The sequence below is a fragment of the Pseudomonas sp. URMO17WK12:I7 genome (assembly GCF_003269045.1).
Classification (GTDB): Bacteria; Pseudomonadota; Gammaproteobacteria; order Pseudomonadales; family Pseudomonadaceae; genus Aquipseudomonas; species Aquipseudomonas putida_J.
In genome coordinates this window covers 58,257-115,927 of the sequence record NZ_QLTL01000003.1, presented here as the reverse complement: position 1 = coordinate 115,927, position 57,671 = coordinate 58,257, and the positions used below count along the sequence as shown (strand labels likewise).

Below are 57,671 nucleotides of genomic sequence, written 5' to 3'. Positions count from 1 at the left end.
TACACTATTGGAAAGTTCAACCCCTGGAAGAGTGGGATGGCGATATAAACAGCGCCGACAAGATAGATTTTTATCTGCGGGATAAATACGGCTATCGCGTAGCGGTTGCGAACGACCGGGCGAATACCAAAAATTTGTACGCCGGATCCGCTGATGGAGAAATACTACGGTTCAGGCTGCGCAACATCGAGGTCGAGTAATCCGAGCCCTGCAGAGTCAGCCTGTGAGCACCTTACCCACGTGCTCACATCGGCTGGCTAGCCGTCTGTTCGGGCGCTGTCCCCTCCCCACTCGCCACCTGCTCGTCTTCAGTATCCTCAGCCGCAACCGGCGTCTGCATAACATCTTGCACAGTCTGCTCGTCCACCCGCGGGTCGAGCGCCGCCGACAACGGCGAACCTGCCGCCGGCATGGCCACGTGGCCCAGCGGTGCGTCTTGTACCTGATGCAGGCCGGTAACCGCTTTAGGCCGGATCCGCCATACCAGCACCAGCGCGAAGAAGACGAAAAAGGCGTACAGCATCTGCGAGCCCAGCACCTTCATCAACACACCCGCCGCCAACGGCCCGATGCACGCCCCCACGCCATAGGTGACCAGCAGCATCGCGGTCAGTGAAACGCGCCGTTCGCTTTCCACATGGTCATTGGAGAAGGCGACCGCCAGCGGATACAGGCAGAACTGCAGCAGCGAAATCACAAAGCCGATGCCGAACAGCAGTTCCAGCGGCACGCTAGGCAGAATCGCCAGCGGCGCCGCCGCCAGTGCCAAGCCCACCGCCACGCTGCGGATCAGCACCGCCCGGTCGTAGCGGTCGGACAACCAGCCCAACGGCCACTGCACCAGCAGGCCGGCAAAGATGCAGCTACCCATGAACAGACCGATCTGCTCGGTGGACAGCCCCTGGCTGGAGGCATACAGCGGCGCCAGGCCGTAGAACGAGCCGACGATCAGCCCCGACCCCAGCACCGTGCTAAGTGACTGCGGCACCCGCTTTATAAAGAACTTCGGCTCCATCGGCGCCGGGCGCAGGGGGGCCGGGTGAATGCGACGGGTCATGGCCACCGGCACCAGGCACAGTGCAAAGCACATGGCGACCAGCATCAGTAGTTCAGGGCCGAGCTCGGGATGCACCACCAGGATCAGTTGGCCAAGCACCAGCCCCAGGTAGGAGGCGATCATGTAGCCGCTGAACACTGCACCACGGTGCTTGGCATCGGCCTGCTCGTTGAGCCAGCTTTCGATGACCATGTACTGGCACATCATCCCCAGGCCGACGATCATCCGTAGCCCCACCCACACCGGCAACCAGCTGGTCAGGCCATGGCCCAGCACCGCTGCGCCGACGATACCGGCACAGGTGGCGTAGGCACGGATATGCCCTACCCGGCCAATCAGCCGGTGGCCGACCTTGCCGCCCACGGCCAGGCCAAAGTAGTTGGCCGCCATCAACGCACCTACCCACAAGCTGTCGACATGGTCGGCCGCCAGGCGCAGCGCCAGGTAGGTGCTGAGCAGGCCGGAACCGATCAACATCATCAAGGCGGCGAAATACAACGACTGAAAGGGCTTCCAGATGTTTCGCATACGTCCCGTCGAACTCCCTGGTCAGGTGGCGTTGGCTTGCTGGCAAGCATAAAAGCAAATTGGCCAGGGCGCAGTCCCCTGCCAGACAAATAGCCAGACAGGGGCGCGTCCAGTGCCGGTCGTGTCGCGATCAGACCTGCGCGGCCAGCACGCGCCGCTCCCACGGCGAGATCTCGTTCAAGAAATCCGTCAGTTCCAGGGTCTTGCTGGCAATGTAGCCGTCGATGAATTCGCTGCCGAACAGTTCCCGGGCCAACGCACTGCGCTTGAGGCGTTCGAGGGCCGCATGCAGGGTGCACGGCAGGCTCAGATGCTCCGGCACCTCGAATTCGCCCTGGATCGCCGGGGTTGGCTGCAGGCGCTGCTCGATGCCATGCAGGCCGGCGGCCAGGCTGGCAGCGATGGCCAGGTAAGGGTTGGCATCGGCGCCGGGCAGGCGGTTTTCGACCCGCCGCGCCACGGGGGCACTGGCTGGAATGCGCAAGCCGGCAGCACGGTTGTCTTCGGACCAGCAGGCATTGTTCGGCGATGCGTACGGGTGGCACAGCCGTTGGTAGGCGTTGACGTTGGGCGCGAACAGCGCAGTGAAGTCGGCCATGCACGCCTGCTGGCCGCCGATGAAGTGGTAGAAGGCATCGGTCGGCTGGCCCTGCTCGTCGCTGAACACATTACGCCCGCTGGCGATTTCCACCAGGCTTTGGTGAATGTGCATGGAGCTGCCCGGGGTATGCGCCAGCGGCTTGGCCATGCACACCACGCTCAGGCCGTGCTTTAGCGCCACTTCCTTGAGCAGGTGCTTGAACAGGAAGGTCTGGTCGGCCAGCAGCAGCGGGTCGCCGTGCAACAGGTTGATCTCGAACTGGCTCACGCCCATTTCATGCATGAAGGTATCGCGCGGCAGGCCCAGGGCCGCCATGCACTGGTAGACCTCCTGAAAGAACGGGCGCAGGCCGTTGTTGGAGCTGACGCTGAACGCCGAATGGCCAAGCTCGCGGCGGCCATCCTTGCCAACCGGCGGCAGGAACGGTTGCCGCGGGTCGGTGTTGGGGGCGAAGACGAAGAACTCCAGCTCGGTTGCCACCACCGGCGCCAGGCCCAGGGCAGCGTAACGGGCGATTACAGCCTTGAGCTGCCCTCGCGTGGACAGCCCCGATGGCCGGCCATCGAGCTCGTTGGCGTCACAGATAGCCAGCGCCAGGCCCTCCTCGCTCCATGGCAGGCGGTGGATCTGCGCAGGTTCCGCGACCAGCGCCAGGTCACCGTCGTCGCTGCCATAGAAGCGCGCCGGCGGGTAGCCGCCCATGATGCATTGCAGCAACACCCCCCGGGCCATCTGCAGGCGGCGGCCTTCGAGGAAACCCTCGGCGGTCATCACCTTGCCGCGCGGGACGCCATTGAGGTCGGGGGTGACGCATTCGATCTGGTCAATGCCCTGGAGGAGCTCGGCAGGCGAGCGGTGGGCGGCGGTGGTCATGACGCTTGTCCTTGTTGTTATAGGCTGACAACAACATAGGCTTGGGGTGTTTAAAATATCAAGCACCCTCTGTATTGCCTGTGCCGGCCTCTTCGCGGGTAAACCCGCTCCCACAGGGATCACACAATGCCTGAGGCTTGTGCAGTACCTGTGGGAGCGGGTTTACCCGCGAAAAGGCCGGCACACGCAAACACTATTCGCGCAAGGTCATGCCATTGGAAGGCAACGGCAACGCCGTCTTATACCTCACCTGCTTGAGGGCAAAGCTCGAACGGATGTTGGCCACCCCCGGCAACCGTGTCAGGTAATCGAGAAACCGCTCCAGCGCCTGAATGCTCGGCAACAGCACCCGCAGCAGGTAGTCCGGGTCGCCAGTCATCAGGTAGCACTCCATCACCTCCGGCCGTTCGGCGATCTCTTCCTCGAAGCGATGCAGCGCCTGCTCGACCTGCTTCTCCAGGCTGACATGGATGAACACATTCACATCCAGCCCCAGCACCTCTGGCGACAGCAGGGTCACCTGCTGGCGAATCACCCCCAACTCTTCCATTGCCTTGACCCGGTTGAAACACGGCGTCGGCGACAGGTTTACCGAACGGGCAAGTTCGGCGTTGGTGATGCGTGCGTTGTCCTGAAGGCTGTTGAGAATGCCGATATCGGTACGATCGAGCTTGCGCATGAGACAAATTCACCGGTTTTTTGTGTTTATCCGGAATGTTTATCTCCCCCGTCAGACAAAGGCAATCAACTTGAGAGAAAAATTCTCCTGCCCTCCCACTAAGATGTAAAAGACGCTGACCTACCAGTCACAAGCCGGTACTCAGCGGCGGCCGCTTCAGAGCTCACAAAAACAACATCCGAGCGAGCGTAAAAAGCATGAACGAGTACGCCCCCCTGCGTTTGCATGTGCCCGAGCCCACCGGCCGGCCAGGCTGCCAGACCGATTTCTCCTACCTGCGCCTGAACGACGCGGGTAAAGTCCGTAAACCCCCGATCGATGTCGATGCTGCCGACACCGCCGACCTGTCCTATAGCCTGGTCCGCGTGCTCGACGAGCAAGGCAATGCCCAAGGCCCATGGGCCGAGGACATCGACCCGCAGATCCTCCGCCAAGGCATGCGCGCGATGCTCAAGACGCGCATCTTCGATAGCCGCATGGTGGTTGCCCAGCGCCAGAAGAAGATGTCCTTCTACATGCAGAGCCTGGGCGAGGAAGCCATCGGCAGTGCCCAGGCGCTGGCGCTCAACCGCAGCGACATGTGTTTCCCCACCTACCGCCAGCAGAGCATCCTCATGGCCCGCGACGTGTCGCTGGTGGAGATGATCTGCCAGCTGCTGTCCAACGAACGCGACCCGCTCAAGGGCCGCCAGCTGCCGATCATGTATTCGGTGCGCGAAGCCGGCTTCTTCACCATCAGCGGCAACCTGGCGACCCAGTTCGTGCAGGCAGTCGGCTGGGCCATGGCCTCGGCGATCAAGGGCGATACCAAGATCGCCTCGGCCTGGATCGGTGACGGCGCCACCGCCGAGTCGGACTTCCATACCGCCCTCACCTTCGCCCACGTCTACCGCGCCCCGGTGATCCTCAACGTGGTCAACAACCAGTGGGCCATCTCCACCTTCCAGGCCATTGCCGGTGGCGAACAGACTACCTTCGCCGGCCGTGGCGTGGGTTGTGGCATCGCCTCGCTGCGGGTCGACGGCAACGACTTCGTCGCCGTGTACGCCGCCTCGCGCTGGGCCGCCGAACGAGCCCGCCGCGGCCTGGGCCCATCGCTGATCGAGTGGGTGACCTACCGTGCCGGCCCGCACTCCACGTCGGACGACCCGTCCAAGTACCGCCCGGCCGATGACTGGAGCCACTTCCCGCTGGGCGACCCGATCGCCCGCCTGAAGCAGCACCTGATCAAGATCGGCCACTGGTCCGAGGAAGAACACCAGGCCACTACCGCCGAGTTCGAAGCCGCGGTCATCGCCGCGCAGAAGGAAGCGGAACAGTACGGCACCCTGGCCAACGGCCACATCCCGAGCGCGGCTTCGATGTTCGAGGACGTGTACAAGGAAATGCCTGACCACCTGCGCCGTCAGCGCCAGGAACTGGGGGTCTGAGATGAACGATCACAACAACAGCATCAACCCGGAAACCGCCATGGCCACCAGCACACTGACCATGATCCAGGCCCTGCGCTCGGCCATGGATGTCATGCTCGAGCGCGACGACAATGTGGTGATCTACGGCCAGGACGTCGGCTACTTCGGCGGCGTGTTCCGTTGCACCGAAGGCCTGCAGACCAAGTACGGCAAGTCGCGGGTGTTCGACGCCCCAATCTCGGAAAGCGGCATCGTCGGCACCGCCGTGGGCATGGGCGCCTACGGCCTGCGCCCGGTGGTGGAAATCCAGTTCGCCGACTACTTCTACCCGGCCTCCGACCAGATCGTCTCGGAAATGGCCCGCCTGCGCTACCGCTCGGCCGGCGAATTCATCGCCCCGCTGACCCTGCGCATGCCCTGCGGCGGCGGCATCTACGGCGGCCAGACCCACAGCCAGAGCCCGGAAGCGATGTTCACCCAGGTCTGCGGCCTGCGCACGGTCATGCCGTCCAACCCGTACGACGCCAAGGGCCTGCTGATCGCCTCGATCGAATGCGACGACCCGGTGATCTTCCTCGAGCCCAAGCGCCTGTACAACGGCCCGTTCGACGGCCACCACGATCGCCCTGTCACGCCTTGGTCGAAACACCCGCAAAGCGCCGTGCCGGATGGCTACTACACCGTGCCGCTGGACAAGGCGGCGATTACCCGCCCTGGCAACGATGTCACCGTGCTGACCTACGGCACCACGGTCTACGTGGCCCAGGTGGCCGCCGAGGAGACCGGCGTCGACGCCGAAGTCATCGACCTGCGCAGCCTCTGGCCATTGGACCTGGAGACCATTGTCGAGTCGGTGAAGAAGACCGGCCGCTGCGTGGTCGTGCATGAAGCCACCCGCACCTGCGGTTTCGGCGCCGAACTGGTGTCGCTGGTGCAGGAGCACTGCTTCCATCACCTCGAAGCACCGATCGAGCGCGTCACCGGTTGGGACACCCCCTACCCCCACGCACAGGAATGGGCTTATTTCCCAGGCCCTTCGCGGGTAGGCGCGGCATTGAAACGGGTCATGGAGGTCTGAATGGGCACGCACGTCATCAAGATGCCGGACATTGGCGAAGGCATCGCGCAGGTCGAGTTGGTGGAATGGTTCGTCAAGGTCGGCGACGTGATCGCCGAGGACCAGGTGGTGGCCGATGTCATGACCGACAAGGCTACCGTGGAAATCCCTTCGCCGGTCAGCGGCAAGGTGCTGGCTCTGGGTGGCCAGCCTGGTGAAGTGATGGCGGTGGGCAGCGAGCTGATCCGCATCGAAGTGGAAGGCAGCGGCAACCATGTGGATGTGCCACAGGCCGAACCTGTGCAAGCGCACAGCGCGCCCGTTGCACCCGCTGCGCCCCAGCCAGAAGCGAAAGCGCCACAGCCTGTGACGTACCAGGCACCCGAGCATCACGTCGAAGCACCGATCGTGCCGCGCCAACCGGGCGACAAGCCGCTGGCCTCGCCGGCGGTGCGCAAGCGCGCCCTGGATGCCGGCATCGAGCTGCGTTACGTGCATGGCAGCGGCCCGGCCGGGCGCATCCTGCACGAAGACCTCGACGCTTTCATGAGCAAGCCGCACAGCCCGGCCGGCCAGGCGCAGAGTGGCTATGCCAAGCGCACCGACAGCGAGCAAGTACAGGTGATCGGCCTGCGCCGCAAGATCGCCCAGCGCATGCAGGACGCCAAGCGCCGGGTCGCGCACTTCAGCTACGTGGAAGAGATCGACGTCACCGCCGTGGAGGCCCTGCGCCAGCAGCTCAACGCCAAGCACGGCAACACGCGCGGCAAGCTGACCCTGCTGCCATTCCTGGTCCGCGCCCTGGTCGTGGCCCTGCGCGACTTCCCGCAGATCAACGCCACCTACGACGACGAAGCCCAAGTCATCACCCGCCACGGTGCGGTGCATGTGGGCATCGCCACCCAGGGCGACAACGGCCTGATGGTACCGGTGCTGCGCCATGCCGAAGCCGCCAGCCTGTGGGCCAACGCCGGCGAGATCTCACGCCTGGCCAACGCCGCACGCAGCAACAAGGCCAGCCGTGAAGAGCTGAGCGGCTCGACCATCACCCTGACCAGCCTCGGCGCCTTGGGCGGCATCGTCAGCACCCCGGTGGTCAACACCCCGGAAGTGGCGATCGTCGGCGTCAACCGCATCGTCGAGCGGCCGGTGGTGATCGACGGCCAGATCGTCGTGCGCAAGATGATGAACCTGTCCAGCTCCTTCGACCACCGGGTGGTCGATGGCATGGATGCCGCGCAGTTCATCCAGGCCGTGCGCGGCCTGCTCGAACAACCTGCTTGTCTGTTCCTGGAGTGAGCATGTCCACGATCATCGATACCACCCTGCTGATCATCGGCGGCGGCCCCGGCGGCTACGTGGCCGCCATCCGCGCCGGGCAACTGGGCATCCCCACTGTGCTCATCGAAGGCCAGGCCCTGGGCGGCACCTGCCTGAACATCGGCTGCATCCCGTCCAAGGCGCTGATCCATGTGGCCGAGCAGTTCCACCAGACCGCTCGCTTTGCCGGGCAGTCGCCACTGGGCATCAGCGTCGATACCCCGCGCCTGGACATCGGCCAGAGCGTGGCCTGGAAAGATGGCATCGTCGACCGCCTGACCACCGGCGTGGCTGCCCTGCTGAAAAAGCATGGGGTCAAGGTGATTCACGGCTGGGCGAAGGTCCTCGACGGCAAGCAAGTCGAGGTCGACGGCCAGCGTATCCAGTGCGAACACCTGCTGCTGGCCACCGGCTCGAACAGCGTCGAGCTGCCAATGCTGCCGCTTGGCGGGCCGATCATTTCCTCCACCGAAGCCCTCGCGCCCGAAGCCCTGCCCAAGCACCTGGTGGTGGTGGGCGGTGGTTACATCGGCCTGGAACTGGGCATCGCCTATCGCAAGCTGGGCGCGCAGGTCAGCGTGGTGGAAGCGCGCGAGCGCATTCTGCCGACCTATGACAGCGAACTGACCGCCCCCGTGGCCGAGTCGCTGAAGAAGCTGGGCATCGCCCTGCACCTGGGCCACAGCGTCGAAGGCTACGAAAACGGCTGCCTGCTGGCCAGCGATGGCCAGGGTGGGCAACTGCGCCTGGAGGCTGACCGGGTGCTGGTGGCCGTGGGCCGCCGGCCACGGACCAAAGGCTTCAACCTGGAATGCCTGGACCTGAAGATGAACGGCGCCGCCATTGCAATCGACGACCGCTGCCAGACCAGCATGCGCAATGTCTGGGCCATTGGTGACGTGGCAGGCGAACCGATGCTCGCCCACCGCGCCATGGCGCAAGGCGAGATGGTTGCCGAAATCATTGCCGGCAAGACCCGGCGTTTCGAACCCGCAGCGATAGCCGCGGTGTGCTTCACCGACCCGGAAGTCGTGGTAGCGGGCAAGACGCCGGAGCAAGCCAGCCAGCAAGGGCTGGACTGCATCGTCGCGCAGTTCCCGTTCGCCGCCAACGGCCGGGCCATGAGCCTGGAGTCGAAAAGCGGTTTCGTGCGGGTGGTGGCGCGGCGTGACAACCACCTGATCGTCGGCTGGCAAGCGGTGGGCGTGGCGGTATCGGAACTGTCCACGGCGTTTGCCCAGTCGCTGGAGATGGGCGCACGGCTGGAAGATGTGGCTGGCACCATCCACGCTCACCCGACGCTGGGCGAGGCGGTACAGGAAGCGGCACTGCGCGCGCTGGGCCACGCACTGCATATTTGACACTGAAGCGGCCGAGGCCGATTTGACCCGCTGCGCCCCAGGCGCCGCGGGTCTTTTTTCGTCGGTCGCGAGTGTGCGTCAGACGCGGAAGTAGCCCACCGACGAATCGAATGGCAGGCGCTTGAGCTCGATCTTGTTCAGGTCCAGTACGTCACGCAGCGCCTGGGTCTCGCCCGGGAAGTTGCGGTAGGCCACTTCGTCCAGCACCACGATCGCACCCTTGGGCATGTACGGCAGGAAGGTTTCCAGCGCCACCTTGGTCGACTTGTACAGGTCGGTGTCGAGAATCAGCATCGCCACCACCAGGTCCGGGCGGGTCTTGACGAAGGCGGGCACGGTTTCCAGGATGTCACCCTTGACGATCTCGCAACGCGGGATGCGGTTGACCGGACGGATCAGGTCGTTGGCATCGATCATGTCCTGGATCAGCGTCTCGTCGGTGTCGGAGAACATGCTTTCGTTGATGTCGGCCGGGTCCTGCTCGGCATCGATGCTGGCGAAGCCGCCGAAGGTATCGAAACCAATGATCGAACGGTTGATCGCATAGGGCTCAAGGATCATCGACAGCTGCATGTACAGCATCAGCGAGTTGCCTTTGTACACACCGCACTCGACGATGGCACCCGGAATGTCCTGGACCATCTTGAACAGCTCGATGCGCGACAGCGCAGCGGTCACGGCGATACGGTTGGCGAACAGGAACGGCGCATCAGCCACGTATTGGGCATCGACACGGCTCAGCACGCTGGCGCGCTTTTCGTTGTACTCGACCTCGGCAGCAGTCAGGCGACGCTTGGTCATGGGTTAACTCCCTGGAATTGCGAAAAGTCGCTGGCATTGAAAAAGTCTTTGAAGCCGGCCTCTGCGTCCGAACAGCCGTTGTCGACGTTCGGTGCGCCGCGCTTGTGCAGCAAGTCTTGCAGGTGGATCAGGCGGAAGTCCACGCTGAAGCGCACCTTGTCGGTGAAGTTGGCCACGGTGCCGTGCAAGTGAGCACCGGAGAAGATCAGCATCTCGCCACTGTTGGCCGCCACACGCAGCTCGGCGCTGGTGTCGATGTCTTCCAGCGGCACCGGGTGCACCCGGGTCTCTTCGGTGATGTTCTGCGAGGCCTTGTGCCGCTGCACGTTGATCCAGTCGTTCAGGCTCCACTGCGCCGAACTGTTCTGCACCGGCCGCTCGAAGTACGCCGGGTTGATCATCATGGTCTGCTCGGGCTCGATGCTGTACACCGGCATCCAGGTGTTCACCTGGCTTTCGACGCTGCCGTACCAGGTATCGCGGTGCGGCTTGTAGGCGTAGCTCACACCTGCATGCAGGTAGTCGTAGTTGGGCACCACGCGTACCCGTGGCACATCGAAGATGTAGTCCTTCGGGTCGGCGCCGATTTCGCGGATGAAATCGCGGATCAGTGCCTTGGCTTCAGGGCCATTGGTGAACTGGCGCTTGAGTGCGGTGACGCGCTCGACGAAGGTTTCCACCGGCATCATCTTGTGCAGCGACTGGTGGTCGGTTTCGCCTTCGAACGCGGCGGTGATGCTCTGCCGGGCCAGGGCGCACAGTTGGTGTGCATTGCCAAGGCCGGTCTCGAGGAAGATGTCGCCCTTGAACAGCGCGCCCCGATAGTCCGGCTTGTTTTTCACCTGGTTGACATAAAGATTCATACTTGCCCCTTCAGCACTCATTCAGCCCCATGCGACCTTGTGATCGGCATGCCGGCAGGAAACTTTAAAGCCTGCGCGTACCAGCGATCAGAATCCCTTGCCTGCAACGGCATACACGTCGCGCACCTGCTCGGCACTCGGGAAGTTCTCGGTGATCAGGCCGCGCTGCATGCTCTTCTGCTGGGTAAACGGATACTCGCGTTCGATGAACGTCGGCTCGCTGGCATTTTCATAGCGCCCGCTGATGGAAATGCGCAGTCGGTCATCGCCTTCGCGAGAAGACCGATGAATGGTGAAGTTCGACATCAAGCAAACGCCACCCTTGCCGACACAGACAGGAACGAAGTCACTTTCCTTGTAATGCTTGTCGTCGACCCGCAGCACATGCTGTTGCTGGTCGCCGCTGAGCAGGCCAAGCAAATGGCTGCCGGGCAGCACTTCCATGGTGAACAACCGTGGGTCGATGTCCATGAACGGGATCCAGGTGGTGATGGTGTCCAGGCTGCCCTGTACCGAGGTCCAGTCCTGGTGCACGTCGAAGCCCTGATAGCCCCCCGGGATCACCAGCTGCTTCGACATCAGGTGCAGGACGGGAGTGGTCTGGAACAACGGCGTGGCGATACCCAGGTCGGCAGCCGCATCGCGCAAGCGCTCGGCGGTCATCAACCGGTAGACCCCGTACAGCTTGGAGCACATGCGCAGCGTCGCCAGGTAGAGGGCAACGTTCGCGCCCAGCAACGCGGCCATGTTGCGGTGCAGGGCTTCGACGGCAGGGCCCGCGGCGACCGGCAGGGCCAGGCGGTCAAGCTGCTGGGCAAAGGCGAGGTTGAAGTGGGCAAGGGTTTCATCGAGGTGCAGCGGGTCGAAAATATCCTCGGCAACCAGGTAACCCTGTTCCCTGTAAAAGCGGATTTGATTTCGATCAAGCATTTTTCCCATCGGCCTGGTGCCCTTTTTAGTTACGCCAGCGGAGGTGCTATCGTGGGCGGCAGTATACACAGCGTACCTTTGGATCGGCTTGACCTGGCTCAGCCTCGAATTTCCTGGATGCCATGATGCAAAAAGTTGTCATTTTCGGAGTTCTGGACACTGCCCAGCTGGCGCACTACTACCTGAAGAAGGACCCTTCGGTGCAGGTGGTCGGGTTTACCGTGAACGAGCGCTACTTGCCCGAATCGAGGCTGTTCGAAGGGCTGCCGGTGGTGCCGTTCGAAACCCTGCAGGACTATTTCCCAAGCACCGGTTACAAGCTGTTCGCGCCCATGACCGGGCGCAAGATGAACCGCCTGCGCGAGTCGGTGTACCTGCAAGGCAAGGAAAAGGGTTATGACTTCATCTCCTATGTCAGCCCGCATGCCACGGTGAACGATAACGTCATTGGCGAGAACTGCTTCATCCTCGAAGACAACACGCTGCAGCCGTTCACCACCATCGGCAACAACGTGGTGCTGTGGAGCGGCAACCATATCGGCCACCATGGCGAAATCCGTGACCATGTGTTCTTCACCTCCCACGTGGTGCTGTCCGGGCACTGCGTGGTCGAGCCCTACGCCTGGTTCGGCGTCAACGCCACCATCACCAACAACTGCACCATCGGCGAAGGTACCTGCGTCGCCATGGGTGCGCTGATTTCAAAAGACACTCAACCCTGGCAGCTCTATGTCGGTGCCCCCGCGCGCGCCGTGAAAAGCAGCCAGGATCTGGATTTTTAGGTAGAGCATGGCCTGGAAAAAACTCGGCAGAACCTTCGACCCTGACCACGACTGGGTCGGCTCCCACGCCCAGGTGCCCACCGCGCTGGTGCTGGACGATGTGATCAGGGTGTTCATCTCCACCCGCAACAGTGCCGGCAAGAGCCTGTGCTACGCAGTAGACCTGGACAAGCACGACCCACGCACCGTCGTCGCCCGCCACCGCGAGCCGTGCCTTGGCTTCGGCGCCCCCGGCACCTTCGATGACGAAGGGGTGATGCCCAGCTATGCGGTGAAGAAAGAGGGCCGCACCTACCTCTACTACAGCGGCTGGAACCAGCGGCTGACCGTGCCGTACCACAACGCCATGGGCGTTGCGGTCTCGGACGACGATGGCCTGCACTTCGAGAAACTGTTCGAAGGGCCGATCATGGATCGCACGGCCACCGAGCCCTACCTGGCGGTGACGCCCACCGTGCTGTACGACGAAGGCCTGTGGAAGATGTGGTACGTCTCCGGTACCCGCTGGCTGGAGGTGGATGGCAAGTACGAGCCGTTGTACGTGATCAAGTACGCCGAATCCCAGGATGGCTTCGAGTACACGCGCTTCCCGCAGCAATGCCTGGCGTCGCGCTTCGACACCGAAGCCTTCTCCCGCCCCTGCGTGATCAAGGACAACGGGGTGTACAAGATGTGGTACTGCTCGCGCGCCTCGCAGGACTATCGCAACGGTGCTGGCGCCTACCGCATCCGCTACGCAGAGTCGCTCGACGGCCGGGCCTGGACCCGCCATGACGATGAAGGCATAGCGCCGTCGGACGAAGGCTGGGACTCGCTGATGACCTGCTACCCGTTCATCTTCCAGAGCAACGGGCACACCTACATGCTGTACAACGGCAACCGATTCGGGACCAGCGGCTTCGGCCTGGCCCAGTGGAGTGATGATGAGTAACGAACAACTGCAAGACGACGTCTACAAACTCGAATCCACCGCTTCGGACCTGCAGTACGCCTTCCGTGACAAGTTGCGCGACCTGTACCTGAACAGCCCGCTGTCGGACGATGACGTGCTGTTCAACCTCGGCCTGTACACCCGCAGCTCGGTGCTGGTGAAGTTCATTGTGCTGAGCGACCTGTACAAGCGTTTCAAGCACATCCCCGGCATGATCTGCGAATTCGGGACCTGGTATGGCCACAACCTGGTCCTGCTGGAAAACCTGCGGGCCATGTACGAGCCGTTCAACAAGCAGCGCAAGATCGTCGGTTTCGACACGTTCGAAGGCTATTCGGCACCAGGCGAGAAAGACCGCAAGGAAAGTGGCGTGTGGGTCGAGAACTCGTACTCCACCAAGGCCAGTTACAAGGACTACCTGAACGAACTGCTGCAGGTGCACGAAGGCAACAACGTACTCGGGCACAAGCGCGGCGTGCATGAACTGGTGGCGGGTGACGTCTGCCAGACCGCACCTGAGTTCTTCAAGGCCAACGGCGCTGCCATCGTCGCCTTCGCCTACTTCGACATGGGCCTGTACGAGCCGACCCTGGCAGCGCTCAAGGCGATCAAGCCGCATCTGGTCAGTGGCAGCGTGCTGCTGATGGACGAACTGACCTGGGCGGAATCGCCAGGCGAGGCACTGGCCTTCAAGGAAGTCTTCAGCCCTGCCGAATACAGCCTGGAAAAGTGTGAGCTGTACCCTTCCAAATGCATCGTCACGATCAGGTGAGGCGCCCATGATTTCCACCGAGGCGTTCGACCGGCGCATGGCGCAGCAGGGCTGGCTGATCTTCGAGAACGCCATCCCTGCCGCTATCGTCGAACAGATGCGCGAAGACATCCACAAGGCCTACGCCATCTGTCGCGACTATCAGGTCAAGAACGGCATCGACCAGGACACCAGCAACACGGTGCATCACCTGATTGGCCAGTTCGACAGCTTTTTCGACTGCCTGAAGGCTTACCCGATCTATGCCTTCATCGAGCGCTATTTTGCCGGCCAGTTCATCCTCAACGCCTATGGCGGTGCCATCAACACGCGCGCCAGCCAGTCCTATGCGCAGCGCGTCCACCGGGATATCCGCTCTTATTCCGGGGACATGCCGCTGCTGCTGAACACGCTGGTGATGCTGGACGACTTCACCGCCGACAATGGGGCTACCTGGATGCTCTCCGGCTCGCACAAGACCGAAGCCAAGCCGACCGACGCGTATTTCAAGGCCCACGCCGAACAGGCGATCGCCCCGGCCGGCAGCATCCTGATGTTCAACTCCAATGTCTGGCATGCTGGCGGCAGCAACCTGACCGATCAGGTACGCCGCTCGGTCACACCGATGTTCTCCAAGCCATTCATGAAGCAGCAATTCGATTACCCGCGCGCCCTGGGCTATAACCTGGGGCCAGACCTCGAGCCGATGATGCGCCAGGTCATCGGCTACAACGCCCGGGTACCCGCGACCCTGGACGAGTGGTATCAGCCACCGGCCAGGCGCATGTACCACTCCAACCAGGGTTAACCATGTCACGCGACCTGAACACCGAGTACCAGGACACGGAAAACCGCCTGTACGCCTACGACTTCGACTACATTCACCGCGACTACATGATCAAGGCGCTGAGCGGGCAGTTTCGCCCGGGCAATGCCCTGGAAATGGGTTGCTACCACGGCGAGTTCACCCGCAAGCTGTTGCAGGTCTTCGATGACGTGACCGTGCTCGAAGGCGCCTCCGACCTGATCGAGATCGCCCGCCGCAATGTGGCCGATACACGGGCAACCTTCATCCTCGGGCAGTTCGAGGACGCCAGCCTGGAGCGGCGCTTCGACAATATCTTCCTGATCCACACCCTCGAACACCTCAGCGAGCCGCAACCGGTGCTGAAAAAAGTGCGCGAGTGGCTGGCGCCAGGTGGCCGGCTGTTCATCGTCGTGCCCAATGCCAATGCGGCGTCGCGGCAGATCGCGGTGGGCATGGGGCTGATCGACTTCAACGCGGCGGTTACCGACGGCGAACGCCAGCACGGCCACCGCTGCACCTACAGCCTCGACACGCTGGAGCACGAAGCCCTGCAGGCCGGCCTGCAGGTGACCCAGCGTGGCGGCATCCTGTTCAAGCCGATGGCCAACTTCCAGTTCGACGCTGCCTTGCGTGCCGGCATCATCGACCAGGCGTTTTTCGACGGCTGCTACAAGATGGGCATGAAGTACCCGGACCTCACCGCGAGCGTCTACGTGGTCTGCGAGGCCTGAGCCTCAGAGGTAATCGTAGGCCGCCAGGTGCGGCCCGATGCCCTCGGCGCCGACTTCCATCAAGGCATCGACGATCGACAGGTAGGGGGTGAACCCCTCGCCGCGTTGAGGATAAGGCAGCGGGCGCATGCCGATGAAGCGCAGGTCGATACCGACATCGGCGAACCTGGCAGGCGTATACAGCGACCGCCCGCCTTGGGCATTGATATAGCGGGCCGCGCCTTCCTGGCGGCAGATATCCACAATCCGTTCCTGTGCCGCAAGCCGGGCATTACCGTAGCCCTGGCTGCTGCTGACGATCTGTACCGTCTGGCCCATGAAACCGGCCAGCACCTGAATCTGATGGGTCAGGAAGCCGGCCAGGTTGTTGTCCGGGTGCGCCAGGATGCGCTCGATCACAGGGAACACCTGATCGAAACAGGGCGCCTTGCGGTAGGCCATTTCCACGCAGCGCAGCATGCGCCGCTGCCACTGGGCTGCGGGGGCAATGTCGATCTCGTTGATCTTGCGGTTCTGCGAGGCCTGCAACAACGGCAGGGTAATCAGCCCGGGGGCATTGTTGATCAGGATGCGGTTGCGGTTGACCCAGCCACGGACGATGTAATTCACATCGTCGTAGACCACAAAGCGGTCTGCGGCCTGCAACAGTTGCCAGTAGCCGATGTAGGGAAACAGGTAAGGCTGCATGATCGCCACGGCGCTCATGCGGCAGCCCCGGCGATCAGGCCAATGATGAAGTCGACAGTGGCGTGGTCGAGGTCGGGATAGATCGGCAGGCAGATCACCTGCTCCACCACCTGATGCGCCACCGGCAGGTTGCCGGCGCTGGCCGACGGGTAGCCGCGGTACATCGGCAGTCCGCTGATCAGTGGCTGGAAATACCGCCGCCCATGGATGTTGTGGGCCGCCAAGTGGGCGAACAGCGCGTCGCGGCTCAGCCCGAACTCAGGCCCCACCAGGATCGGGAAGTAGGCATGGTTGGCGACTGCCTCGCCCACCCCGCAAATGCAGTGGATGCCGGCAATGCCCGCGAGGCCGGCACGGTAACGCTGGTCGATGCGCCGGCGTTTCTCCAGTGCTTCGTCCACGCCTTGCAGTTGTAACAGACCGAACGCCGCGTGAATCTCACTGAGCTTGCCGTTGGTACCGGTCACTTCCACGGTGGTACCGTCGGCAGACAGGCCGAAGTTCTTCAACTGGTCGATGCGCCGCTTGGTCGCCTCGTCGCGACAGACGATGGCGCCACCCTCGAACGTGCTGAATACCTTGGTCGCGTGGAAGCTCAAGGTGGCCATGTCGCCATGGCGCAGCAGGCTGCCGCCGGTGTCCTGCGCGCCAAAGGCATGGGCGGCGTCGTAGATCACCTTCAGGCCGTGGCGTTCGGCAATCGCGCGTATCGCCGCGACATCACAAGGGTGGCCGTAGCAGTGCACCGGCAGGATCGCCGTGGTCTTCTCGGTGATGGCCGCTTCTATGCGCGTAGGGTCCAGGTTCAGGGTGCGCGGGTCGATATCGACGAAGACCGGCGTCAGGTTGTTCCACAGCAATGAATGCGCGGTGGCGACGAAGGAGTACGGCGTGGTGATCACCTCGCCGCTGAGCCCGGCCGCCTGCAGCGCGGTGATCAAGGCCTGGGTACCATTGCAGAACAGCGACAGGTGCTCGACACCCAGGTACGCACACAGCGCCGCTTCCAGCCGTTGGTGCATGGTGCCGCCGTTGGTCAGCATGCGGCTGCCCCAGATCTCCTGCAGGTAGGGCAGAAAAGCCTCCAGTTCAGGCAGTGCCGGCTGGGTCACGTAAACCGGTTGCCGGCCAGGCTCTGGCAATGCTTGCGCGGACGCAGCCGTTGACTGCTCCCAGGGGGTACGGGCGTAGGCAGGCTTGGGCATGTCAGATCGCCTTGTCGAACTCATGCCGCGCCCAGAAGTCGCGCATGATCGCCCAGCAGCGCCGGGATTCACCTTGAGCCGCGGCGCCATACAGCACCTGGCACTGCTCGCCGTGGATGCGGAAGCTGCTCAGCGGCCGAATCAGGTAGACGGTGTTGCCGCGCAGGGCCAGGTTGAGGAAGATCGCCACGTCCGAGGCCCAGGCAATGGGTTGCTGGTCGACCGACATGAAGTCCGGGGTAATGCCCAGCATGTCAGCGCGGCGGAACATCACCGTGCTCGGTTCGCCGACAAAATTGAGCTGCGACTGCATCAATGCAGTACCCAGCGACAGGCCTTCGATCAGCGAGTCGTCCGCAACCGGGGCTTGGGTGGCAGCGATATCGGCCAGTGGCTCACCGTGCTGGTCGATGCGCTGGCGTTTGGAGGTCACCAGGGTGACATCCGGGTAGCGGCGGAAGCTGTCGAGCATCCGCTCCACGCATTCGAGGTCCAGCACGTCATCGTCATTGAGGAACTTGATGAACTCGCCACGCGCTTCTTTCAGGCAGAGCACGTGGTTGAGGCGGCCGATGTCCTTGCCGGCATCCGGGTTACGCACATAGCGCACACGCGGGTCGTGCTGGCTCAGGTCGGCGCATATGCGTTCGATTTCATCGGTCGGGCAGTCGTCGCACACCAGGATTTCCAGGTTGCGGTAGGTCTGGTTCAGCGCACTGCCCAGGGCGTCGTACAGGTGCTCGGTCTTGTAGGTCGGCATGACGATGCTGACCAGTGGCTGGGCATTTTCCGCCAGCTGTCGCTCGGTCTTGCGAAACTCCAGCACCAGTTGCCCGGGCAGCGGTGCGTCCAGGCCGCTCAGGTGCGGATCGCAGCTGGTGCCCGCTTCGCTGAGGGCCACCGGCTCCAGGCCGACCATCGTGCAGATCCGCGTCAGCTCCTCGGCGTCGAAGGTCCAGGCGTGCTGGCGCAGGGCAATATTCAGCCGTTCGCCACGGCCGATGCCTGGGGCCTCGGGGTAGCTGCGATTGCACAGGTAATCGTCGATCAGCGCGTTGAGGTCGGTGCAGACCAGGCGGATCACTCCACCCGGTTGCAGCGCCCGCCGGCATTCGTGCAGCAGGCGGATAGCCTGGTTGCGCCCCAGACGCTGCAGAAAGCAGGCGCTGTAGATCCCCGCCAGCGCACCCGTTTCCCACGGCAACGCCTGACCCGGCGCCCACTGCAAGTCAGCGCCTGCGGCATCCAGATCAATATTGATGAAGCCCTGGCGTGGGTGATCGGCGCAACCTAGGTTCAAGTAGATGGGGGGCATGGTGCTCGCTTCGAAGGGATCTTCAGGGACGTACTGCTGCAACCGCTGTATCGGCCGCAATCTTCCGAGCATGACTGTGAATTTCGAAAGACGTCAGCATGCCGCTGGCATGATCGCCAAATCCCTTTCGCGGTACAAGGCCGCCCCTACAGACGGCCCTGAGGCATCGATTCATTCGGCAATGGCGTTTTTCCCCGAGCCTTTGGCCCGGTACAAAGCCTGGTCGGCCCGCGCCAGCAGTTCCTCCTGGCCCTCCCCGTCCTGCCACTGCACCACGCCGTAGCTCATGGTCAAGCGGCAATCGCCCACCGGCTCCATCCGCTCCATCACTCGGCGCAACTGCCCGGCCAGGTCGAGCGCCTCGCCCAGGGTGGTCTGCGGCAGCACCATGACGAATTCGTCACCGCCCCAGCGCGCCAGCAGGTCGAGCTCGCGCAGGCTGCTACGCAAGTTGTCTGCTACCTGGACCAGCGCCGCGTCGCCCCGGGCATGGCCATGGCGGTCATTGATCGGCTTGAAATCATCCAGGTCCATGGCAATGAGCGCCAGCGGCTGGCGGAAGCGCTTGGCCCGTTCGCACTCCTGCTGCAAGGTTTTTTCCAGCCGGTAGCGATTGGCAACCCGCGTCAGCGCATCGCGCTCGGCCAGGATGCGGTTTTCGTCGAGCTGGCGCTGCAGCTGCTGGTTGACCCACGACAGCTCGCGGGTGCGCTCGGCCACCTGGGCTTCCAGCGAATGGTTCTTCTGCTCCAGCTGCGCCACCAGGCGCTTGCCCGCGTCGATATTGCGGTGCGCGCCGAGCATGCGTGCCACCGAGCCATCCTCGTTGCGGGCGATGATATGGCCACTGTCCTCGATCCACAGGTAGCTGCCATCCTGGCATCGGCAGCGGTATTCGATGAGATAGTGCTCGTTGCGCTGGTTGATGTAGGCCTCGAAATGCGCCATCACCCGCGGGTAGTCCTCGGGGTGGATCACGCTTTCCCATGTCAGCACGGTGTTAGCCTTGGAATGGCTTTCATAACCGAGCATGGCGTACCAGCCGGGGTTGCGATAGACGTAGCCGGTATTGGCATTCCAGTCCCAGATACCATCGCTGATCAACTCGAACAGCGTTGCCAGCTGCTGCTCACTGAAGCCGGCAGGTGCCGGCGGTGTTTCCTGACTCATGGACGCTCTCCCTGGTGTCCAGCAACTGCGCCCCGGTCAAGGTGCTGCCGACAGTGCTTGTGTTTGCCGCAGGCGGCAACGTACTTCCTCTGACAGGCAAGCATATGCCTGCCGGCCAACCACCGGAATAGCCCGAACGTCCTATTTTCGTGGCCTGCACAGCTGGCATGGGTTTTGCCCCGCTCCCCTGGCTTTTGCAACGTCCAAGGAGGCGCACATGGCAATCACCCTCAATGGCCTGGGTTGGCAGGCCACCGTGCACCAGCAGCGCATCAACCACGACCAGGCACAAGCCGCGCTGGTGCCGTTCCGTGCGCCGCTGGACACCCGCAATACGTCCGCGCAGCCGAACAGCCAGGGCAGCACTTCGCAGCAAAATGCCGACGATGCCCGCGAGGAAGCGTTCGCCAAGCTCAAGGTCATGCTGCAGAACCCCGACCTGGCCGCCCGCCAGCAGGCCAGCACCCGTACCCAGGAAACCGGTGATGCGCTGCAGGAGTTCCGCGACTACATGGCCAAGTCACCTGAAGAGAAGATCAAGGAGAAGGTCCTGCAGGAACTGGGCATGACCGAGGACGCGTACAACGCCCTGCCACCTGAGCAACAGGCCAAGGTCGATGAGCAGATCGCCCAGCGCATGAAGGAAGATGTCGAAATCAAGACACAGGCCAAGCTGGCCGGGCAGGCGACAGAAACCGAGCAGGTCTGAAGCCAGGGGTGTGGCCAGCGCAACGTTGGCCGCACCTCAGGCCAGCAGTTTCAATGCCTCCTCTACCGCTGCCACCTGCGGGTTGCCCGTGGCTGCGGGCAAACGCCAGGCCGCGATGGCCAGCTCGAGGGGCACCGAGCGGGCCAGGCGCGCGACCAGTTCGCCACTGTCGAGATAGGGCTGTATCAGGCTTCTGCGCCGAAGGCTTGCTGCACCGCGATCAAATACAGGGAAAAGCCAGGGCCACGGGCCACGAAGTGCTGCTCAGGCATGATCGCAGCAATTGTTGCAACGTACCGAACCTGTTACGCCATGGTTGCCAGCCTTGGCGCATGTCCTGAGCCGTGCAAACCGGCTGACAACCATGACCTCACAGGCATGGCCACGTTGCAAAAAATGTAGGAGCGGATTCATCCGCGATGCGCCGCGCGGGCGGCGCTCGGTCTCACAGGCGCTGAAATTGTTGTGGCAGGCCCATCGAAGCCCTGACGCGCCCCCCTGCCAGCGTCTCAATCCGCCACCAGACTGAACCTGTTTCGCCCACTCCGCTTGGCTTCATACATCGCCTTGTCTGCCAACGCCAAAGCCTCCTCGGCACTCTGCGGTTCATGCCCGGACAGGTTCAGATAAACCCCGATACTGGCACCCACGGCCACTTCAGCATTCTCCACCGAAATAGGCGCCGACAGCACATCGCACAGCTTGCGCGCAATATCCAGGGCTGACGCCTGGTTGGCCACGGCCTGTGCGATGACCACGAACTCGTCACCCGCCAGCCTGGCCACCGTGTCATCCGCCCGCATAGTCGCGAGCATGCGCCCCGCTGCAGCCTGCAACACGGCATCACCCGCCTCGTGCCCATCGTTGAGAGGCGACGGGGCAATTTGCATGACGACTCGCTCGGCAAAATCCTGACCCGAAAACGATAGCGCCGCAGCGCTCAAGCGCAACCCTTTCCTCTCTACTATCAAATCGTTCAAGCCGTATAATCGCGTCCTTTTGTAAGCCTAAGACGTATTTTCATGAAGAAATTGCTTTGCGCCGTCGCCCTCGCCTTCGCCGCCATCCCCGCCGCTTTCGCCACCCCGCCCGCCACCTTCACCGAAGCCAAGGTGGTCGCCAAACAGAAGATCTACCTCGACCAAGGCAACAGCGCGATGGGCGAGTTGTACTGTGGCTGCAAGTGGACCTGGGTCGGCAAATCCGGCGGCCGGGTCGACTTGAAGTCCTGCGGTTATGAAACCCGCAAGCTGCAGACCCGCGCCGAGCGCACCGAGTGGGAACACATCGTCCCGGCCTGGACCTTCGGCCACCAGCGCCAGTGCTGGCAGAACGGTGGGCGCGAGCACTGCGTGGACAGCGACCCGACCTTCCGCGCCATGGAGGCCGACCTGTTCAACCTCTACCCATCCGTGGGCGAAGTGAACGGTGACCGCAGCAACTTCAATTACGGCATGGTGTCCGGCGTGGCGCCGCAGTACGGCCAGTGCACCACCAAGATCGATTTCCAGCAGAAAACCGCCGAGCCACGCGACGAGGTGAAGGGGCTGGTGGCACGCACCACGTTCTACATGTTCGATCGCTACAAGCTGAGCATGTCGCGCCAGCAGCAACAGGTGCTGATGGCCTGGGACAAGCAGCACCCGGTGACGGCCTGGGAGAAGCAGCGTGACCAGCGGATTGCCGCGATCATGGGGCACAACAACCCGTTCGTGACCGGCGAGCGCAAGTGGGCGCTGGGGTATACGCCCCAGGGCGCGGCTGCGGTGCCGACTACGGCGGTGAAAGAGACGGCCAAGCCGACACTGGCCAGTGCGGTGACGGCTGGCGCGGTTGTGGGCAACCGCAATAGCCATGTGTATCACCTGGCCAGTGGTTGCCCGGGGTACAGCCAGGTTTCGCAGAAGAACCAGGTGGCGTTTGCCAGTGAAGCCGAGGCGCAGGCGGCGGGGTATCGCAAGGCGGGGAACTGCAAGTAACGGTGTGAGGGTTGTGTGAGGGCCAAGAGGTGTTCGCCTCGATACCTTCTGCGGTTTTGAGATCGAGCGCCGCCCGCGCGGCGCTCGATCTAACAGGCGCTGAACCTTCCATGGCGAGCACCTGTAAGCCACCACACATCCCCCCCACCATTCAATCCGAAGAAACCGGTCTAGTCTCAGCTGTCGGAACCCATCACAAGGATCAACCGACAGCCATGACTCAGCAAAAACTTGGAAGGATTCTGGTCACCAACGACGACGGCATCGACGCCCCTGGCCTGAAAGTCCTGGAGCAGGTTGCCGCGCAACTGGCCGATGAGGTGTGGGTGGTTGCCCCGCGTGCGGACCAGAGCGGCACCTCGCACTCGCTCAGCCTGCATGCCCCACTGCGGGTCAGTGAGCATGGTGACAAACGCTTCGCCGTCACCGGTACGCCAGGTGACTGTGTGGTGATGGCGGTGCAGCACCTGCTCAAGGATGCCCGCCCAGACCTCATTCTCTCCGGGGTCAACCGAGGTGCGAACCTGGGCCTGGAAACGGTGTTCTCCGGCACGGTCGGTGCTGCCATGACCGGCATGCTGCTGGGGATCCGCTCGATTGCCCTGAGCCAGGCCTACAGCGACCGGGCGAACGTGCCTTGGGACAACGCGCTGGCCCATGCGCCCAAGGTGCTGCAGGCACTGCTGAGCCAGGATTGGCCGAGCGATGCCTGCCTGAATGTGAACTTCCCCGACTGCAACCCGCAGGCCACCTTGCCGCTGAAGGTGACACGGCAAGGTGCCGGGCCTTTGAACAGCATGTCGGTGCGCAAAGAGGTGGACCCTCGTGGGTTCGACTACCACTGGATCAAGCTGAACAACGCCAGGGAGGTCGACCAGCCCGGGACCGAAATGGCTGAACTGGCGGCAGGGCATGTCACCGTCACACCGCTGCAGTTCGAGAGAACACATAGGGCGGCGTTCAATGATGGGGCGTTGAAGTGATCGTCGCGAGAGGTGCAGCGCCTGTGAGATCGAGCGCCGCCTGCGCGGCGCATCGCGGATGAATCCGCTCCTACATCTGTTGCAACGTGGCCATGCCTGGGAGGCCATGGTTGTCAGCCGTTTTTAGGCCTCAAGACAGCGCCAGGGCTGGCAACCATGGCGTAACAGGTTCGGCACGTTGCAACAGATGTAGGAGCGGATTCATCCGCGATGCGCCGCGCGGGCGGCGCTCGATCTCAAAAGCGCTGAACCTTCCACGGCAAACACCTGCGAGCCGTTGCCCCCCACTATGACCTTTCGGGCAACTTCATATGCCGCGCATACCAAGGCCTGCGGGGCGTACGCCGCAGCAAATCATCCACATCCCGCTCACCGCTAAAGGCAATGCGCAACGCCAGCTTCATCGCCTCCACCTCCATCTCCCCGGCACCGCCCCCGGCATCGGAAATCCCCCCACAACCATGGGTCATCGGCCCGAGCCAAGGGTCGCCAACCTGCACCCAGCGCCCCGGCGCAAACCACGACACACCATTGACCTCGCGCCGCTGCACCTCACCCGGATGGGCCCGCTCATGGGCCCGGTACCAGTCCTCGATACGGTCATCGATCCAGCCATGGAAGCGCCAGAACACCGGGTTGACGTGTGACGAGAACGGGTCGCCGAGGAAGTCGTTCTCCTCACGGAACCAGCGCGCCGCATAGTCCGTCTGGTTCCGGTCGCCCATCACCGGCGCACCATTGGAAGGGTCGCGGGTGACGGTTGCCCAGCGCATGTGCAGCCAGTCATGGATGTTCAGCTCCACCTCCGAGCCGAACTGCCCGAGGGTCAGGCGGCTGAGGTAATCAGGGTCCTGGTACTGCGATTCCCAGACCTGGAAATTGCTGAAGAACGTTTCTGCCGCCTTGATGCCATGCAGCCACTGGCTCAGGTCCTCGTCATTGGCCGCGACCCAGGCCGGCGGCACCGAGTTGCCGTCATGGTTTTCCTGATAGCGGATGAACCCTTGCCGGTCGTACTCAAGCTGCGGTGACGGCAGCGGCAGTTGCGCCCAGTTCGGCAAGTCGGGCTGCAAGCCACGCGCATGCCCCAGCATGTGCCGGTGCATGAAGAAGAAGTCCTCGCCGGAACCATTGAGGTGCTTGCGCCGCCCGCGTGCGCCGCGCTCGGCGTCACGCGGGCCAGGTTGCCAGCCAGCACCGCGCAGGGCATCGCGCTTGCTATCGTCCAGGCGGTGCCACTTGTCCCGGGTGGCATGCCACACCTGGTGGAACAGGCGGTGTTCGGGAGAATTCAGCCAGGCCATCAGCGCCGGCGCCAGCGGCGTGACCTGGCGTGCCTCGGGGAAGGCGCGCTTGCTGGCGACGAAGTGGTTGTCTGGCTCAGGGCTCAGCAGCGGCCGGTCGATGCGGCGGATGCGGCCGGTCAGGGTGCCAGCACCGGCGTTGCCCCAGGAAGCCCAGACCTCATCGAGGGTCGCCTCCAGTTCATGGCTCGGCGCTGACGCCCCTGCCGGCACCAGGCGCCAACGAACCTTGCCGGCATCGGCGGCAACCAGCTCGCCGAGCACCCGGTAGCGCGGCGGGTCACTGCCGCGCAGGCGTTCGGCCACGTCGATGAAGCCGCGCAGCGAGCGGCCGGTCGGGCCGACATCCAGCAGCATCTGCACGCCCTGCAACGGCAGGCCATCCAAGCCGGCCTCGGCACCACTGAAGCGCAGATCCCAGATGCCGCGCAGCTTGTCGCCGATGCGCACGCCCGCACTGGCGGCGGCCTCGACCGTGGCCTCACCGGGGGTCTGCACCTCATCTTTCCTGAGCTTCTCGTCGTGGTCCTGCGGCTGGCGCGCATACCACGCTGCCGAACCCGCCGCCCCGGCTACCGCCAGCCCTACCATGAACCCACGCCTGGAAAACCTCATCGCCACATCCGTATCCGTGTCAGCCACGCCTATCGAGCTAGAACGAGATGCCGGGCAGCAAATTTACCGGTAGCACACCGCTAAATTTCCCCCTGCCGCTCTCGTCCCTCCGTGACAGGCAAGCCCCGTGATCGCGGCTGCCGCAACCGCATCGACCCTGGCAACCAACGGGATGGCAATGAACACGACACGCTTGCGCAAGGCCCCCTACCTCGCCGCCTTGGCGCTGATCCTCACACTCGCGGGCGCCGCGGCCTGGTACTTCTTCATCTACCTGCCCGCCGGCTACCCGCGCGAGGTGATGAAACATGCCCAAGCGCTGCAGGAACGCATCATCTCCTTCGACAGCCACATCACCGTGCCACTGAACTTCGGCACCGAAGGCAAAGAGGCCGACAAGGATGGCAGCGGCCAGTTCGACCTGGTCAAGGCCGGCCGCGGCCGCCTCTCTGGCGCGGCGCTAACGATCTTCGGCTGGCCGGAAATCTGGAACGGCGCCAACGCACCCCATCGCCCGACTGCCGCCTTCGTCGACGAAGCGCGCCAGCAGCAGGAAATGCGCTACAAGATCCTCACCGGCATGGTTCGCGACTACCCCAACCAGGTCGCCATCGCCTACACCCCCGCTGACTTCCGACGCCTGCACGGCGAAGGCAAGTTCGCGATCTTCCTCAGCATGCTCAATGCCTACCCCCTGGGCCACGACCTCAATGCCCTGGACACCTGGGCCGCGCGCGGCATGCGCATGTTCGGCTTCAGCTACGTGGGCAACAACGCCTGGGCCGACTCTTCGCGCCCGCTGCCGTTCCTCAACGACACCCCCGACGCCCTCGGCGGCCTGTCGCCGCTGGGTGAACAGGCCGTGGGCCGGCTCAACGACCTGGGCGTGATCATCGATGTCTCGCAGATGTCTACCCTGGCGCTGGAAGACGTCGCCCGCCTGAGCCGCGCGCCGATGGTCGCCTCGCACTCCGCACCGCGTGCACTGGTAGACATCCCCCGCAACCTCAGCGATCACGAGCTGCAAGCGATCAAGCACAGCGGCGGCGTGGTTCAGGTGGTGGGCTTCCCGGCCTACCTCAAGCCGCTGAGCCAGGGCACCCTGGACAAGCTCAACTCCCTGCGCAAGCGTTTCGACTTGCAGCCGCTGAACGGCCTGGCCAACGCCCTGATGCCGGGCGACGCGATCATTTCCATCTGGCCGGAAAAGAAGTTCGGCGAGTACGCCAGCGCGCTCTACGCCATCCTCGACGAAGAGCCCCGCGCCACGGTCAAGGACATGGTCGACGCCATCGACTACACGGTGCGCAAGATCGGCATCGACCACGTCGGCATCGCCTCCGACTTCAATGATGGCGGCGGCGTCACCGGCTGGATGAACGTCGGCGAGTCGCGCAATGTCACCGCCGAGCTGATCCAGCGCGGTTACTCCGACGCCGATATCGCCAAGCTGTGGGGCGGCAACTTCCTGCGCGTGTGGGAAGAGGTGCAACGCCTGGCCAAACCCGGGGCCAGCACCCAAGCGGAGCGTGGCTGATGAACGACCGTCGCAGCTTTCTCAAGCAGGCAGGCGTGCTTGCCGCCGCCCTGCCCCTGACCGGCAGTTTTGCCCAGACCGCACTGGCTGCCACGCCGGTGGCAAAGCCCGGCCAGAACAAATGGCAGGCCCTGCGCCAGCAGTTCGACCTGGACCCGGCCTACCTGCACTTCTGCAATTTCCTGCTTGCCTCCCACCCCCGTGTGGTCAGCGAGGCCATCGCCCGCTTCCGTGCGCGGCTGGACCAGAACCCGGGCGAAATGGTCGACTGGGACCGCGAGGAGCTCTGGGGCTATGAAAACGAAGTGCGCGCCTGGGCCGGCCGCTACTTTGGCGTGCAGCCGGGCCAGGTGGCCCTGACCGGCAGCACCACCGAGGGTTTGTCGATGATCTACGGCGGCCTGCAGGTAGCGCCCGGCAAGGAGATCCTGGTCAGCGCCCACGAGCACTACTCCACCAACACCCGCCTGGCCTACCGCGAACGGCTGATGGGCACCCAGGTGCGCCGGGTGGCGCTGTTCAAGGACCCGCAGCTGGCCTCGGTGGACGAAATGCTCGGCAATATCCGCCAGGCCATCCGCCCGCAAACCCGCGTGCTCGGCATGACCTGGGTGCAGTCCGGCAGCGGCGTCAAGCTGCCGATCCGTGAAGTCGGCGAACTGGTGAAAACCGTCAACCAGAGCCGCGACGAGCAGGACCGGATCATTTACGTGGTCGACGGCGTGCACGGCTTTGGCATCGAGGACGTGAACTTCGCCGACTTCAACTGCGACTACTTCATTGCGGGTACCCACAAGTGGCTGTTCGGCCCACGTGGTACAGGCGTGATCATCGCCCGCGAAACAAAGCCCCAGCCCTACCTGGTGCCCAGCCTGCCGACCTTCACCAAGGGCGAGAACTTCGGCACCTTGATGACCCCCGGTGGCTACCACGCCTTCGACCATCGCCTGGCCCTGGGCAAGGCGTTCGAACTGCACCTGCAACTGGGCAAGGCCGATGTCCAGGCCCGCGTGCACCAGCTCAACGACTACCTCAAGCAGCGCCTCGCCGAGCACGCCAAGGTGCAGCTGGTGACGCCACGCAGCAGCCAGCTTTGCGCAGGCTTCACCTTCTTCCGCGTCGAGGGCCGTGACTGCGACGCCGTCGCCCGCCACCTGATGGCCAACAAGGTGATCAGCGATGCCGTCGACCGGGATGTCGGCCCGGTGGTGCGCCTGGCTCCGAGCCTGCTCAACGACGAAGCCGAGATCGACCGGGTGATGGCCATTCTCGCCCCGCAACTCGCCTGACCTTTCGCCTTTCAAGAGAACCGCCATGAACATGTTCAAGCCCCTGGCCCTGGTGGCCGCCCTGCTCGCCAGCGCCCCGGCCTTTGCCGCCGACACGCACACACCTGGCAAAACCTTCAAGGATTGCAAGGACTGCCCCGAAATGGTCGTGCTGCCCGCCGGCAGCTTCACCATGGGCGTACCGGATCACGAAGTCGGCCGCCAGCCCGACGAAGGCCCGATGCACACCGTGACCTTCGCCAAACCTTTCGCCATCAGCCAGTTCCAGGTGCAGGCCAAGCAGCTGCAGGCCTGGCAACGCGAAGCCAAGGTCACCCTGCCTGACGGCGACGACCGCCCAGGGCGCCGTTGCACCAACGGCAAGCCCAGCTACCCGCAAGGCCCCGACCAGCCGGCGGTGTGCATCAGCTATGACGAGGTCAAGGCCTATGTCGCCTGGCTGTCGAAGAAGACCGGCAAGCAGTACCGCATGCTCAGCGAAGCCGAGCGCGAATACGGCGCCCGCGCAGGCTCCAGCGGCCCGTTCCCGTTCCCCTTCGATGAAGGCAAGGCATACAGCATCGCCAAGCACGCCAACACCTATGGCGCCGCCGACGGTTACAACTACACCTCGCCCGCCGGCAGCTTCCCGGCCAACGCCTTTGGCCTTTACGACATGCACGGCAACGTCTACGAATGGGTTGCCGACTGCCGCCACGACAGCTACGTCGGCGCGCCCGCCGATGGCAGCGCGTGGATGGAAGCGAGCTGCGAGTACAACCACATCCGCGGCAACGACTACAGCGAAGCGCCGGTGTTCTCCCGCTCGGGTAACCGCAATTACCGCGAACCCTATGTGCGCGGTGACTGGCTGGGCTTCCGGGTAGCCCGCGCGCTCTGAGCAACACCCCTCTGCCAGGTACCGCCAGCGGTACCTGGCTTGCCCGGGCGCACGGCCCGGCCCGGCTAAATCACAACCCCTCTCACACGTCTTTTCACTGGGCAACCAGCCCACACGGCGCTCACACGCGCAGCGCCGAAACCGCATCCGCGTACCCACCAGGAATTCACCATGAACCGATCGACCCCTGGCGCACTCCGCGAACTCCTCGGCCTGCTCAAGCCTTACCGACTGATCGTCGCCCTGGCCGTCGTGCTGGGGATCGTCGGCGGCCTGTGCATCACCTTGCTGCTCGCCAACATCAACAACCTGCTGCATGCCCCCGGCGCCATCACCTGGGGCGTGGTACTGGCGTTCGCCGGTATCTGCCTGCTTGCCCTGTGCGCGTCCATCGCCTCGGACATCGGCACCAACTATGTCGGCCAGCATGTGATCGCCAGGCTGCGCCGCGACCTCGGCGAAAAAGTGCTCAGCGCGCCCATCGAGCAGATCGAGCGCTACCGCAGCCACCGCCTGATCCCGGTGCTGACCCATGACGTCGACACCATCAGCGACTTTGCCTTCGCCTTCGCGCCGCTGGCCATTTCCCTGTCGGTGACCCTGGGTTGCCTCGGCTACCTGGCCCAGCTGTCCTTGCCGATGTTCCTGATCACCGCCTGCGCCATCCTGGTCGGCACGGCCGTGCAGTACATCGCACGGGTGCGCGGAATCCGCGGCTTCCATGCGGCCCGCGAGGCAGAAGACGAAATGCAGCGGCATTACAGCGGTGTCGCGTCCGGGGCCAAGGAGCTGCGCATCAGCCGCCCGCGGCGCCAGCGCATGTTCGACGAACGCATCAGCCGCACCGCCAACTTCATTCGCGACACCCACATCCGCTCGATCAACATCTTCGTGGTCGCCAAGAGCCTGGGCTCGATGCTGTTCTTCGTGGTCATCGGGCTGGTGCTGGCCCTGCAACAGGCCGAGCTGATCACCGACCCCAAGGTCACCAGCGGTTTCGTGCTGGTGCTGCTGTTCATGAAGGGGCCGCTTGAGCACCTGGTTTCGACCCTGCCCATCGTCAGCCGCGCACAGATCGCCTTCCGCCGCATTGCCGAGCTGTCGACCCAGTTCTCTTCGCCCGAACCGCACCTGCTGCTCGACGCCCCTGAGGTCCCCGACCGGCAGATCAGCAGCCTCGAACTGCGCAATGTGCGCTTCGCCTTCCCGCCCGTGGACGGTGCCGCGCCGTTTGCCCTGGGGCCGATCAACCTGCGCGTCGAACAGGGCGACATCCTGTTCATCGTCGGCGAGAACGGTTGCGGCAAGACCACATTGATCAAGCTGCTGCTGGGCCTGTACGCGCCCCATGAAGGCGAGATCGTGCTGGACGGCCAGGCCGTTACCGCCAGCAACCGCGACGATTACCGCCAGTTGTTCACCACGGTGTTTGCCGACTACTACCTATTCGATGACCTGCTGCAGGGCTGCCAGGCCTTGCCGGAGGACGCCGGCAAGTACCTGCAACGCCTGGAGATCGCCCACAAGGTGCAGATCCGCGATGGCGCCTTCACCACCACCGACCTGTCCACCGGCCAGCGCAAGCGCCTGGCACTGGTCAACGCCTGGCTGGAGAAACGCCCGGTGCTGGTGTTCGACGAGTGGGCCGCCGACCAGGACCCGACCTTCCGGCGCATTTTCTACACCGAACTGCTCCCGGAGCTGAAGCGCCTGGGCAAGACCATCATCGTCATCAGCCACGACGACCGCTACTTCGACGTGGCCGATCACCTGCTGCGCCTGCGCGACGGCAAGCGGGTGGAAGAAGAAATCACAGAATTTTCACATTGATTTTTCCGGTTCTGGGGGGCCGGCACGTTACATAAATGCAAATAAAACTCATAAGTAATCTATCTGCTGACACTGAGTATCCGCATGACCATTACCACGGTTTCGCCGCTCGCCCGGGCGGTTCGCAGGAAAACACTGGCCATCCTCCCTTCGTCGCTACTCGCCTGTGCGCTGGCAGCGTCCATGGCAGCGCAAGCCGAGCCGGTCGCGCTGGATATCCCTTCGCAAGGGTTGGTGGGGGCTCTGAATACCCTGGCCAAGCAGGCCAATCTGCAACTGCTGTATAGCCCGGACGCGGTGCATAACACACCGGCGCCGGCGGTCAAGGGCAACATGGAGCCGGAACAGGCCCTGCGCCTGTTGCTGCGCGACAGCGGCCTGACCTACCAGCTCGATGGCCACACCATCACCCTCAGCGGGCCCGCCGATGCATCCGCCCTGAACCTGGGCCCGGTGAACATTTCCGGGCGCCAGTTCGATGCCACCACCGAGGACTCGGGGAGCTATACGTCCAACGCGGTGACCATCGGCAAAGGCACCCATCGCCTCAAGGACATCCCGCAGTCGGTCAGCGTGGTCACCCGCAAGGCGATGGACGACCAGCGCCTCGACACCCTCGACCAGGTGCTGGAAAAAACCACCGGCATCACCACCTACCAGAGCCCGTCCGGCGGCAAGTACATCTACTCGCGCGGCTTCGAGGTCGAGACCATCCAGTACGACGGCGTGCCGCTGGACCGCCGCTACTACGGCATCGGCAGCAGCTTCACCTCCGATACCCTGTTGTACGACCGTGTCGAGGTCCTGCGCGGCGCCAACGGCCTGCTGCAAGGCAGCGGCAACCCGGGTGCGGCCATCAACCTGGTGCGCAAACGCCCGAAGGCCGAGCCTTCCCTCTCCATCACCGCCAGCGCCGGTTCCTGGGACACCTATCGCCAGACCATCGACGCTAGCGGCCCGCTAACCACCGATGGCCGGCTGCGTGGGCGCCTGGTCGCCGGCCATGAAGACCGCGACTACTTCTACGACACGGCGGATAGCCGCAAGAACGTGCTGTACGGGATTCTCGAATACGACCTCAGCGACTCCACCACGGTCGCCGCCGGTGCCAGCGTCGAAGACCTGCACTCGACGCCCTACTTCGGTGGCCTGCCGCGCAACAAGGACGGCAGTGCGGTAAACGTCAGCCGCTCGACCTTCACCGGCGCCGACTGGAACAAGTGGAACAACAAGCAGACCACCTACTTCGCCGATATCACCCACGACTTCAACGAAGACTGGCGCCTGAAAGCCTCCGGCAGCTACATCCGCGAAACCAACGACATTTTCTACAGCTTCGGCCGCGGCGCGGTCGACCCGGCCACCGGTAACGGCATGCAGTCGCGTGCCTACCTGTACGACTTCGAGAACATCAACCAGGGCGCCGACATCAACCTCACCGGCAAATGGCGCGCCTTCGGCCATGAGCACGAGATCGTGGTGGGTGCCAACGCCAGCGACCTGCGCACCGACGACCTGCAAGGCGGCCTGCTCAACCTCGGCCCGATGAACATCTATGACCCGGTCTCGCCTCGCGAACCCACCCTGGATGAAATGCTCGGCACTACCTACGCCGGTGTTTCCAAGGCCAAGATTCGCCAGAATGGCGTGTACAGCGTGCTGCGCTACAAGCTGACCGACCCGCTGACCCTGGTGCTGGGCGCACGGGTCAGCAACTACAAGTACGACTACGAACTGACGCGTTTCACCACGGCATCGCCCGACCCTTCACATGCGAAGGAAAGCGGTGAAGTCACGCCGTACGGTGGCTTGATCTACGCACTGAATGACCAATGGTCGGCCTACGTCAGCTATGCCGACATCTTCAAGCCGCAGACCGAACTGACCGAAGACCTCGCCCCGCTCAAGCCGATCGAAGGCTCCAACTACGAGATCGGCCTGAAGGGCGAACTGCTGGACGGCCGGGTCAACACCAGCTTCGCAGTGTTCCGCGTCGACCAGGAAAACCGCGCCCAGTACGACTACAACTCGGTGTGCGGGCAGGACGGCGAAACCAACTGCTACGTGGCAGGCGGCAAGGTACGCGCCGAAGGCTTCGATGCGGAAATCAGCGGCGAGGTGCTGGCTGGCCTGCAACTGTTCGCCGGCTATACCTATACCTCGACCAAGTTTCTCAACGACCCGGGTGATGGCAGCACGGCATCTGGCGCAACCTTCAACAGCTACACGCCCCGCCACCTGCTGCGCTTCTGGGGTGACTACAACCTGCCTGGCGAGCTGAACCAGTGGACCGTCGGTGCCGGCGCCAACATCCAGAGCAAGAACCACAACACCAACCAGGGTGGCACCAACGGCATCGACAAGATCGAGCAGGCCGGCTACGCCATCTGGAACGCACGCGTGGCGTACCAGATCAACCAGAACTTCAGCGTCGCCCTCAACGGCAACAACCTGTTCGACAAGAAGTACTACTCGTCCATTGGCTGGCTGAACGCTAGCAACGTGTATGGCGAACCTCGTAACTACACCGTGACCCTCAGAGCTGACTTCTGACGCAGACGGTATGAAAAAGCCCCCTGGCGCGATGCGCGAGGGGGCTTTTTGCAAAACCAGGAGTGGCTACTTTTTTTAATGACGGTCAAAACGTCCCATTGAGCAGGGCTGTACTGAACGCACCTCTTGCAGCAACTCTTCAGCAATCAGATTTCAATTTCTCGAGTCACTCCCAACTCTGGCTTCAGCCGAATAAAATTCGACCACGCCGATAGAGCACTCTCAAACGACTCAACACTGAGCAGTTCGAAATATTCCTCATCATGGAGAGAATATACTTTTACATGCTTCTTGGTTAACTCAGCCCCCCAAGCATCGCGACTCCAATCTGAAAAATCAACTTTGGATTTTTTAACCAAATCCATTCGAGCCATACCTTCATCCAACCACGACAGCGTATCCAGAAACCCCTGTCCGCCATCGTCAGTCAAAAGACAGGCAAGCGGGCTAACACCATCCTTGTTAACCACGCTTGAACAACAAGTCGGAAAAATAGCTCCAGCTGATTCTCCCCATGAAAAAAATAGTTTCATTTTTCACCTAATATTTTGGATAGACGGTAGTTTTGGGAGTGATATAGCCTTCGACTTTTACCCCGCTAGGGGTTGTGCCGCTCCATTTATTCCCTACAACTGTTCTGTTCTTAAAGGCTGCGTCCACTTCAACCTTCACCCTATCTGCGGTCCAAGAATCGGGGAATAGTGTAGAAATACCGCCATTGTTCGTTTTAGGCAAGAATTGTCCTGGGTTAGCTGGGTCTGCCACCTGAACTTTGGCAGTGTAAACCCCTTGCGCATTCGGTGCCGATGCGGTACCAGGGATGACTTTAACCTCACCCATTGCTGTTGAATGCCCACCAACGACGCTACCATTTTTCTTTACTTCAGCACTAAGTATGTGACCATCAAAATCAATCGGAGCAGTAATCTTGCTTACGGATAGTGAGGCTTGTGCATTCAGATCAATTGCGTCCTTTGCTCCTCCCTTTAGCAGATCAGCTCCAAATTTTGCCTCAAGTGCTTCGAGGGTCTCACCGGAAACTTTATCAGCAATGCGCCTGGCTGCAGCTGTTTTGGTTGACGGTGTTGGGAACAATAGATCAATCGCCAGTGCCGCGTATTGCTCCCAGTCCTCCGGCTCAAACAATGTATCTCTCAATGCTGCCGGAGAAAACTCTGCATTGAGGAACTGGACGATTTTTGGATTGAGTTCTGCCGAACTGGACAGGTTACCGTCAGCGATCTTGCGTAAATCTGCCAGTACCGTTTCAGCATCAAGGTCAAGGTACTTACCCTGCCCCTGAAGCACTTTCAGCCCTTGCTCCAAACGCTCTTTTGCCTGGCGATGAACCTGCTGGTTATACGCTGTTGCGTACTTGGCAATTTCTGAACCTTGCTCGAGGTCGCCGTCGACGGTCGCCGCCGCTAACACGCCCACGATCTGGGAAGCCATCACTTCTAAACGGTCATCCCCTCCGACCAGGGTGACAAGTGCATTGCTAAGCGCTTCATTGGCGCCTGCCGCCAGTGCCCCTGTCTTGAATTCCCCTCCCATGGCTTCAGCCATCAGGCCCCCGAATAACGCATGGGCCATGATTTTCTGAGGGCTTCCATCTGGGTACTTGCCTAGCGACCAGTCGCCGATCAAGTTGAATCCGATGGCCATCCCCAAATTGCCTGCCTGAGCAGTCAATGAAGTTTTCAAATTTTCGCCAAAACTGCCTCCGCCAAGGGCAGTCTCAACACCGGCTTGAGCAACGCCTTGCGCAGCTAAAAAGGCAGAAAATTTCGCTATATCAGTTACATTGTTTAGATCAAAGCCCTTTGTAATTTTACTGGCATTATCGGTACTTACGCCGAATGCCTCATCAAGATAAGGCGAAACGACGTAGGCCGTGGCCACCGTTACCGCATAACTTTTCAGCGCCTCTTTACTGAAAGTAAACTTGAGTCCGCGCCCAAGATCGCCGTTGTTATTGATCGTGCCGATTGCTAATTTACTCGCCATCGCGCCATACAACGGACCAAGATAGGCCGCGGCTACAATGGCGATGATGAGCGACGGAGCCGCCCCCAATCCCGAGTTGCTGTACTTCCAGCTGTCATGAATTTCCTGAACCTGGCGCCAATCAACGTCTCCGCGCTTTTCCGCGTCCTTCAACCACGCCAGGTTCGGGTCGACCTCGACCATCGCATCGATCGCCTGGCTGACGGACTGCTGATCGAGATGCTTATAGTCAATCTTCAGGCCATCCACGGCCTTGATCGCTAGGTTGCCCTGTGCGTTCAGCTCGCTCTGGCGCACGGTTTCGTCAGTCTGGCCCTTGCCCTTTGCCGACTGCCAAGCGAGATTGCCCTTGCTCTTTTCGTGACTCTCCTGATGCAGATCCTTGACCGCCTCGAAGGTCACTGCGCCGCCACTGTCGATGATCAGATCTGCGCCACTGTCGAGCTTGGCCGCCTGGTACAGCTGGTCGCCACCGCTGACCAGCATCAGGTCGCCACCGGTGCTGATCGCACTGCCAACGTTGGTGACCTGAGTGACTTCATCACGCTTGGTGTACTTGCTGCCGAAGCTGCCTTTCTTTTTCTTGTCGTACAGCGAGTAGTCCAGGTCCTCCGCCGCCAGCAAGGCAAGTTGGCCGCCTGCCACCAGGTAGGCTTCGTCGCCGGCGCTGATGCGGCTGGCACTCAGGGCCAGGTCCTGGCCGGCGCTGATGGAGACATCGCTGCCGGCGGTCAGCACCGTGGACACCTGGCTGACATGGTCTTCCTGGGTCTTGAGCTTCTTCGAGGTGTACGCCGAATGGGTCTCGTCCGCCGCCGACATCAAGGTCACGTCACCAGCGGCGCTGATATCGATGGCGCGCTGCGCCTCGATCTGGCTGGCCACCGCAGTGAGGTCGCGCCCTGCCACGGCAGTGAAATCGCGCCCGGCACTGACGCTGGAACCGTTCTGCGTCACCGACTGGGTGGTGGTGCGCCCATAGGCGGCGCTGTCGATGGCCTCGGCGGAACCCAGCAGGATGTCGCGACCGGCCTCGATCGAGGTGTCGCGCCCGCTCTGCAGTACCCCGCCGGCGCTGACGAAATCTCGCCCGACGTTAATGCTCAGGTCGTTGGCAGCCTCGATGCGCGCGGCGCTGTCGACGTAATCGGTACGCGCCTGCAGGCGCGCGGCGTCAGTGACCTGGCTGGTTACCGAACGCTCGTTGATCACATCCCCCTTCAGCGCGGTCATGCTGATGTCGCGGCCGGAAATGATGCCACCGGCCTTGTTGACGATGTCGTTGCCGGCCAGCAGGTCGACCCGGTTGCCCGCCTGGATCAGACCACTGTTGATGATGTCGTTGCCGGCTGCGGCCGACAGGTTGTTGCTGGCGCGCAGGGTGCCAACGTTGAGCAGGTCCTGCCCGGCCACCAGGTTGACGTCATTGCCCGCCACCAACGCGCCATTGGGCGCCAGGCGGTTGTTGGCATTGGCCATGTACAGCACCGGGACCAGCACCTTCTCGCCGTTGACCGTGACCTCTTCCAGCCAGACGATGTCGTGGGTCAGCGCCGCCACCTGCTCCGAGGTCAGGCCCACACCCACCGCCAAATTCAGCTGCTGCTTGCTGGCGATGGCGTTGTCCATCAGGTACTTGAACATCTGCTCGTCGCTGGTCTGGCCGGCCAGGAAGCGCTGCCCGGTGGCGGCCACCACGGCTTGCTGGAGCAAACGCTGCTCATAGAAGCCATCGCCCAGCCGCTTGGCGCTTTCGTCAGGGTTGTAGCCCAGGCCGGCCAGCAGGTAGTCGGAGCTCATGAACTGCTTGAGGTCGGTGAGCAAGGGGCTGGTTTCGACCAGGTACTTGTGCGGCTGGATCGCGACAGTGATGGCACGCGTGATGGGTGCATCGAGCATGCACGAAGATCTGAAGCGGACCGCGGCCTCCTGCAGGAGGCCGTGGTCGCGCATGACTGCTTTGTTTGTCGCAGTACCGCTATAACTGTCGAGAGCCAGCGCTAAGGATCAAACCGCGAGTGCCGCCTCTTGGCGTTCGACGCCAATACCCTGCAATAGCGTGGCGACATCCTCGATCAACTGCCCATCCTGCAGCAGCTCGAAATGGCCCCGGTCGCTGCTCAGGTGCCGCAGTGGCGTGCCGTAGTGCCCATCGAGACTCGACCGCGCCGCCACTTCGCGCCCCGCCGCCCACCAGCAGGTGGGTTTCACTCGAGTGCCTGGCAATGCCTTCATGGCCATCGCTACTCGGTCCAGTTGCAGCGTGGTACGCACGAAGGCAACCCGCTCGGCGATGGTGAGATCGACCAACACTGGCGCCAACAAGGTGCCAAGCACGGCCGCCATTGGCTCACCGAACAGCAGTCGCTCATCCTTTTCGGGCCCTTGCCAACCCATGCACAGCACTCGGCTGGCGTTCTCATCGGCGCCCAGCGCCAGCAGCAGGCTCAACAAGCGCTCATCCCAGGGCTGCTGTTGGTCGGCCTGCGGCAAGTAGCTGTCCAGGAGCCCGACGAAAGCCACCGCCTGGCCCTGTGCCTCCAGCTCACGTGCCACCTGCAACGCCAAGGCGCCGCCCAGCGACCAGCCGAGCAGGTAATAGGGCCCCTGCGGCTGCACGGCGCGGATGTAGTCGCAGTAGTCGACCGCCATCGACTCGACACCCCCGTCGACCCAGGCAGCATTGAACAGCATGCGGCACTGGATGCCGTGCACCGCCCATTGCGGCTGCAGCCGCCTGGCCAACGGCAGGTAGTCGAACACAGAGCCATGCACACCATGCAGGCAGAACAGCGGTGTGGCGCCCTCCTCCGGGGTGTTCAGCAATAGCATCGGGGGCTGGCTGGCAGCGCTTTGCAGGCGCCCGACCAACTCGCCGATACGCGGCGTGGTCATCAGATCGCGAAGGGTCATGGTGAACCCAGCCAGCGCTGCCACCCGCACCCGCCGTACCAGTTCCATGGCCAGCAGCGAGTTGCCGCCCAGTTCGAAGAAGCTGTCATCGAGCCCGACCTCTTCCACATCCAGCAGCTCGCCCCAGAGCTTCGCCAGGCTCACCTCCAATGGCGTGACCGGCGCGCGGTAGTGTTCGGAACGGTCCAGCACGGGGGCTGGCAAGGCATGCCGGTCGAGCTTGCCGTTGGGGTTCAGTGGCATGGCCGGCAGCACCAGCAGGTGTGCGGGCACCATGTACTCCGGCAAGGCCTGGCGCAACCGGGCAAGCACCTGGCCACGCAGCGCGGCATCCCACTGCAGCCCCGGCGCCAGCACCAGGTAAGCCACCAAGCGCGAACCACGCCCTTCGCCTGCCACGGCAACCACCGCTTCACGCACTTCATCCATGCCCATCAGGCACGATTCCACTTCGCCCAGTTCGATGCGGAAACCGCGTACCTTGACCTGGTGATCCACCCGGCCAAGGTACTCGACCACACCATCATGGCGCAGGCGCACCAGGTCGCCGGTACGGTAAAGGCGGCCACCTGGCGGGCCGAACGGGTCGGCGACGAAACGCTCGGCGGTCAGCCCCGGGCGCTGGTGGTAGCCGCGCGCCAGCCCTTCACCGCCGATGTAGAGTTCGCCCGGCACGCCTGCGGGCAACAGCTGCAGGTCGCTGCCCAGCACATAGGCGGAACGCGCGCCGACGGGAGTACCCACCGGCATGTACTGCGCATCGAACCCGCTGCCCAGGTGAACCGCCCACAGCAATGGCGTGATCACGGTCTCGGTCGGGCCATAGCCATTGATGATGCGCGGTGTGCGCAGCACCTGCTGGATCTGCTCGAAGGTGGCCCGGCTGGTGCCTTCACCGCCCACGGTGTAGGAGCGGATGGGCAAGTCTGCACCCGCCTCGCCCAGATGCTCGGCCAGCTGCTGCAGGTAGCTGGGGGTGAAGCAGGTAATGGTGATGCCGTGCTCGGCAATCTCGCGCGCGCTGCGCTCGACATCCCAGGCATCGTTGTCGCGCAGCATCAGCATCGAACCGGAAACCAGCGGCACCAGCCAGCGCTCATGGGCGCCGTCGAAGTTGATCGAGGCGAACTGCAGCTCGCGGTCTTCGGGGGTCATGCCATAGCGCTCGGCAATGGCCAGGCAGTGCATGGCCAGTGGGCCGTGGGTGACCGCCACGCCTTTCGGCCGGCCGGTGGAGCCGGAGGTGTAGATCAGATAGGCCAGGTTGCCCGCCGCCACCGGGTAATGGGCATCGTGCGCCGGGTAACCGTGCAGTTCGGCGCCATCCGCGCTCACCGGCAACACCGTGACACCGTCCGGCAGCGGCAGCTCGGTCAGCAGATGGGGCTGGGCCAGCACCAGGGCAACGCCGCTGTCCTCGATCATGTAGCTCAACCGCTCGCGCGGATGGGTCGGGTCCAGTGGCACATAGGCGCCGCCAGCCTTGAGCACGGCCAGCAAGGCAACCAGCATTTCGACAGAGCGCTCGAGCGCTATGCCCACGCGCACCTCCGGGCCGACACCCACCTCGTGCAGGCGCGCCGCCAGCCGGTTGGCCCACTGGTTGAGTTGCTGGTAATCGAGCTGCCTGCCCGCCACGACCAGCGCGGGGGCGTTGGGGCGCAGCTGGGCCTGTTGCTGTATCAGCCCGTGCACGGTACGCATTTCGGCGGCCATGCCCAGCCCAGGGTTCAAATCCTCCAGCTGCCAGTTGCGTTCGGCCTTGCTCAGCATGCACAGCTCGCCAAGCGGCTTGTCGTGCTCGGTGCTCATGCGCCACAACAGGTTCTGCCAATGGGCGAACATCTGCTGGGCGGTAGCGCCATCGAACAGGTCGGTGGCATAACTCAAGCTGGCACTGAGCTGACCGCCATGCTCCTGCGTGTCCAGTGCCAGGTCGAACTTGGCCCGTGAGGTCGGGGCGGGCAGCAGGGTCATCGACAGGCCTGCAAGCGCCGAGGCCCCCAGTTCATCGCCCATCACCTGGTGGTTGAACATGACCTGGAACAGCGGGTTGTGGCTGAGGTCGCGATGCGCCACCAGGCTATCGACCAGCGCTTCGAAAGGCAGGTCCTGGTTGGCCTGGGCGGCGAGCAAGGTGGTGCGGGTGTCGTGCAGCAACTGCGCGGTGGTCAGGCCATCTTCAAGCCGCCCGCGCAATACCAGGGTGTTGACGAAGAACCCCGTCAGCGGCTCCACTTCCGGCCGGTTGCGCCCCGCCGACGGCATGCCCACGCAGACATCGTTCTGCCCGCTGTAACGGCGCAGCAGCAGCTGGAACGACGCCAGCAGCACAGTCGACAACGTGCAGCCGTGCGCTTGGGCCAGGGCGACCAGGCGTTGGCGCAACGGCTCGTCCAGCGTGCCGGTCACCGCTTGGCCACGATGGCTGGGTACAGCTGGGCGTGGTCGATCGGTGGGCAGTTCCAGCACCGCAGGGGCATTGCTCAGTTGCTCCGTCCAGTAGGCCAACTGCCGCGGCCCCTCGCCCGCTTCGAGCAGTTGGCGCTGCCAGGCGGCGAAGTCGGCGTATTGAATGGCCAGCGCCGGGAGGTTGGCCTCGCGGCCTTCGCAGGCGGCCTGGTACAGCTGGATCAGTTCCCCGATCATCACCTGCATCGACCAGCCATCGGAGACGATGTGGTGCTGGGTCATTACCAGCACCCGGTCCGCCGCGCCGATTTCCAGCAGCAACACCCGCAGAAACGGGCCACGCTGCAGGTCGAAGGGCCGCACCCCTTCGCGGCTTACCGCCGCGGCGATGGCCTGGTCGTCGGCGCCTGGCAAGGCCACGTGCTCGATCGCCACCGGGGCTGCGGCGTGGATACGCTGCAGGGGTTCACCTTCGGCTGCCTCGAAGGTAGTGCGTAGCGGCTGGTGCCGCGCCACCAGCGCATCGAAACTCTTCTGCAGCGCGGCAAGGTCCAGTGGGCCTTCAAGGCGCAGCGCTGCCGGCATGTTGTAGGCGGCACTCTGTGGGTCCAGCTGCCAGAGGAACCACTGGCGCTGCTGGGCATGGGAAAGGCGTGGCTCGTCGCCTTCAGCCAGCGCCACGATGGGCAGGCGGCCCGGATCGATGCCTTTTTCCAGCAGGCGCTTGAACAGGGCCACGCGCTTGTCATGGCCCAGCCCGCTGATCCGCTGGACCAGCTCATTGCCCTGTTGGGTCCCTTGCTTAAGCATCAAATGCCTCCAGTTCGTCCAACGCGTCAAAAATGGCGTTGTAGTCTTGTTCAGCCGGGCCGGCGTTGCGCGACACCAGGGCAGCCAAGGCGCCGAGGTCGTCGGCGAGGTAGGCGTCCTGGATCGGCAATTCGACGGAAAACTCGGTCTTGATCCGGGAAACCAGGCGAACCATCAGTAACGAATGGCCACCCAGTTCGAAGAAGTTGTCGTTGAGGCCAACCCGCTCGACCTTCAGCACCTCCTGCCAGATGGCAGCCAGGCGTTGCTCCAGCGCGCCCTGCGGCGCCAGGTACTCGCGCCGGGACTGGCCCAGCGCTGGTTTGGGCAGTGCCTTGCGGTCGAGCTTGCCGTTGGGCGACAGCGGCATGCGCGCGAGCAGCACCCACTGGCTTGGCACCATGTAGTCCGGCAGCACGGCGGCCAGGTGCGCCTTGATCGCCGCCAGGCTGTCGCCCTGTTCGGCGACCAGATACGCCACCAGCTGACCTTCAGCGGCCACTACCACGGCTTCGCGCACGGCATCCTGTTCCTGCAGGCGCGCTTCGATCTCGCCCAGTTCGATGCGCAGGCCGCGAATCTTCACCTGGTGGTCGATACGCCCGGCGTATTCGATCACGCCATCCTCGCGCTGGCGCGCCAGGTCGCCGGTGCGGTACAGCCGCTGGCCAACAACGAACGGGCTGGTGACGAAACGCTCGGCCGTCAGCGACGGGCGACGGTGGTAACCGCGGGCCAGGCCAATGCCACCCAGGTACAGCTCACCGGTCACGCCAGGGCTGACCGGGTTCAGCTCGCCGTCCAGCACGTAGGCCTGCAGGTTGGCGATCGGCTGGCCGATCGGGACGGCGTCCCTGCCTTCTTCGACGCACGTCCAGTGGGTGACGTCGATGGCCGCTTCGGTCGGGCCGTACAGGTTGTACAGGCCGCTTTGCGGCAGCAGTGCCAGGGTCTGGCGTTGCAGCTCCACCGGCAGTGCTTCGCCGGAGCAGATGATCCGTTGCAGCGAGGTGCAGCGGGCGGCGTTTTCGTCGCCGACAAAGGCCTGCAGCATCGACGGCACGAAGTGCAGCGTGCTGATCTGCTCGCGGGTGATCAGCTCGGCCAGGCGCGGCGGGTCGCGGTGGTCACCGGGCAGCGCCATCACCAGACGTGCACCTTCCATCAGTGGCCAGAAGAATTCCCACACCGAAACATCGAAGCTGAACGGCGTCTTCTGCAGCACGCTGTCATTGGCGCTGAGCTGATAGGCCTCCTGCATCCAGGCCAGGCGATTGTGCAAGGCGACATGGCGGTTGCCGGCGCCTTTCGGTTTGCCCGTGGAGCCGGAGGTGTAGATGACGTAGGCGAGGTTCTCCGGGTGCATGGGCACATCCGGGTTGTGCGCGCCCTGAGCGCTCCAGGCCTCGGCCCGGTCCAGATCGAGCACGCTCAAGCCTTCGGGAATCGGCAGGCCGTCGCGCAGGTGCGACTGGGTCAACAGCAACGCGATGCCGCTGTCCTCGAACATGTAGGCCAGGCGGTCCTGCGGGTAGTCCGGGTCCAGCGGTACATAGGCGCCACCGGCCTTGAGGATCGCCAGCAGGCCGACCACCATTTCCACCGATCGCTCGGCGGCGATGCCGACCAGCACATCCGGGCCCACGCCCATACCACGCAGGTACTGCGCAAGGCGATTGGCCTCGGTATTGAGTTCGGCGTAGCTCAGGGTGCGTTCGGCGAAGGTCAGAGCCGGCGCCTGCGGCTGTTGGATGACTTGCTGTTCGAACAGCTGATGCACATACGGCGTACCTGAGTATTCGCGTGCTGTGGCGTTCCAGCCTTTCACGATTCGCGAATGAGCCGCCGCATCGACCAGCCCGAAGCTGCCCAGCAAGGCTTGCGGCGCGCTGGCAAAGCCTTGCAGCAGATGGCGCAGCTCGGCCGCTATTTGCTGCACCTGCTCATGGCCGAAGACCTGGCGCTGGTAGGCGAAGGTCAGTTGCATCTGTTCGCGTGCTTCGGCAATCAGGGTCAGCGGGTAGCCGCTGTATTCCTGATAATCCAGGCCGGACAGACGCAGCCCGGCACTGCTGTCCGACAGGCTCTGGGCCAGCGGATAGTTCTCGAACACCAGCAGGCTGTCGAACAATGCCTCGCCATTGCGCCCGGCCGCCGCCTGGATGGCATACAGCGGCAGGTATTCATACTCGCGCAAGCGCAGGTTGAGCGCCTGCACCTCACGCACCCAGTCGCCCACCGCCATCTGCCCTTGTGGCTCGGCGGCCACCGGCAGGGTGTTGATGAACAGGCCCAGCTGCTGCTCGATACCTGGCAATTCCGCCGGGCGCCCGGACACGGTGGCACCGAAGCAAGGCCGACGTTGACCGGTGCGACGCTGCAACAGCAGCGCCCAGGCAGCCTGCAGCACGCTGTTGAGGGTGACTTGCTGGGCCTGCGCAAAGTGCTTCAGGGCCTGGCTCAGTGCCTCGCCCAGTTCCAGCACCACCGCGCTCTGCCCGGACTGGCTGGCATCGCGGGTAGCGCCAAGCAGCGACGGCCCGTCGAGGTCGAGCAGCTGGGCTTTCCAGAACGCATCGGCGCCAGCGCGGTCCTGCTGCTGCAGCCAGCCGAGGTAATCGCTGCGGGTGGCCTGCGTCAGCGCGGCAGGCTGCCCCGAGTAGGCCTGCATCACGGCGGCGAACAGCAACGAATTGCTCCAGCCGTCCATGAGAATGTGGTGGCTGCTGTAGATCAGGTGATGGCGCTGGGGCCCGGTGCGCACCAGCACCAGGCGCAGCAGCGGCGCCTGGCCAAGGTCGAAGGCGCGTGCCTGCTCGGCCTGTGCCAGCGCTTCGAGGCGGGCGTCGATATCGGCCTCGCCTGACCAGTCGAAGCGCTCGACTGGCAGCTCGACATGGCGCAATACCACCTGGCGTGGCGCTTCCAGGCCCTGTTCCCAGACAAACCCGGCGCGCAGCGACTCATGCTGGTCCAGCGCCAGCTGCCAGGCTTGGATGAAACGCTCAGGGTCGAGGTCGTCGAGGTTCAGGCGCAGGCGGTTGACGTAACTGCTGGCCTGGCCGTCGTACAGGCTGTGGAACAGCATGCCTTCCTGCATCGGTGCCAGTGGGTAGATGTTCTCGACCTGGCGCAGGTCGACGGGCAGCGCATCCAGCTGCGCCTGGGTCAGACCTGCCAGCGGGAAGTCGGCCGGGGTAGCGCCGCCGGCCTGGCTGTCGAGGCAATGGGCGACCAGCGCGGCCAGTTCTTGTGCGTAGTCGTCGGCCAGCTTGGCGATCACCGGTTCGTCGAACATCGCCTGGCTGAAGGTGAAGCCCAGCTCCAGTTCGCCGCCCAATACCTGGCCGTTGACGCTCAGCCAGTTGCCCAGCGGCGCGTCGGCGGCCTGGGTGGCGCCCACGCTTTCCATGGCGGGTGCGAACAGCCGGTCTTCACCGAAGCCCTGGTCGAACTGGCCGAGGTAGTTGAACGTCACCCGCGCTTGCGGCAACGCTTGCAGCGCCGCCTGTTGCGCCGGGCTGCCAAGGTAACGCAGCACGCCATGACCGACCCCGCGCCCGGGCACGCCACGCAACTGCTCCTTGATGGCCTTGAGCGAGCCAGCCAGGCCGTCGGCCGGGGTCAGCGCCACCGGGAACAGGCTGGTGAACCAACCCACCGTGCGGCTCAGGTCCACGCCTTCGAACAGATCCTCACGGCCATGGCCTTCCAGCTGGACCAGCGCACTGCCCTGCCCGGTCCAACGGCACAGCACCCGCGCCAAAGCCGTGAGCAGCAGGTCGTTGACCTGTGTGCGATAGGCTGCCGGCGCCTGCTGCAGCAGGCTCTGGGTAATGTCGGCAGCCAGCCGGCAGCGCACGGTGCGTGCATGGCGTACCTGCAGGCTGACATCGCGGCGTGCAGCCGGCAGGTCGCCGCTGTGCCCCGTGAGGGTCGCTTGCCAGTAAGCCAGCTCTGCCTCGCGGGCAGGCTCCTGCGCCCAGCCCACCAGGCGTTCGGCCCAGGCCTTGAATGCCGTGCCCTTCTCCGCCTGCGCGGGCGCGCGCCCGGCCAGCAGGGCAACGCAGGCCTGCTCCAGGTCTTCCAGCAGCACGCGCCAGGACACACCGTCGACCACCAGGTGATGAATCACCAGCAACAGGCGCTGCCCACCTTCGGCAAGGTCGCACAGCACTGCGCGCAGCAACGGCCCGTGAGCAAGGTCAAGGCTGCCCTGCGCCTCTTCGGCGATTGCCTGCAGTTGCTCAGCATCGGTCGCCTGACGATGCCAAAGCAGTCCGCCTGGCACGCCTGCACGGTACTCGGCACGCCAGCTGCCTTGCAGATTGCTGAAGGCCAGGCGCAGTGCGTCGTGCTGGTTGACCAGCAGCGTCAGCGCCTGCTCGACGATGTTCGCCGTCAACGCCTGGCGCGGTTGCAGCATCACCGCCTGGTTGTAATGCCCGGGCTGAGTCAGGGCCAGTTCGAAGAAGCGTGCCTGCACCGGCAGCAGCGGCATGCTGCCGCTGACCTGGGCAACAGCAGCGGGCTTGGCCACTGCAGCAGTCACTTTGGCAACCAGGGCCAGCTGGGCGATGGTCTGCCTCTCGAACAGCTGGCGCGGGCTGAGCTTGATCCCCTGGCGCTTGGCCCGGGCGATGATCTGCAGGCTGAGAATGGAGTCGCCACCAAGCTCGAAGAAGTTGTCTTCGACGCCGATATCTTCACGCTTGAGCACCGCTTGCCAGATGGCCAGCAGTTGCTCCTCCAGCGCTGTACTGGCAGCAACATGACGCTTGAGTTGCACCTGCGGCTGCGGCAATGCGCGGCGGTCCAGCTTGCCGTTGGCGGTCAGCGGCAGGCGTTCCAGCAACACTAGATGAGCCGGTACCAGATAGTCCGGCAGCAACGCCTGCAACTGCTCGCGCAGGGCCTCGACGCTTAGCGCGGGGTTGCCCGGCACGCACCAGCCGACCAGTTGCAACTGAGCCGGATCATCCCCTTGCGCAACCGCCAGTACCACGGCGTCATGCACCCCTGCCAGGCCACGCAGCACGCGGCCGACTTCCCCTGGCTCGACACGATAACCGCGGATCTTCACCTGGTCGTCGGCACGACCGAGGAAGTGCAGCAAGCCTGCGTTGTCGCGATGCACACGGTCACCGCTGCGGTACAGGCGCGTGCCCGGCGCACCAAACGGGTCGGGTACGAAACGTTCGGCGGTCAGCGCCGCCTGGCCCAGGTAGCCTTGCGCCAGGCTGTCGCCGCCAATGTACAGTTCGCCAGCAACACGCGCGGGCAGCACGTTGAGCACATCGTCCAGCACCCGCACGCTGGCACCCGGCAGCGCTGCGCCCAACGGTATCGCGTGCGGCGCTTCACCCTGCAGCTCGTGGGTCAGCACACCGACCGTGGTTTCGCTGGGGCCGTAGTGGTTGATGAAGCGGCAGCCCGGCTTGAGCTCGCGCACTTTCTGGTACAGCGCGGGTGAGCAGGCCTCACCGCCGACGATCAAGGCATGCCCGGGCAGCACCTCTGCCGCGTTGGCCGCCTGCAGCAGGCCATTGAGGTGGCTGGGGACGATCTTCAGCACACCAATGCGCTGTTCGGCCATATAAGCGGCGAAGGCATCGGGATCAAAGCCCAGTGCCTCCGGCAGCACATGCAGGGTGCGCCCGGAGCACAGGGCGCCGAACAGCACCGTATGACCAAGGTCGGCAGCAATGGTGGAAACCAGCGCCATGCTCACGTCCGCGGCCAGATCCAGACGTTGCAGCAGCCCATCGACATAGCTGGCCAACGCGCCATGGCTGACCACCACCCCCTTCGGTTGACCGGTGGAGCCGGAGGTGTGGATCACATAGGCCGGTGCAGTCGCCAGTATCGCGGCGTGTGGCACATTGCCCGTCAGCGAAGCCCAGCATTGCGGGGTGTAAGGTTGTACCTGGCAGCCTGAGGATGCCAAGGCCTCTTGGCGAGTCTCGGCAGAATCGCACAGCAGCACTGACGCGCCGCTGCGCTGCAGCATGCCTTGCAGGCGTTCGGTCGGCGCCTTGATGTCCAGCGGCATGTAGACGCCGCCCGCCTTGAGAATGCCCAACAGGCACACCAGCCAGTCCAGCGAGCGCTCCATCAGCACCGCAACCGGCGCACCCGCAGCGACGCCCAGGTCGCGCAGGTGATGGGCCAGGCGATTGGCCTGCTTGTCCAGTTCGGCATGGCCAAGCCGCTGCCCTGCACAGACCGCAGCAATGCCATCGGGCTGACGGCGCACCTGTTCATCCCAGCGCTGCAGGACCAGAGCCGGTTGCGCGCGCGGGCTGGCCACCTCTGGGGCAGGCGCCTTGACCAGGGTATGCAGCGGCGCCTCTGGTGCGGCCAGCAACGTCTCGAACAGTTCACGCAACGCGACGATGAAGCCTTCGATGGTGGTGCGCTGATAGAGATCGCTGGCGTAAGTCATCTCGCCATGCACAAGGCTGCCATCATCGGTGACGTCCAGGGCGAGGTCGAAGTGGGTACCTTCCTTGCGCAGCGCATACTCGCTGACGGCCAGCCCCGGCAGTTGCAGCGCGGTCTGCTTCTGCACGCCGACGTTCTGGTTGAACTTGGCCTGGAACAGCGGGTTGTGGCCAAGGCTGCGCTCCGGCGCCAGCACCTCCACCAGCTGCTCGAACGGCAACTCCTGATTGGCCTGGGCGGCGAAGGTTGCCTCGCGCACCTGCACCAGCAGCTCACCCAGCGACAGGCGCTCATCGACCACGCAGCGCAGCACTTGGGTGTTGACGAAGAAGCCGATCAGGCCTTCCACCTCTTCGCGCCCGCGGTTGGCGTTGGGCACACCGATGCGGATGTCGCGCTGGCCGCAATGGCGCGAGAGGAACAGCGCGTAGCCGGTCAGCATCAGCATGAACAGGGTCACGCCCTGGGCCCGGGCGGTATCGCGCAGGCGCTGCGACAGCGGCCCGCCGAAGTCGAATTTCAGGGTCTCGCCCTGCAGGCTCTGCACGGGCGGGCGCGGGAAGTCCGCAGCCACGTCGAGCAGGTGGTGTTCTTCACCCAACTGCTCGCGCCAGTGCTGCAACTGGCGCTCGCCCTCACCAGCCTCCAGCCAGCGGCGCTGCCACACGGCATAGTCGGCATACTGCAGCGGCAGCGCCGGCAGGCTTTGGGGGCCAGCCTGATAGCACTGGACGAACTCGCGGACCATCACGTCCATCGACCAGCCATCGGAAACGATGTGGTGCATGCACACCACCAGCACGTGTTCATCCTGCCCCAGGCGGAACAGGCTGGCGCGCAGCAGCGGGCCATTGAGCAGGTCGAACGGGCGAGCCACTTCATCCTCTACCAGGCGCGCCAGCTCGGCCTCGTCAGCCGTGCCGAGGTCGATACGCTGCAGGGCCATAGGCGCCGCCGCCAGCACCCGTTGCAGCGGCTGTTCGCCGTCGACCTGGAACACCGTGCGCAGCGCTTCGTGGCGCTCGATCAGGGCGTCGAAGGCGCCCTGCAAGCGGCTTTCGTCCAGGCCACCGCGCAGGCGCAGCCCGGCGGCCATGTTGTAGGCGGCGCTCTGCGGGTCGAGCTGCCAGAGGAACAGCAGCCGCTGCTGGGCGTAGGACAGCGGAATCGCCTCAAGGCCATGGCGGCTGACCGGGATCGGCAGCAGGCCGAAATCCTTGCCATCCTGGCGCAGCTTGGCGAGGAACTGACGGCGTTGTTCGAGCGGCAACCCGATGAACTTCTCGGCGATACGCAGCGTAGTGTTGCGGGTCATGCTCAAACCTCCTCCAGTGAATTCATGAACGCTTCCATGTCGGCCCAGTCCTCGTCAGCGGTGCCGCCGAGGGCCTGCAGCTCTTCAGCCAGGGCGGCCAGGTGCGGGCGCTCGAACAGGCTGCGCATGGGCAGCGCGACACCCAGCTCGGACTTGATCCGGGCGATGACCTGGGCCGCCAGCAGCGAGTGCCCGCCAAGGTCGAAGAAGCTGTCGTCGAGACCGACGCGGGGCACCTGCAGGACTTCCATCCAGATCGCCGCCAGCTGTTGCTCCTGCTCGCTGACCGGCGCGCGGAAGCTGGCCTGCAACTGGCTCGGGTCGGGCGCGGGCAAGGCCTTGCGGTCAAGCTTGCCGCTGGGGGTCAGCGGCAGGTTGTTCAACAGCACCAGGTGCGAAGGGACCATGTAGTCCGGCAGCGTCGCGCGCAGGCTCTCGCGGATCGCCCGGCGCTGCGCTTCGTCACTGGCGCCATCGGCGTGGGTGACCACATAAGCCACCAGCTGCCGCCCGCCGGCCATGTCCAGGGCCAGCACCGCCGCCTCGCGCACACCTGGGCATTGCTGCAGGCGCATCTCGATTTCGCCAAGCTCGATACGGAAACCGCGCACCTTCACCTGGTGGTCGACTCGGCCGATGTACTCGATGGCACCGCTGGCATCGAAGCGGGCGCGGTCACCGGTGCGGTACAGGCGCTCACCGGGCACCTCCGGATCGGGCAGGAAGCGTTCGGCGCTGAGCGCGGGCTGGCCGTGATAACCGCGTGCCAAGCCGGGCCCACCGATGTACAGCTCGCCGATGGCACCCGCTGGCACAGGCTGCATCTCGCCGTCGAGGATGCACAGGCGCCGGCCGGCCAGGCCCTGGCCAATGGGGATACCGCGCCAGGACACATCCTGCGATGCCAGCGCCGTGCAGTCATGGATGCTTGACACCACCGTGGCCTCGGTCGGGCCATAAGTGTTGAGCAAGCGCACCCCGCCAAGGCCGGCGCGGCGCCACAGGTCGAGGCCATCGACCGCCATGGCTTCGCCACCGACATGCACCTGGCGCAGTCCGGCAAACGACTGTGGCGTAGCGCGGGCGAAGTCCTGCACCAGCATGTGCCAGTAGGCCGCCGGCAGGTCGGCGACAGTGATGCCGTGCTGCTGCAGCGCCTGCAGGAAGCTGGCGCTGTCCCACAGGCGGCTGTCGCGCAGCACCACGCGGGCGCCGACGCACAGCGGAGGGTAGAACTGCTCGACGAAGCCGTCGAAGCTGCAGGTGGCGAACTGCAGCACACGATCTTCCGCGGCCAGGCGCGAATAGTCGCTTGCCAGTTCGCAGAACTCGGCCAGCGCGCCATGGCTGATGGCGACGCCTTTGGGGCGGCCGGTGGAGCCGGAGGTGTAGATCACGTAGGCCAGGTTGCCGGGCTGCAGCGATACCGGTGGGGCATGCTCAGGCTGCTCGGCAAGCTCACCCTGCGCCTGATCCAGGCACACGACCTCGATGCCGTCGGCCTCTGGCAGCTGGCCGAGCACGTTCGATTGAGTGAGCAGCCAGCGCAGGCCGCTGTCGGCGAACACTTGGGCAATACGCTCGCTGGGTGCTTGCGGGTCCAGCGGCACATAAGCGCCACCGGCCTTCAGTACCGCCAACAGTGCAACCCCCATGTCCAGCGAACGCTCCAGCGCTACACCAACCAGGGTCTCTGGGCCGACCCCCGACTGCATCAGGCGTTGGGCCAGGCGGTTGCTGCTGCGCTCCAGCTCGGCGTAGCTCAGGCTGGCGCCCTGCCCTTCGCCGGCCAGCACCAGGGCCACCGCCTCGGGCGTGCGCGCTGCCTGTGCCTGGAAGCGCTGATGGGCCATTGCCGATGCCTGCGGAGCGGGTGCACGCAGCGCCCAATGCTGCAATTGGCGAGACTCTGCAACATCGAGCAATTGCAGCTCGCCGAGTCGGCATTGCGGGTCAGCGAGCACGCTGTGCAGCAGGTTGCGCCAATGGCCGGCCATGCGCTCGACGGTGGCGGCATCGAACAGGTCGGTGGCGTAGGTGAAGGCGGCCAGCAAGCGTTCGCCTTCCTCGCGGGTTTCCAGCATCAGGTCACTGGCGGCGGCATGGCTGCGGGCACCAGCCACGCTCTGTTCGGCGTCAAGATGCGCCAGCTGCAGGCCGCAGCCCAGGCGCATGCCCTGGATGTCGGTGACCAGCGGCTGATGGTTGTACATGACCTGGAACAACGCGTTGTGGCTTTGGCTGCGGCTGGGCTGCAGCGCCTCCAGCAGCGCATCGAACGGCAGCTCCTGGTGGGCTTGCGCGCCCAGGGCGGTCTGACGCAGAGCTTGCAACAGCTGCGCGAAGGTCTGGCGGCCATCGAGCTGGCTGCGCAGCACTTGGGTATTGACGAAGAAGCCGATCAGCCCCTCGACCTCACCGCGGTTGCGGTTGGCAATCAGGCCGCCGACGCGGATATCGCCCTGCCCGCTGTAGCGGTACAGCAAGGTCTTGAAGGCCGCCAGCAGCACCACGAACAAGGTCACGCCCTGGCGCTGGGCCAGCGTCTTCAGGCCATTGCGCAGCTCGGCGTCGATAGCGAACTCCAGGCGCGCGCCGGCGTGGCTCGGCTGTGCCGGGCGTGGCCGGTCGGTGGGCAATTCCAGTGGCTCATGCTCCTCGCCCAGCTGCGCCCGCCAGTAGTCGAGCTGCCGCGCCTGCTCGCCGGCTTCCATCCAGCTGCGCTGCCACAGGGCGTAGTCGCGGTAGTGCACGGCCAGCCCCGGCAATTGGGCCTGGCGCCCAGCGCTACGGGCGTCCAGGCAGCGCATGAACTCTTCGATGAGGATGTTCATCGACCAACCGTCGGCAATGATGTGATGCATGGTCAGCAGCAGCACATGCTCATCCGCCGCCAGGTGCAGCAACGCTACGCGCAGCAGCGGGCCCTGCTGCAGGTCGAACGGCAGGCCTGCTTCGCAGGCGACTTCTTCCCGGGTGCGCTGCAGGCGCTGGTCCGCATCCAGGGCGGTCAGGTCGACATGGCGAACCTGCACCTGCGCACCGTCACCGACATGCTGCAAGGCCTGCCCGTCGACTTCCTCAAAAGTGGTACGCAGGCACTCATGGCGCTGCACCAGATCGGCAAAGGCCAATTCCAGCGCCTGATGATTCAGGCTGCCGAGCAGGCGTACGGCCCCTGGCAGGTTGTAGGCAGCGCTGCCCGGCTCAAGTTGCCAGAGGAACCACATGCGCTGCTGGGCATAGGAGAGCTGGTCGCGGCCGGCGACACCGCTGCAGTCGGGGATGGGATAGCGGGTGAAATCGACCTGCTCGTCGCGCAGGGCGGCGAAGAAGACACGGCGTTTTTCCAGCGGCAGTTCAATGAAGCGGCGCGCCAGCTTCAGGGATTGATCGAGGGTGCTCATAGGTCGTCCGAACCGGTGATGGGAGCCGCCCTGGGCTCCGCGATACCTGTTGAACGAATGGTTCCGGCTTGCATTTAGGCGCTGTTGGCAAAACCTGTGGCGCCCCTTTGGCAACCGCGCGCCGGTGCGCCCGAAGACGTGCCGGCAGTCGCTGCACTGCTTGCGCGGCTCAGCCCGCGCCGTGCCCCTCGGCCATGGCCACGATGACCTTGCGCTTGCCGGTGAAGGTGCTGCGGGCATGGGCGGCGAGCATGTTATCGAGCATCAGCACATCGCCCTCCTGCCACGGGAAGGCGATGGTGCACTCATCCAGCACACCGCGCACTTCGTCGAGGATCGAGTCTTCGATGGCTGAACCGTCGCCGTAATAGACGTTGCGTGGCAGGTCTTGCTCGTCGACGATTTCCAGCAGGCTCTCACGCACTTCGGGCGGCAGGTTGGACACATGGAACAGGTGCGCCTGGTTGAACCACACATCCTCACCGGTACGTGGGTGGCGGGCCACTGCCTGGCAGATCTGGCGGGTGCGCAGTTCACCGTCATCCTTCCAGTCGCAGGTGATCGCATGGCGTTGGCAGTAGGCCTCCACCACCGCCGGGTCGTCGCTGTTGAATACCTGCTCCCAAGGCACGTCCAGGCCATTGCCGAAGTTGCGCACGTACATCAGCCCATGGCGATTGAAACGTTCGTGAATGCGCCGGTCGATACGGCGGAACACTTCGCGGCTATCAGCGATTGGCGTTTCCCCTCCGCTCTGGGCAGCGATCATGCTGTAGAACCAGATCTTCATCGGCCATTCGCGGGTGTAGGCCTGCTCGTTGTGCAGCGGGATTTTCTGGTGCGGAGGGTACTCGGTGGAGGTGTATACACCTTGGGTGACGTTGCTGCGCGGGGTAGAGCCGAACTCGTAATTCAGCAACGCGTGGCCGAAGCCGCCGGCGAAACTGCGGAAGGCCTCGGCGCCACCCACGTCGAAGCCGCGAAAAAGGATGCCACCGGCATCGAGCAAGTGGCGGTCGACCAACTCGCGAATCGGCTCCAGCGCCTCGTTGAGGTCCAGGCCGGCGTGGGGCGCCTCGACCAGCAGGGGCAAGTTGCGCTGGCCGGGCAGCAGTGGCCGGGCAAGCAGTTCCAGTATGGCGCTCATGGCTTCCCCCTTACGGCGGCGGGCCGTAGCGGGCTGAGCAGCAATTGAATGGCAACAGGCAGCGCCTTGCTGGCCTTGAAGCAGGTGGCGGCATGCATCCTTCGACCCTCGATAAATTGACAGCGAGCTCAGGTTCCGGCGCGCAGCGCACGTCGGCCTTGTGCAGAGGAAACGAGGGGCAGAGGGAGGGATTTAGCGTGGATGGCGTCCCCGGCAGGAATCGAACCTGCACCAGAGTCTTAGGAGGACCCCGTTCTATCCATTAAACTACAGGGACTGAAACCCGTCGGCGATTTTGCTGAGCTGAATGCTGCATTAGCGCGACGGCGAGCATGTTAACCAGCGCGCCACCGTTTGTCATGCCTGAATCGGGCTTTTTGCACGTAGGTTTTTTCTGGGAGCGATCAGGCAACCAACTTTTCCTGACGCAGCAGTTCGAACAGGGCAGTAACCGCCGCAGCCAGATCACCTGAATTGTCGAGCGTGTGGACCGAAGGCGCAGCCTCCAGTTGAAGCCGGGCATTGCGCGCCAGGCGCTGGTCGACCTGTTCTGGGGTTTCCCGCCCGCGGGCGAGCAAGCGTTCACGCAGCACCTCGGGTTGCACGTCGAGGCACACAGCCAGCAGATTCGGGTATCGCTCCCGCGCGGCGGGCAGATAGGCCCGCGAGCCATTGACCAGCACCGAGCGCCCTTGCGCCAACCACTGATCCACCTGGGCCGGAATCCCGTACTCCAAGCCATTGGCCTGCCAGTGCATGGCGAATGCGCCTGCCTCGCGCAGCTGCGCGAAGCGTTCCGCGCTCACGCCGTGGGCCTCTTCACCCTTGGCCTCGGCCGAGCGCGTGATGACTCGACGGGCAATTTCTACCCCAGCGGCAGACAAATGCGCACGAGAAGCATTGATCAGGGAATCTTTTCCCGAACCCGATGGTCCTACCAGAAATATCAGGCGGCCTGAGGCTCCATCTCGGGCGCTTGCGTCATGTTGCATAGCCACTATGCTCTATGGAAGGAAACCCGCGCATTCTAGGTGTTTTCTGCAACTTTTGCTGCGTTTTACAGGTTTTTGACGGCAAAAGGCTGACGGTAAAGCGGGTTGGATAATGAAAAACTTTTCAAACCAGTGCTCATTTCTGATAATTGGTACTGGCAAAAAGCCTTTATCCAGCTCACTATTTGTCACAGAATTGACGCCAAGGAAACGGCGACCATGAGGCAAGATGACCATCCAAATTTCCATGACGGTTGAACATTTTGTCGTCGCCACGGTCGTACTTCCACCCCGTGCGGCCAATTTGAGAACCGCTTCCCCTGAACCAGTAAATCCGGTCAATTTATATGCGCCCAATGAAACAGGCTATTTATTCGAGCCGCACCGCTGACAAGTTCGTCGTCCGCCTGCCAGACGGGATGCGTGAGCGCATTGCCGAGGTAGCGCGCAACCATCACCGCAGCATGAACTCCGAAATCATCGCGCGCCTGGAGCAGAGCCTTATCCAGGAAGGCGCGCTGGGCGACGAGCTGAGCATGCGCCTGGACAGCCCGGAGCTGTCGCTGCACGAGCGTGAGCTCCTGCAACGTTTCCGCCAGCTGTCTCACCGCCAGCAGAATGCACTGGTGGCCCTCATCGCTCACGATGTGGAAATGGCCGCCGACGCCTCCTGAGGCCGGCAGCAAGCAGACACGAAAAAGCCAGCGCAAGCTGGCTTTTTTCGTTGTGCTTTGTCGGGTCTTTAGCGCGGCTCCCCCACCACTCCCGCCAACGTCAACCCCTCAGAGCAGGAAGAGCGTTGCCAGGCCCAGGAAGATGAAGAAGCCGCCGCTGTCGGTCACGGCAGTGATCATCACGCTTGACCCCATTGCCGGGTCGCGCCCCAGGCGCGTCAGGGTCATCGGGATGAGTACGCCCATCAACGCCGCCAGCAACAGGTTCAAGGTCATCGCCGCAGTCATTACCACGCCCAGTGACCAGCTGCCATACAGCCAGAACGCCACCGCACCAATCACCCCACCCCAGATCAGGCCATTGAGCAGCCCTACCGCCAGCTCCTTGCGCATCAGCCGGCTGGTATTGCCAGGCGATACCTGGTCCAGCGCCATGGCACGGACGATCATGGTAATGGTCTGGTTACCCGAGTTGCCGCCAATACCGGCAACGATGGGCATCAGCGCAGCCAGCGCCACCAGTTTCTCGATCGAACCTTCGAACAGGCCGATCACCCGCGAGGCGACGAAGGCGGTAATCAGGTTGATCGCCAGCCACGCCCAGCGGTTGCGCAGAGAGCGCCAGACCGAGGCGAAGATATCTTCCTCCTCACGCAGACCCGCCATGTTGAGGACTTCGCTTTCGCTCTCCTCGCGAATCAGGTCGACCATTTCGTCGATGGTCAGACGGCCGATCAGGCGATCACTTTTGTCCACCACAGGTGCCGAAACCAGGTCATAACGCTCGAAGGCCTGGGCGGCGTCGTAGGCATCTTCCTCAGGGTGGAAAGACACGGGGTCGGTTGCCATGACCTCCGCCACTTTCTTCTCTGGGTCGTTGACCAGCAGGCGCTTGATCGGCAGCACGCCCTTGAGGATGCCTTCATAGTCGACCACGAACAGTTTGTCGGTGTGGTTGGGCAGCTCTTTCAGGCGGCGCAGGTAACGCAGCACCACTTCCAGGCTGACGTCTTCGCGGATGGTGACCATCTCGAAGTCCATCAGCGCACCGACCTGCTCTTCGTCGTAGCTCAGTGCCGAGCGCACACGCTCGCGCTGCTGGGCATCGAGGCTTTCCATCAGCTCGTGAACCACGTCACGCGGCAGCTCTGGCGCCAGGTCAGCCAGTTCGTCGGCGTCCATTTCCTTGGCCGCAGCCAGGATCTCGTGATCGTCCATGTCGGCGATCAGCGATTGACGAACAGAGTCGGAAACTTCGAGGAGGATGTCGCCATCGCGATCCGAGCGCACCAGCTGCCAGACCGTCAGGCGGTCCTGCAGAGGCAAGGCTTCGAGGATGTAGGCGATGTCTGCCGGGTGCAGATCGTCGAGCTTGCGTTGCAACTCGACCAGATTCTGACGGTGGACGAGGTTTTCCACCAGGTCATTGTGCTGACCTTCCTGACGATGAGTCAGGTCTTCTACCACGCGTTGGCGCTGCAACAGTTCGACCACCTGGGCCAGGCGATCCTGCAGGCTCTCTTGAGCTTTCTTTACTTCTACTTCAGTCATAGGCGAACTCCACTCCCAGCAGCGGAGCACGCCGGGAGAATCAATCAGTCAGATCTAGCTGTATGAATCTTGTTAGGGAGTAACTACTGGGTAAGTCCATGGTGGTTTTCCACAAGCCCCGGCGGGGCTGACGGGCGCAATCATACACTGCCTTAGCTGCCAGATCGCTTAAAATTTTGGCCAGAACAATCGTTTGCGTGATAAAGCTGTGACAACGCTCGAAGCCATCAGTGCGACGGCAGGCGCGCAATTAAAAACACATGCGCCGCGCAAAAGTCTGTCGGGCTGGTTTCTGTGCAGTCTAGTAGGCATCACTGACAACGCAGTGAAACAGAAAACAAAAAGCCCGCTCAATTGAGCGGGCTTCTTGACTGTATGGCGGACTCAGCAGGATTCGAACCTGCGACCGCTCGGTTCGTAGCCGAGTACTCTATCCAGCTGAGCTATGAGTCCGTGGT

The 57,671-nt window shown here is 63.6% G+C and carries 38 protein-coding genes, 2 tRNA genes and 1 pseudogene (1 of these 41 only partly in view); 19 read left to right on the top strand and 22 right to left on the bottom strand.

The window, feature by feature from the left end:
* Positions 1 to 200, top strand: the final stretch of a protein-coding gene (locus H040_RS04675; RefSeq protein ID WP_027921134.1) for a hypothetical protein. 364 nt of this gene lie to the left of the window's left edge; only the last 200 of its 564 coding nucleotides appear in the window; its start codon lies off the left edge, out of view; the stop codon is at positions 198 to 200.
* A 44-nt stretch (positions 201 to 244) separates the two neighbouring features.
* Here the strand turns inward: H040_RS04675 and H040_RS04670 are convergent, their stop codons facing one another.
* The 3 genes from H040_RS04670 to bkdR all read right to left on the bottom strand — a co-directional run bounded on the left by H040_RS04670 (position 245) and on the right by bkdR (position 3,738).
* Complete coding sequence (locus tag H040_RS04670; protein WP_027921133.1) at positions 245 to 1,585, bottom strand: MFS transporter; 1,341 nt, start codon at positions 1,583 to 1,585, stop codon at positions 245 to 247.
* 130 nt (positions 1,586 to 1,715) lie between these two features.
* Positions 1,716 to 2,957 (bottom strand): glutamine synthetase family protein, encoded by a 1,242-nt coding sequence (locus H040_RS04665; RefSeq protein ID WP_177326733.1) that lies wholly within the window; start codon positions 2,955 to 2,957, stop codon positions 1,716 to 1,718.
* Between the two features lie 295 nt (positions 2,958 to 3,252).
* A complete protein-coding gene (gene bkdR, locus H040_RS04655) occupies positions 3,253 to 3,738 on the bottom strand; it encodes a Bkd operon transcriptional regulator BkdR (protein WP_012315571.1) in 486 nt (161 codons plus the stop codon).
* A 197-nt stretch (positions 3,739 to 3,935) separates the two neighbouring features.
* Here bkdR and H040_RS04650 point away from each other — a divergent pair, with 197 nt between their 5' ends.
* From H040_RS04650 to lpdA, 4 genes are read left to right on the top strand one after another with little or no spacing between them, the layout of a single operon-like run.
* Positions 3,936 to 5,168, top strand: a complete 1,233-nt coding sequence (locus tag H040_RS04650; protein WP_027921131.1) for a 3-methyl-2-oxobutanoate dehydrogenase (2-methylpropanoyl-transferring) subunit alpha — start codon at positions 3,936 to 3,938, stop codon at positions 5,166 to 5,168.
* A gap of 1 nt (position 5,169) precedes the next feature.
* Positions 5,170 to 6,228, top strand: a complete 1,059-nt coding sequence (locus tag H040_RS04645; RefSeq protein WP_027921130.1) for an alpha-ketoacid dehydrogenase subunit beta — start codon at positions 5,170 to 5,172, stop codon at positions 6,226 to 6,228.
* Entirely contained in the window at positions 6,229 to 7,506 is a 1,278-nt protein-coding gene (locus tag H040_RS04640; RefSeq protein WP_027921129.1) for a dihydrolipoamide acetyltransferase family protein, read from the top strand. It abuts the gene before it with no gap.
* Between the two features lie 2 nt (positions 7,507 to 7,508).
* Positions 7,509 to 8,888 carry a dihydrolipoyl dehydrogenase gene (gene lpdA, locus H040_RS04635; protein ID WP_027921128.1) on the top strand — a complete coding sequence of 460 codons (1,380 nt, stop codon included), beginning with the start codon at positions 7,509 to 7,511 and terminating at the stop codon, positions 8,886 to 8,888.
* A gap of 78 nt (positions 8,889 to 8,966) precedes the next feature.
* Here the strand turns inward: lpdA and H040_RS04630 are convergent, their stop codons facing one another.
* The 3 genes from H040_RS04630 to H040_RS04620 all read right to left on the bottom strand — a co-directional run bounded on the left by H040_RS04630 (position 8,967) and on the right by H040_RS04620 (position 11,482).
* Positions 8,967 to 9,689, bottom strand: a complete 723-nt coding sequence (locus H040_RS04630) for a TylF/MycF/NovP-related O-methyltransferase (RefSeq protein ID WP_027921127.1) — start codon at positions 9,687 to 9,689, stop codon at positions 8,967 to 8,969.
* Positions 9,686 to 10,552: a hypothetical protein gene (locus H040_RS04625; protein WP_027921126.1), complete on the bottom strand. Its 867-nt coding sequence runs from the start codon at positions 10,550 to 10,552 to the stop codon at positions 9,686 to 9,688. Before H040_RS04625 ends, H040_RS04630 begins: the two co-directional genes overlap by 4 nt.
* Before the next feature lie 87 nt (positions 10,553 to 10,639).
* Positions 10,640 to 11,482 carry a phytanoyl-CoA dioxygenase family protein gene (locus tag H040_RS04620; protein ID WP_256208155.1) on the bottom strand — a complete coding sequence of 281 codons (843 nt, stop codon included), beginning with the start codon at positions 11,480 to 11,482 and terminating at the stop codon, positions 10,640 to 10,642.
* A 125-nt stretch (positions 11,483 to 11,607) separates the two neighbouring features.
* Here H040_RS04620 and H040_RS04615 point away from each other — a divergent pair, with 125 nt between their 5' ends.
* Genes H040_RS04615 through H040_RS04595 form a run of 5 tightly spaced genes read left to right on the top strand, consistent with a single transcriptional unit; the run spans position 11,608 to position 15,485 of the window.
* The gene (locus tag H040_RS04615) at positions 11,608 to 12,264 is read left to right on the top strand and encodes an acetyltransferase (protein ID WP_027921124.1); all 657 of its coding nucleotides are present in this window, start codon (positions 11,608 to 11,610) and stop codon (positions 12,262 to 12,264) included.
* A 7-nt stretch (positions 12,265 to 12,271) separates the two neighbouring features.
* Positions 12,272 to 13,195 carry a hypothetical protein gene (locus H040_RS04610; protein WP_027921123.1) on the top strand — a complete coding sequence of 308 codons (924 nt, stop codon included), beginning with the start codon at positions 12,272 to 12,274 and terminating at the stop codon, positions 13,193 to 13,195.
* On the top strand, positions 13,188 to 13,967 hold the full coding sequence (locus H040_RS04605; protein ID WP_027921122.1) for a class I SAM-dependent methyltransferase: 780 nt from the start codon (positions 13,188 to 13,190) through the stop codon (positions 13,965 to 13,967). The genes H040_RS04610 and H040_RS04605 overlap by 8 nt, the downstream gene beginning before the upstream one ends.
* 7 nt (positions 13,968 to 13,974) lie before the next feature.
* Positions 13,975 to 14,754 (top strand): phytanoyl-CoA dioxygenase family protein, encoded by a 780-nt coding sequence (locus tag H040_RS04600; RefSeq protein ID WP_027921121.1) that lies wholly within the window; start codon positions 13,975 to 13,977, stop codon positions 14,752 to 14,754.
* A gap of 2 nt (positions 14,755 to 14,756) precedes the next feature.
* A complete protein-coding gene (locus H040_RS04595) occupies positions 14,757 to 15,485 on the top strand; it encodes a class I SAM-dependent methyltransferase (RefSeq protein WP_027921120.1) in 729 nt (242 codons plus the stop codon).
* Between the two features lie 3 nt (positions 15,486 to 15,488).
* Here the strand turns inward: H040_RS04595 and H040_RS04590 are convergent, their stop codons facing one another.
* The 4 genes from H040_RS04590 to H040_RS04575 form a co-directional block, all read right to left on the bottom strand.
* Complete coding sequence (locus H040_RS04590; protein WP_027921119.1) at positions 15,489 to 16,190, bottom strand: WbqC family protein; 702 nt, start codon at positions 16,188 to 16,190, stop codon at positions 15,489 to 15,491.
* Positions 16,187 to 17,377: a DegT/DnrJ/EryC1/StrS family aminotransferase gene (locus tag H040_RS04585; protein ID WP_081784358.1), complete on the bottom strand. Its 1,191-nt coding sequence runs from the start codon at positions 17,375 to 17,377 to the stop codon at positions 16,187 to 16,189. The genes H040_RS04590 and H040_RS04585 overlap by 4 nt, the downstream gene beginning before the upstream one ends.
* Position 17,378: 1 nt before the next feature.
* Positions 17,379 to 18,692, bottom strand: a complete 1,314-nt coding sequence (locus H040_RS04580) for a glycosyltransferase (RefSeq protein WP_177326731.1) — start codon at positions 18,690 to 18,692, stop codon at positions 17,379 to 17,381.
* Positions 18,693 to 18,863: 171 nt separating this feature from the next.
* Positions 18,864 to 19,862, bottom strand: coding sequence for a sensor domain-containing diguanylate cyclase (locus tag H040_RS04575; RefSeq protein ID WP_027921116.1), 999 nt, complete (start codon positions 19,860 to 19,862; stop codon positions 18,864 to 18,866).
* A 217-nt stretch (positions 19,863 to 20,079) separates the two neighbouring features.
* On the opposite strand from H040_RS04575, the gene H040_RS04570 reads away from it, so the two are divergent.
* Positions 20,080 to 20,571: a hypothetical protein gene (locus H040_RS04570; protein ID WP_027921115.1), complete on the top strand. Its 492-nt coding sequence runs from the start codon at positions 20,080 to 20,082 to the stop codon at positions 20,569 to 20,571.
* Positions 20,572 to 21,080: 509 nt separating this feature from the next.
* Here H040_RS04570 and H040_RS04560 read toward each other — a convergent pair.
* Positions 21,081 to 21,551 (bottom strand): diguanylate cyclase domain-containing protein, encoded by a 471-nt coding sequence (locus tag H040_RS04560; protein WP_027921114.1) that lies wholly within the window; start codon positions 21,549 to 21,551, stop codon positions 21,081 to 21,083.
* A 42-nt stretch (positions 21,552 to 21,593) separates the two neighbouring features.
* On the opposite strand from H040_RS04560, the gene H040_RS04555 reads away from it, so the two are divergent.
* Entirely contained in the window at positions 21,594 to 22,550 is a 957-nt protein-coding gene (locus tag H040_RS04555; RefSeq protein ID WP_027921113.1) for an endonuclease, read from the top strand.
* Positions 22,551 to 22,765: 215 nt separating this feature from the next.
* Positions 22,766 to 23,533, top strand: coding sequence for a 5'/3'-nucleotidase SurE (gene surE, locus H040_RS04550; RefSeq protein ID WP_027921112.1), 768 nt, complete (start codon positions 22,766 to 22,768; stop codon positions 23,531 to 23,533).
* A gap of 287 nt (positions 23,534 to 23,820) precedes the next feature.
* Here surE and pvdP read toward each other — a convergent pair whose 3' ends face one another.
* On the bottom strand, positions 23,821 to 25,452 hold the full coding sequence (gene pvdP, locus H040_RS04545) for a pyoverdine maturation tyrosinase PvdP (RefSeq protein ID WP_027921111.1): 1,632 nt from the start codon (positions 25,450 to 25,452) through the stop codon (positions 23,821 to 23,823).
* A gap of 178 nt (positions 25,453 to 25,630) precedes the next feature.
* On the opposite strand from pvdP, the gene pvdM reads away from it, so the two are divergent.
* From pvdM to H040_RS04520, 5 genes are all read left to right on the top strand, one after another.
* Positions 25,631 to 26,989: a pyoverdine-tailoring dipeptidase-like protein PvdM gene (gene pvdM, locus H040_RS04540; protein ID WP_027921110.1), complete on the top strand. Its 1,359-nt coding sequence runs from the start codon at positions 25,631 to 25,633 to the stop codon at positions 26,987 to 26,989.
* The gene (gene pvdN / locus H040_RS04535) at positions 26,989 to 28,278 is read left to right on the top strand and encodes a pyoverdine-tailoring periplasmic protein PvdN (RefSeq protein WP_027921109.1); all 1,290 of its coding nucleotides are present in this window, start codon (positions 26,989 to 26,991) and stop codon (positions 28,276 to 28,278) included. Before pvdM ends, pvdN begins: the two co-directional genes overlap by 1 nt.
* A gap of 25 nt (positions 28,279 to 28,303) precedes the next feature.
* Positions 28,304 to 29,158, top strand: a complete 855-nt coding sequence (gene pvdO / locus H040_RS04530; RefSeq protein WP_027921108.1) for a dihydropyoverdine dehydrogenase — start codon at positions 28,304 to 28,306, stop codon at positions 29,156 to 29,158.
* Between the two features lie 171 nt (positions 29,159 to 29,329).
* Entirely contained in the window at positions 29,330 to 30,988 is a 1,659-nt protein-coding gene (locus H040_RS04525; protein WP_027921107.1) for a cyclic peptide export ABC transporter, read from the top strand.
* A gap of 84 nt (positions 30,989 to 31,072) precedes the next feature.
* Entirely contained in the window at positions 31,073 to 33,541 is a 2,469-nt protein-coding gene (locus tag H040_RS04520) for a TonB-dependent siderophore receptor (protein ID WP_033696650.1), read from the top strand.
* A gap of 146 nt (positions 33,542 to 33,687) precedes the next feature.
* Here the strand turns inward: H040_RS04520 and H040_RS04515 are convergent, their stop codons facing one another.
* The 8 genes and pseudogenes from H040_RS04515 to phnN form a co-directional block, all read right to left on the bottom strand.
* The gene (locus H040_RS04515; protein WP_060485733.1) at positions 33,688 to 34,074 is read right to left on the bottom strand and encodes a hypothetical protein; all 387 of its coding nucleotides are present in this window, start codon (positions 34,072 to 34,074) and stop codon (positions 33,688 to 33,690) included.
* 7 nt (positions 34,075 to 34,081) lie between these two features.
* Positions 34,082 to 37,405, bottom strand: a pseudogene (locus H040_RS04510) (DUF637 domain-containing protein); the annotation flags it as partial.
* 150 nt (positions 37,406 to 37,555) lie between these two features.
* Positions 37,556 to 41,683: an amino acid adenylation domain-containing protein gene (locus H040_RS04505; RefSeq protein ID WP_050437267.1), complete on the bottom strand. Its 4,128-nt coding sequence runs from the start codon at positions 41,681 to 41,683 to the stop codon at positions 37,556 to 37,558.
* On the bottom strand, positions 41,676 to 49,442 hold the full coding sequence (locus H040_RS04500) for a non-ribosomal peptide synthetase (protein WP_027921105.1): 7,767 nt from the start codon (positions 49,440 to 49,442) through the stop codon (positions 41,676 to 41,678). The genes H040_RS04505 and H040_RS04500 overlap by 8 nt, the downstream gene beginning before the upstream one ends.
* A gap of 2 nt (positions 49,443 to 49,444) precedes the next feature.
* Positions 49,445 to 52,849, bottom strand: coding sequence for a non-ribosomal peptide synthetase (locus H040_RS04495; RefSeq protein ID WP_027921104.1), 3,405 nt, complete (start codon positions 52,847 to 52,849; stop codon positions 49,445 to 49,447).
* Positions 52,850 to 53,018: 169 nt separating this feature from the next.
* Positions 53,019 to 53,996, bottom strand: coding sequence for a TauD/TfdA family dioxygenase (locus tag H040_RS04490; RefSeq protein WP_027921103.1), 978 nt, complete (start codon positions 53,994 to 53,996; stop codon positions 53,019 to 53,021).
* 202 nt (positions 53,997 to 54,198) lie between these two features.
* A tRNA-Arg gene (locus H040_RS04485) sits at positions 54,199 to 54,273 on the bottom strand.
* 127 nt (positions 54,274 to 54,400) lie between these two features.
* A complete protein-coding gene (gene phnN, locus H040_RS04480; RefSeq protein WP_027921102.1) occupies positions 54,401 to 54,988 on the bottom strand; it encodes a phosphonate metabolism protein/1,5-bisphosphokinase (PRPP-forming) PhnN in 588 nt (195 codons plus the stop codon).
* Positions 54,989 to 55,335: 347 nt separating this feature from the next.
* On the opposite strand from phnN, the gene H040_RS04470 reads away from it, so the two are divergent.
* A complete protein-coding gene (locus tag H040_RS04470; RefSeq protein WP_003254499.1) occupies positions 55,336 to 55,662 on the top strand; it encodes an Arc family DNA-binding protein in 327 nt (108 codons plus the stop codon).
* Between the two features lie 108 nt (positions 55,663 to 55,770).
* Here the strand turns inward: H040_RS04470 and mgtE are convergent, their stop codons facing one another.
* Both mgtE and H040_RS04460 read right to left on the bottom strand, forming a co-directional pair.
* Positions 55,771 to 57,213 (bottom strand): magnesium transporter, encoded by a 1,443-nt coding sequence (gene mgtE, locus H040_RS04465; RefSeq protein WP_027921101.1) that lies wholly within the window; start codon positions 57,211 to 57,213, stop codon positions 55,771 to 55,773.
* 376 nt (positions 57,214 to 57,589) lie between these two features.
* Positions 57,590 to 57,666 (bottom strand) — tRNA-Arg (locus H040_RS04460).
* Between the last annotated feature and the right edge of the window lie 5 nt (positions 57,667 to 57,671).

Excerpts from the sequence above, each read along its gene's own strand:
- H040_RS04670 (WP_027921133.1), bottom strand. The coding sequence starts at position 1,585 with ATGCGAAACATCTGGAAGCCCTTTCAGTCGTTGTATTTCGCCGCCTTG.
- H040_RS04665 (WP_177326733.1), bottom strand. The coding sequence starts at position 2,957 with ATGACCGCCGAGGGTTTCCTCGAAGGCCGCCGCCTGCAGATGGCCCGG.
- bkdR (WP_012315571.1), bottom strand. The coding sequence starts at position 3,738 with ATGCGCAAGCTCGATCGTACCGATATCGGCATTCTCAACAGCCTTCAG.
- H040_RS04650 (WP_027921131.1), top strand. The coding sequence starts at position 3,936 with ATGAACGAGTACGCCCCCCTGCGTTTGCATGTGCCCGAGCCCACCGGC.
- H040_RS04645 (WP_027921130.1), top strand. The coding sequence starts at position 5,170 with ATGAACGATCACAACAACAGCATCAACCCGGAAACCGCCATGGCCACC.
- H040_RS04640 (WP_027921129.1), top strand. The coding sequence starts at position 6,229 with ATGGGCACGCACGTCATCAAGATGCCGGACATTGGCGAAGGCATCGCG.
- lpdA (WP_027921128.1), top strand. The coding sequence starts at position 7,509 with ATGTCCACGATCATCGATACCACCCTGCTGATCATCGGCGGCGGCCCC.
- H040_RS04630 (WP_027921127.1), bottom strand. The coding sequence starts at position 9,689 with ATGACCAAGCGTCGCCTGACTGCTGCCGAGGTCGAGTACAACGAAAAG.
- H040_RS04625 (WP_027921126.1), bottom strand. The coding sequence starts at position 10,552 with ATGAATCTTTATGTCAACCAGGTGAAAAACAAGCCGGACTATCGGGGC.
- H040_RS04620 (WP_256208155.1), bottom strand. The coding sequence starts at position 11,482 with ATGCTTGATCGAAATCAAATCCGCTTTTACAGGGAACAGGGTTACCTG.
- H040_RS04615 (WP_027921124.1), top strand. The coding sequence starts at position 11,608 with ATGCAAAAAGTTGTCATTTTCGGAGTTCTGGACACTGCCCAGCTGGCG.
- H040_RS04610 (WP_027921123.1), top strand. The coding sequence starts at position 12,272 with ATGGCCTGGAAAAAACTCGGCAGAACCTTCGACCCTGACCACGACTGG.
- H040_RS04605 (WP_027921122.1), top strand. The coding sequence starts at position 13,188 with ATGAGTAACGAACAACTGCAAGACGACGTCTACAAACTCGAATCCACC.
- H040_RS04600 (WP_027921121.1), top strand. The coding sequence starts at position 13,975 with ATGATTTCCACCGAGGCGTTCGACCGGCGCATGGCGCAGCAGGGCTGG.
- H040_RS04595 (WP_027921120.1), top strand. The coding sequence starts at position 14,757 with ATGTCACGCGACCTGAACACCGAGTACCAGGACACGGAAAACCGCCTG.
- H040_RS04590 (WP_027921119.1), bottom strand. The coding sequence starts at position 16,190 with ATGAGCGCCGTGGCGATCATGCAGCCTTACCTGTTTCCCTACATCGGC.
- H040_RS04585 (WP_081784358.1), bottom strand. The coding sequence starts at position 17,377 with ATGCCCAAGCCTGCCTACGCCCGTACCCCCTGGGAGCAGTCAACGGCT.
- H040_RS04580 (WP_177326731.1), bottom strand. The coding sequence starts at position 18,692 with ATGCCCCCCATCTACTTGAACCTAGGTTGCGCCGATCACCCACGCCAG.
- H040_RS04575 (WP_027921116.1), bottom strand. The coding sequence starts at position 19,862 with ATGAGTCAGGAAACACCGCCGGCACCTGCCGGCTTCAGTGAGCAGCAG.
- H040_RS04570 (WP_027921115.1), top strand. The coding sequence starts at position 20,080 with ATGGCAATCACCCTCAATGGCCTGGGTTGGCAGGCCACCGTGCACCAG.
- H040_RS04555 (WP_027921113.1), top strand. The coding sequence starts at position 21,594 with ATGAAGAAATTGCTTTGCGCCGTCGCCCTCGCCTTCGCCGCCATCCCC.
- surE (WP_027921112.1), top strand. The coding sequence starts at position 22,766 with ATGACTCAGCAAAAACTTGGAAGGATTCTGGTCACCAACGACGACGGC.
- pvdP (WP_027921111.1), bottom strand. The coding sequence starts at position 25,452 with ATGAGGTTTTCCAGGCGTGGGTTCATGGTAGGGCTGGCGGTAGCCGGG.
- pvdM (WP_027921110.1), top strand. The coding sequence starts at position 25,631 with ATGAACACGACACGCTTGCGCAAGGCCCCCTACCTCGCCGCCTTGGCG.
- pvdN (WP_027921109.1), top strand. The coding sequence starts at position 26,989 with ATGAACGACCGTCGCAGCTTTCTCAAGCAGGCAGGCGTGCTTGCCGCC.
- pvdO (WP_027921108.1), top strand. The coding sequence starts at position 28,304 with ATGAACATGTTCAAGCCCCTGGCCCTGGTGGCCGCCCTGCTCGCCAGC.
- H040_RS04525 (WP_027921107.1), top strand. The coding sequence starts at position 29,330 with ATGAACCGATCGACCCCTGGCGCACTCCGCGAACTCCTCGGCCTGCTC.
- H040_RS04520 (WP_033696650.1), top strand. The coding sequence starts at position 31,073 with ATGACCATTACCACGGTTTCGCCGCTCGCCCGGGCGGTTCGCAGGAAA.
- H040_RS04515 (WP_060485733.1), bottom strand. The coding sequence starts at position 34,074 with ATGAAACTATTTTTTTCATGGGGAGAATCAGCTGGAGCTATTTTTCCG.
- H040_RS04505 (WP_050437267.1), bottom strand. The coding sequence starts at position 41,683 with ATGCTTAAGCAAGGGACCCAACAGGGCAATGAGCTGGTCCAGCGGATC.
- H040_RS04500 (WP_027921105.1), bottom strand. The coding sequence starts at position 49,442 with ATGACCCGCAACACTACGCTGCGTATCGCCGAGAAGTTCATCGGGTTG.
- H040_RS04495 (WP_027921104.1), bottom strand. The coding sequence starts at position 52,849 with ATGAGCACCCTCGATCAATCCCTGAAGCTGGCGCGCCGCTTCATTGAA.
- H040_RS04490 (WP_027921103.1), bottom strand. The coding sequence starts at position 53,996 with ATGAGCGCCATACTGGAACTGCTTGCCCGGCCACTGCTGCCCGGCCAG.
- phnN (WP_027921102.1), bottom strand. The coding sequence starts at position 54,988 with ATGCAACATGACGCAAGCGCCCGAGATGGAGCCTCAGGCCGCCTGATA.
- H040_RS04470 (WP_003254499.1), top strand. The coding sequence starts at position 55,336 with ATGCGCCCAATGAAACAGGCTATTTATTCGAGCCGCACCGCTGACAAG.
- mgtE (WP_027921101.1), bottom strand. The coding sequence starts at position 57,213 with ATGACTGAAGTAGAAGTAAAGAAAGCTCAAGAGAGCCTGCAGGATCGC.